We start from the raw sequence: 44,741 nt of genomic DNA on the forward strand, positions 1-44,741 counted from the left end.
GCTTCCCCGTCGTGGGCGAGCTGACCCACCGGCTGCTGTCGGGGAACCTCCTGGACTCCGCCACGCGGCTCGCGGCGCAGGCCTTCCTCGCCTCGATCCCGCTGCTCTTCGCCTTCGCCGCCTTCGCCCCCGACGGCGTCCGCGATCAGCTGCGGGAGTCCCTGCGGGGCCTGTTCGGGCTGACCGGGCAGGCCGACGGCGAGCTGCGGCAGGTGCTCGGCGGCACGGACAGCAGCCTGCGCGAGACCACCGGCGTCATCGGCCTGGTCATCGCCCTGGTCTCCGCCACCAGCTTCAGCCGTGCGATGGCCCGGGTGTGCGAGCGGGCCTGGGGACTGCCGAAGGCCTCGACCAGGATCGCGGCCTGGCGCTGGCTGGTGTGGCTGTGCGCACTCGTCGTGTTCCTGGTGCTCCAGGGGCCGGTGCGCGACGGCTTCGGGGCCGGGATGTGGCTCGGCCTGCCGCTGACGCTGCTGCTCAGCACCTGCGTATGGCTGTGGACGCAGCATCTGCTGCTCGCCGGCCGCGTGGCCTGGCTTCCGCTGCTTCCCGGCGCGCTGCTCGCGGCGGCCGCCACCAACGCCCTGGCGCTGACGGCGCGGCTCTACATGCCGGCCGCGCTGAACCGGGCCCTGGGCGAGTACGGCTCGCTCGGTCTGGTCCTGACGCTGCTCTCCTGGCTGATCGTGGTGTGCGCCGCGATCACCTTCGCGGTGACCATCGGCGCCGTGGCGGCACAGGAGCCACCGCTCGACCGGCTGTTGGATGCGGAGCGGGGTGCGCCCGCCCGCGGCCTCGCCGATACGGAGCGCGGCGGTGCGGAGCTAGGTGCGCGCAGCGGTGCGGAGCGGGGTGCACCCAGCGGTACGGAGCGGGGCTGGCGCGAGGGCGCATGAGCCGGCGGGACCGTGGCTCATGCGCCCTGCTGCGGGGGCCTGCGTGTGTACGTCTCTACGTAGCCGGAGGGTCGAAGCGGAGCCTGGGCTCCGGCGGGGTGTAGCGGATCTCGGGCTTGGCCGGGGCCAGGACCTTGCGGGCGCGGGCGCGCACCGTGTGCGGGGTGGACGCCAGCTGGCGGCAGGCCTCGCACCAGGTGTCGGAGTGCCGGGCGGCACGCGTGGCCGCGGTGAGCTCGCCGAAGAACAACGGATCGCTCTGGTGCGTGAGGCACTCGACCTCGTAGCGGTCGTCGCCTAGTTCCTCGCCGCGCCCCGCGCCGTGCACCGGCGCTGCGTCCGCCGTCGCGAGCTTGTCCCTGAGGACCACCCTCGCTCCGGTGTCACGCCGGGTGAACACCCTTCCCTCCGCGTCGAGTTCGGCCAGCGCCCGCTCCGCCGTCGCGGCGGCCTGGCGGTGCGCGGCGACGCTCTCCGGGTCGGGGCTGATCGCCTGGGCCGCACGGGTCCGTGCTCTGTCGAGGGCGAGTTCCACGCGCCGGGCGCGCACTCTCGCACTGGCCTGCAGCCTCCTGCGCCGGGCGTGCTTATGGTCGTCCGGTATGCCGCTGCTCATATCGCTTGTTTCTCCTTCGGCTCCCCGAGCCTGCCGGAACCGGAGTGCTCCGCAGCGCCGTCGTACGCCTGTGCGGCAGTCGTAGCCGGGCCGGAGTTCTCCGGGAGTCGACTGTAAGCAGGTTGCCGGGGGCCCGCATGCCGGATGCGCTTCGGACCGTAATCGCCGCAGGTCAACCATGGTTCGCCGTGGCATGGACTGGTGACGTACGGGCAGGAGCGTGGCAGGCTGCCCCGATGCCGGGAGGGCCGCGACGGCCGTCCGGGGCCGTGAGGACAGACGAAGGGGACCGAGGGCATGCCCATGATCCGCAGGCTGCGCCGCATCGTGCGCCGCGTGCAGCACAAGGCCGTGGACCTCAGCCACCCGGCGCGCTCCCCGTTGGGCAGTGCGGTGGTCAACTGCGTGGTCTACCGGAACGGCAAGCGGCAGTCCGGTTCCTGGGCGGGCCTGTCGGGACCGGAGGCGCTGCGGCGCGTACGGGACGAGGGCGACGGCGGCTTCGTATGGATCGGTCTGCATGAGCCGGACGAGCAGGAGATAGCCGCGCTCGCCGAGCCGTTCGGGCTGCATCCGCTGGCCGTCGAGGACGCGGTGCACGCGCATCAGCGCCCCAAGGTGGAGCCGTACGACGACACGCTCTTCGCCGTGTTCAAGTCGGTCTGCTACGTCGAGCACGACGAGCTCACCGCCACCAGCGAGGTCGTGGACACCGGCGAGATCATGGTCTTCACCGGCCGGGACTTCGTGATCACGGTCCGCCATGGCCGGCACGGCTCGCTGGGACCGGTGCGCGAGCACCTCGAGGCGGACCCCGAACAGCTCGCCATGGGCCCCTCGGCGGTCCTGCACGCGATCGCGGACTTCGTGGTCGACGAGTATCTGAGCGTCGCCGATGCCGTGCAGCACGATGTCGACGCCGTCGAGACGCAGGTCTTCTCCCCGGATGCGGGCCAGGTGGATCCCGGCCGCATCTATCAGCTCAAGCGTGAACTCCTGGAACTGAAGCGGTCGGTGAGCCCGCTCGCCCGCCCGCTCGCCACCCTCGCGGAGCGGCGCAGCCCGCTGATCGACCCCGGTGTGCAGGCGTACTTCCGCGATGTGGGCGACCATCTGGCGACGACCGTGGAGCAGATAGCGTCCTTCGACGCGCTGCTCGACTCGATCCTGCAGGCGCATCTGGCGCAGGTGACGGTCGCGCAGAACGAGGACATGCGGAAGATCACCGCCTGGGCCGCGGTGATCGCGGTGCCGACGATGGTGTGCGGTGTGTACGGGATGAACTTCGAGCACATGCCGGAACTGGGCTGGCGGTACGGGTACTTCCTGGTCGTCTCGGTGACGGCGGTGGCGTGTTTTCTGGTGCACCGGGGCTTCCGGCGCAGGGGCTGGCTCTGACGGACCTTCCCCTCATCCGGCCCCGGGCAGGTCAGAGGAGCACCCGCCAGTCGTTGGAGCGCAGGGGGTTGCCCTTCGGGTACTCGAATGCCACCTCGCCGAGCAGCTCGAACCCGGCCTTGCGGCAGATCGCGTTGGACGCCGGGTGGTCGACGGAGGGGTAGGCGTGCAGGGCACGACGGGGGGCGCCGCCTTCGTCCGCCGCGCCGTGCTCCCGTACGTATGCGACGAGCAGGCGCGCCGCGGCCGCCGCGATGCCGCGGCCCTGGAACTCGGGGAAGACGCCCCAGCCCGTCTCCCACACGGGCTCGCCGCGCCACTCGCGCGCCCAGTACCCGATGGACCCCGCGGGCTCTCCGTCCGGCAGCACGATCTTGAACATCCGTCCCTGGTCGCGCAGTTCGACATAGCGCCGGTGCCGGTCGGCCAGCTTCTCGGGCGACTCGGGGCCGCCGAGGTGGTCGGTCATCGCTTCACTGTTGCTCCGTACGACCAGGCCGAAGTCGCCCTCGGACCAAGGCTCGAGGCGCACCGTCTGCTCCGCTGAACTCTCCATCCCACGAGGCTAGGCGGGGGCACTGACAGCGGCCGGACTCGGGATTCGGGCCGACCTGACTCAGGATTCGAGCCGGCCGGGGTTCAAGGATTCGGCGCCGTGAGATACCGCTGGATGGTGGGGGCCAGCCAGTCGATGACCTCCTCGCGGGGCATCTCGACCGCGAGCGGGAAGCGCAGGACGAAGCGGGCGAGCGCCATGCCGAGGACCTGGGAGGCCACCAGCGCGGCGCGGCGCGGGGCCTCGGCCGGATCGGGGCAGACCGCGGCGGCGACGGGGCCGATCTGGTCCTTGAGGATCCGCTGCATGCGCTCGGCGCCCGCGGGGTTGGTCGCCCCCACGCGCAGCAGCGCGGTGAGCACCTCGTCCCGCTCCCACCGGTCGAGGAAGTGGGCGACGAGGGAGCGGCCGACGTGGTCGGCCGGCTGCATCCGCAGCTCCATCGGCCCGGGCAGATTCAGGTCGATCTCGGCCGCGGCCGCGAAGAGGCCTTCCTTGCTCCCGTAATAACGCATCACCATCGACGGGTCGATGGCCGCGTCCTTGGCGATCGCGCGGATCGTGGCGCGCTCGTATCCATCGGCCGCGAAGCGCTCCCGCGCGGCGGCGAGGATCGCGGCGCGGGTGGCATCGGAGCGGCGGGGCTTGCTGCGGGTCTCGGAATCCTGCATGCCAACGAGCGTAGGCCAACAAGTGTTGACAGTCCATCGCGGGGCGCTCTATTGTTGCCAACAAGCGTTGACCAACAGGCGTTGGCATCCGAGGAGGCCGCAATGAACGGCACGCACGAGACCCGCACCACCGAGCACGGCACCATCTCCGCAGACGTCGTGATCGTCGGCGCGGGCCCCACCGGCCTGCTCCTCGCCGGCGACCTCGCGGCGGCCGGGATCCAGGTGACCGTCCTGGAGAAGCGCCCCGCCAAGATCAGCAATCTGACCCGCGCCTTCGGCGTGCACGCCCGCACCCTGGAGGTCCTGGACGCACGGGGACTTGCGGACGAGCTGATCCCCACCGGCCGCAAGCTCACCCAGCTGCGTCTGTTCAGCTCGCTCTCCCTGGACCTCTCCGGTCTGCCCTCCCGCTTCCCCTTCCTCCTGTCCACCCCGCAGTACGAGGTGGAGAAGCTGCTGCGCCGCAGGGCGACGGAGCACGGAGCGACGTTCGTGCACGACGCCGAGGTCACCGGAGTGCGGCAGGACAGCGACGGTGTGACGGTCGACGTGGAGAGCAAGGACGGGGAGGGCTCCGTCTACCGGGCGGCCTATGTGGTGGGCGCGGACGGTGTGCGCAGCGCGGTCCGCAAGGCGCTCGGGCAGCCGTTCCCCGGCCAGTCCGTGATCAGTTCGATCGTGCTCGCGGACGTGCTCCTGGAGAGCGAGCCCGACCTGACCGTGGCGGTCAGGGGCGGCGACGGAGCCTTCGGCTTCATGATCCCGTTCGGCGACGGGTACTGGCGCGTGGGCGGCTGGAACCGCGAGCGCGCCGAGATCCCGGACGACGCCCCCACCTCGCTCGACGAGCTGCGCGAGATCATCCGCCGCGCGTTCGGCTCGGACTTCGGGATGCACGACGAGCGCTGGATCTCGCGTTTCCACAGCGACGAGCGGCAGGTGCCGGAGTACCGCACGGGCCGGGTGTTCCTCGCGGGCGACGCCGCGCACACCCACTCCCCCGCGGGCGGCCAGGGCATGAACACCGGTCTGCAGGACGCCAACAACCTCGGCTGGAAGCTGGCCGCGGTCCTCGACGGCCGCGCCCCCGACTCCCTGCTCGACAGCTACCAGGCCGAGCGCCACCCGGTGGGCCGCGCGGTGCTGCGCAGCAGCGGCACGATCGTGCGCGTGGCGATGGCCCACAACCCGCTCCAGCTGGCGGCCCGTTGGCTGGGCTCCAAGCTGCTCAACCTCGCGGCGCCCGTGCAGCGCAAGGCGATCGGCCAGATCACCGGCATCGGCTACCGCTATGCGGCACCGCGCGGATCCCATGCGCTCGTCGGGCGGCGGGCGCGGGACGGGGTGCTCGCGGACGGCCGCAGGCTGTACGAGGCGCTGCGCGACGGGGAGTTCGTCCTCGTGGCCCCCAAGGACGCGGAACTCCCGGCCGAACTGGCCAAGCTGGCCGGCACCGCGTGCATACGGGTGCAGTGGCGGGACGCGGGTGGGGCGACGCAGTTGGTGCGGCCTGACGGGTATGTGGCCTGGGCGCGGGGGTGAGCGAGGCGTCACGCCGCGCGTAGTGCACGACCGGATGGCCGGGCGGGAAGGTTCCCGTCCGGCCGGCCGGTCTGTGGTGCCTGCGGTGCCTGCGGTGCCTGGTGCCTGCGGTGCCTGGTGCCTGCGGTCGTGGCGTATGGGGTCAGTCGAGGAAAGCGGTCAGGGCCTCGTCGGCCGACTTGAAGCTGGACTCGTCGGCATTGAGCGAGTCGTGGACGAAGTGGACTGTCGTGTCGCTGATGCCGCAGTACTCGGAGATGCCGGTACGCAGCAGCCGCGTGACCGTACGGTCCCAGCCGAGCGAAGTGAAGTCCGCCTCGGTGTAGCTGACCGTCGTCAGCCAGAGCATCCGCTTCCCGGCCAGGCGCGGCGTGCCGCGGCCGTAGGCGAACCCGTGATTCCACACCCGGTCGATCCACCCCTTCAGGATCGCCGGCGGACCGAACCACCACAGGGGGAAGACGACCACCATCACCTCCGCCGCCTCGATCCGGCGCATATGGGACCGCACCTCGGCGGAGTACTCCTTGTCCCGGTCCGCCCAGTCGGGCTCGTCCTCCGGCCCCAGACGGGGGTCGAACCCCTCGGCGTACAGATCGAGCAGATCGACCGTGAACCCGGCGCTCTCCAGCCGGACTTGGGCCCGCCGCGTCAGCTCGGCGGTGAGCGAGTCGGTACGGGGGTGGGCCACCACGAGCAGGGCGGTACGGAGGGAGGCGGCGTCAGGGGATACGGCATCCGGGGACACGGCATCAGGAGATACGACATCAGGAGATGCGGCCGGGGTGGGCTCGGGCGTCGCTGTGCTCATCGTGCGGCCTCCAGACGGACCAGCATCTTGCCGGTATTGGCACCGCTCAGGAGGCCGAGGAAGGCGCCCGACGCCTGCTCGATGCCGTCCACGACGGTCTGTTCGGTGCGCAACGACCCGTCGGCGAGCCAGCCGGCGGCCTTGCCGATCCACTCGGGGAAGAGGTCGAAGTGACTGCTGACGAGCATGCCTCGCAAGGTGGCCTCCTTGGCCGCGGCGCGGAACAGATTGTCGGGTCCGGGGGCGGCAGTGGTGGCGTTGTACCCGCTGATCGCACCGACCAGCGCGACCCTGCCGCCGGTGCGCAACGCACCGATGGCAGCCTGCAGATGGTCCCCGCCCACCGCGTCGAGATAGACGTCCACGCCGTCCGGCGCGGCCTGGGCCAGCTGCTCGTCCAGAGCGCCCTGACGGTAGTCGAGCGCGGCGTCGTATCCGAAGGTGTCGAGCAGTTTCTTGGTCTTGGCAAGCCCTCCGGCGGAGCCGATGACCCGGGAAGCGCCCAGTTTGCGGGCGAGTTGGCCGGCCACACTGCCCACGGCACCGGCCGCGGCGGACACGAACACGACATCCCCCTCCCGTACGGGGGCGGTGCGGGTCAGGGCGGCGTACGCGGTCAGACCGGTGGTGCCGAGCGGGCCGAGCCAGGCCTCGGGCGGGGCGAGCGCGAGGTCGACCACGGTGGCGGCGGCCGCGTCGAGCACGGCGTACTCGCGCCAGCCCAGGAAGTGCGTGACGTACGCGCCGACCGGCACCGACTCGGCACGCGAGGCAACGACCTCGCCGAGTGCGCTTCCTTCGAGGGCGGCGTCCAGCGGGAAGGGCGGGATGTAGGAGGGGACATCGTCCATCCGGCCTCGCATGTACGGGTCGACGGACATCCAGGTGTTGCGCACCACGATCTGCCCGTCGGCGGGCTCGGGCACGTCCACGCTCGCCAACGCGAAGTGCTCGGGCCCCGGTTGGCCGGCGGGACGGGCGGCGAGGCGGATCTCGCGGGAGCGGAGGGAGTTGGTGGTGGCGGTGGTGGCGTTCATGGCTTCTCTCCTCAATCGGGCAACCGGGGCCGGTCACGAGAAGGAGAGTGACGGTGGGCGCTCACGGAACACTGATGGTCCACGCACGACTTCAGCCGGCCCGGCAACCCAGCCCCTCCGGCGTTTGAGGAGATCCGAACGAAGTTCGGATGCGGGGTCCGGGGCGGCGCCCCGGTTTCGGGAAGGGGCGGGCAGGGGAGAAAAGCCCGCAGCAGGCGCACCCGGCCCACACCCGTGAACGGGACCGCAACCCACCCCACACAGACCCCAGTTAGCGTGGGCGCATGCGATTCGAGGTGCTGGGCCCCCTACGCGTACGGACGGAAGGCGGAGCCACACTCACCGTCCCGGAGGCCAAGGTCCGAGCCCTGCTCGCCACCCTCCTCGCCCACGCAGGCCACCCCATCGGCACGGACCGCCTCATCGAGGATCTGTGGAACGACGCGGCACGCCCCGCCAACGCGCCCAACGCCCTGCAGACCAAGGTGTCCCAGCTCCGCCGCGCCTTGGAGAGGGGCGAGCCGGGCGCACGGACCCTGGTGGAGTTCGGACCGGCCGGCTACCGCCTCGCCGTGCGCGACGAGGACGTCGACGCGACCCGCTTCGGCGAGCTCGTCACGCAGGCCCGTAAGACGCGGGACCCGCGCACACAGGCCTCGCTCCTGTCGGACGCGCTGGGCCTTTGGCGGGGCACGGCCTTCGACGGATTCCGGGACGCTCCGTACGTCCGGACGGCGGTCGCCCGGCTCGAAGAGCAACGGATCACCGCTCAGGAGAAGTTGGCCTCGCTACGGGTGGACCTCGGCGAACACGCCCAACTGGCCGACGAGTTGGCCGCCTTGGTGGCCGAGCATCCGCTGCGCGAAGGACTGCGAGCCGTACAGATGCGGGCCCTGTACCGGTCGGGCCGGCAGAGCGAGGCCCTCGCGACGTACCACGCGCTCAGCCGGCACTTGGCCGACGACCTGGGCCTCGACCCCGGCCCCGAACTGCGCGCCCTGTACGAGGCCATGCTCCGTCAGGACCCGATCCTCGCCCCGGACCTCGCCCCAGACCTCACCCCGGGCTCCATACCGGCACCCGTCGGCACCTCCGCTCGCGGGCCCGCCCCCTCAGGCTCCCGCCCGCCGACGAACCTCCCCGCACGCCCGGACGCGATGATCGGCCGCGCCGCCGCCGTCGCACGGGTCTGCTCCCTCCTCGCCACGCAGCGCCTGGTCACCCTCACGGGCCCGGGCGGCGTGGGCAAGACCCGCCTCGCGCTGGAGGCCGCCTCCCACCTCGTCCCGTCCGCCACGGCGGTGGCAGCGGGCACGCCCGGAGCGGAATCCCCGTGCCCGGCTCTGCCCGACGGCGTCTGGCTCGTGGAGCTGGCCGGCGTACGCAGGGATCCGGTCGACGCCGTCGCCGCGGCGCTCGGGATACGTGACGAGCCCTCGGCCGAGCCGCCCCCGGCGGCCCAGACGCAAGCCGACGCACGGCCAACTCCCGCCGCCGGCAACGCCCGTGCCGACAACGTGTATGGCAAGGACAACACGGACGGCACGAACAGAACGAACGGCACGGACAGCACCACCCGCACCGACCGCACCACCCGCCTCCTGCACGCCCTCGCCGACCGCGACCTGCTGCTCGTCCTCGACAACTGCGAGCACCTCATGGACGAGATCGCCGCACTCGTCGGCCGGCTGCTGCGCGCCGCGCCCGGCATCCGCGTCCTCGCCACCAGCCAGGAACCCCTGAACGTCACCGGCGAGACGGTGGAGGCCATCACGCCGCTCGAAGTACCGGAAGCCATCGCCCTGTTCACGGCACGCGCCGCCTCCGCCGCCCCCGGATTCACCCTCACCTCCGCCAACCGCGAGGCCGTCGAGCTCATCTGCCGCCGCCTGGACGGCATCCCGCTCGCCATCGAACTCGCCGCGACCCGCGTCCGGGCCCTGGGCGTCGAGGCACTCGCCGACCGGCTGCACGACCGCTTCCGTCTGCTCAGCCAGGTCCGCCGGGACGCACCCGCCCGTCAGCGCACGCTGCGCGCGATGATCGACTGGAGCTGGGAGCTGCTCGGCCCGTCCGAGCAGGCGGTGCTGCGCCGACTCGCCGTATTCGCCGGCGGGTTCACCCTCGACGCCGCCGAAGCGGTCTGCGCCGCCCCGCAGCCCGGGCCGCCGGCCGGCACGCCACGCGACGGCTCCCCACCCGCCAGCACGGCCCCCGCCACCCGACCGGCCATCCACCCCGACGACGTCCTCGACCTCGTCGCCCGGCTGGTCGACCGCTCCCTGCTGACCCTGACGTACGAAGAGCCGTACGAAGAGCCGCACGAAGAGCCGTACGAAGAGCCGCACGAAGAGCCGTACGAGGGGAGGTACGAGGAGAGATACGAGGAGCCGCACGCCGGGCCGCACACCGAGCGACACGAAGAGCCTCACGACGGAAAGCACACCAAGCCGGACGCCGAGCCGCACGAGCGCCCCCACTCCACCCCGTCCCCCCGCTACCGCATGCTCGAATCGGTCGCCGCGTACAGCCTGGAGCAGCTGGCCGCGGCCGGTGAGGAGCAGGCCACCCGCGACCGCCACGCGCGGCACTACACCCGGCTCGCCGAGCACGCCGCACCCCGTCTGCACGACGCCGCACAGCGCACCTGGCTGCGCCGCCTCGACGCGGAGTCCCTCAACCTGCACGCCGCGCTCGACCACACCCGGGACCCGAACCTCGCCCTGCGCATGGTCAACTCCCTCACCTGGTACTGGTACTTGAGCGGCCGCCTCAGCGAGGGTCTCTCCCACCTGAACCGGGCCCTGACCACAGCGCAGACCCACCCGGCCGACCTGGCCGACCCGGCGACCCTCACCGCCACCCGTATCCGCCGCGCCGCACTGGCCCTCATCGCCGGCGACGCCTCCCACCAGGCCGGCCCGTTCGAGGGCGCCGACGCCCGCGGCCGCTGGCTGCTCGCGTACGCCCGCTGCGGCTTCACACACGCGCCCGACCGCGGCCGGCTGCACGCACTCGAGGCCGAGTTCCGCGCGCTCGGCGACGCCTGGGGCGAGGCGGCGGCGCTCAGCACCTGGGCGACGCGTTCGCTGTACGAGGGCGATCTCGCCTCTCTGCGCGAGGCGGCCGAGGCCGCCGCCGCCCGCTTCACCGCGCTCGGCGACCGCTGGGGCCGGGCCCAGGCCACCGAACTGCTCGGCGTCCTCGCGGAGATCACCGGCGACTACCCGTCCGCGGCCCGGCTGCACGGCGAGGGGCTGCGGGTCGCGGAGGAGCTGCGGCTGTGGACCCAGGCCTCGTTCAGCCTGTCCCGCCTCGGCCGGATCGCCCTGCTCACCGGCGCGTACGACCGCGCGACGGAGTACCACGAACGGGCCGCACGCCTGGCCTCGGGCCAAGGGCACGCGCCCGCCCGCCAGTTCGCCGCGATCGGCCTCGCGCTCGGCGCACGCCACCGCGGCGACCTGGACACCGCCGAGTCGCTCCTTGCCCCCTGGCTCGACTGGAACCGACGGCTCGGTGTCGACTCCGGTACGGCGCTGCTGCTCGTGCAGTGCGGATACGTGGCCGAGCAGCGCGGCGACAGCGGCCGCGCCGAGTCCCTGCACGCCGAGAGCCTCGCCGTGGCCCGCCGTACCGGGGACGCACGGGCGATCGCGTTCGCCGTCGAGGGCCTCGCGGGCGCGTGGGCCGCACGGAGCGCGGCCACCCCGGACGCGTGGGCCGCACGGAGCACGACCACCCCGGACGCCATGGAACAGGGCGCGCCCGGACCGGACCCCGGCGCACAGGACCCCGCCATACGCGCGGCCGAAGCCCTGGGCCTCGCCGCGGCGCTGCGCGCCTCCGTGGACTCCCCGCTCCCGGCCGCCGAACGCACCGACGTCGACCGCGCCACGGCACGCGCCCGCGCGGCCCTGGGCGAGGCCGCCTTCGAGGAGGCCTACGCACGCGGCGAGAAGACCCCACCGGCCGACTTCACCCCGTAGCCGAATGGCCGACTTCACCCCGTAAGCGAATGGCCGACTTCACCCCGTAAGCACCCCAGAACCGGCACGCGCACCTCACCCCGCACGCACCCCGCACACACCCCGCAGGAGGAGCCCTTCACCCCACGATGTGCCGCAAATACGCCTGCGGATCCCCCAGATACCTCCGCCAGTGATCCACCAGCTCCAGCTCCTCCCAGGTCACCCGCCGCATCCCGTGCTCCCCCACCTCGACGATGTCCGCCCCCGGCAACGCCGTGAGCAGCGGTGAGTGCGTGGCGCAGACGATCTGGCCGCCCGCGCGGGTCAACTGGTCGATATGGCCGAGCAGTTCGAGACACGAGGCGAACGACAGGGCCGCCTCGGGCTCGTCCATCACGTACAGGCCGGGCTTGAGGAACTTGCCGCGGAACGCCGCGAGAAAGCCCTCCCCGTGGCTGCGCTGATCCGGTGTGAAGCCCTCGCGGTCCAGCGCGTCGAGCGCGGTCTCGGCCCGCAGGAAGAACCCCTTGCGCGCCGACCAGCTGCGCACCATGTGCCGCCCGCCGGCCGCCGCGTCGAACCGCAGCCGCTCACCGAGCGCCGACTTGGCGCGATGGCTCGCGTACTTCCAGTCGTGCGAGCCCCCGTACGAATCGAGGCCGAAGGCCTCCGCGAAGGCCTCGGCAAGTGTGGACTTCCCCGAGCCGTTCTCCCCCACCAGGAACGTCACCGGCGCCGTGAAGCGCAGCCCCTCGCGCAGCAGCTGCCGCACACAGGGCACGCTCCACGGGTACTCCTCGGGGTCCTCCCCGTCCACATGGGCATACGCACGTTCGACGATCACTCTTCGAGAGTGCCACGGGGGTACGACAACGGCCCGCGGCGCAGAGAGCCGCGGGCCGGACAACGCCGCCTGGAGAGCCTCAGAAGAAGTACGAATCCCCGGTGTCCAGGGTCAGCACCTTGTGCCGGTTGTTGTTCACATTGCGGTCCGAGACCCCGCCGTTCCACAGGGTGTCGATCTGCACCGTGGCCTCGGACGGCGCCCCCTTGAGCCTGATGTCGAGCGCGATCTCCTCGCTCCAGCTCCCGGCCTTGATCTCACCCGTCGAGCAGAGCACCACACGCTGCCCCGCCCGCAGACACCGCTCCGGCAGCCGCTGGTCGTTCGCCAGAGGCACCGAGTAGCGCAGCCGGACCGTGGCCTCGGTGACACCGACCGGGCCGTGGTTCTGCGGGGTCAGCCAGATGCCGAGCCGCCCCTCCCACAGCGACGCATAGCCGTGGTACGCCACATCGGCCTCCGGCGCCGCCGCCTCGGCCGGCACCCCCACGGTCAGAGCGGCGGCGGCCACCGACGCCGCGACCAGTCCCGCGCGCTTCACTCGCATGTCCAGCTCCCACACAGTTTCCGCATAGTCATCATCTGTCCGATACGCGCGCAACATACCCAGACTTCGCAATTGACCATGGGCTCGCGGCAGCCCGGCGCGTACGGATGACCGCATGCCGAGCGGTTGACCGAAGACCTCGGCGACCCGGTTAGCCTGGCCGAAAAGCCAGGCCGAAAAGCAGGCCACCGCACCCGCCCGAGGAGCAGCCCATGACCGCCGCCGCAGCCCGCCGTACCGCAGTCGTCACCGGCGCGAGCAGCGGCATCGGCGCCGCGACCGCCCGCAAGCTGGCCGAGGCGGGCCACCACGTGGTGCTCACCGCCCGCCGCAAGGACCGCATCGAGACGCTCGCCGCCGAGCTCACCGAGGCCGGCCACTCCGCCGCCGCCTACGCCCTCGACGTCACCGACCGCACGGCCGTCGACACCTTCGCCGGCACCCTCGACCGGGTTGACGTCCTGGTCAACAACGCGGGCGGCGCGCTCGGCGCCGACCCCGTCGCCACCGGCAAGCCCGACGAGTGGCGCCGGATGTACGAGGTCAACGTGATCGGCGTCCTGAACGTCACCCAGGCCCTCCTCCCCGCCCTGCTCGAAAGCGGCGACGGCACGGTCGTCGTCCTCTCCTCGACCGCCGGCCACGCCACCTACGAGGGCGGCGCGGGCTATGTCGCCGCGAAGAACGGCGCCCGCGTCCTCGCCGAGACCCTCCGCCTCGAACTGGTCGGCAAGCCCGTCCGCGTGATCGAGATCGCCCCCGGCATGGTCAAGACCGAGGAGTTCGCCACGACCCGCTTCGGCGGCGACGAGGAGAAGGCCGCCAAGGTGTACGCGGGCGTCGCCGAGCCCCTCACCGCCGACGACGTCGCCGACACGATCGCCTGGACGGTCACCCGCCCCAGCCACGTCAACATCGACCTCCTGATCGTCCGCCCCCGCGCCCAGGCCTCGAACACAAAGGTCCACCGCGAGTTGTAGGCCGCGGACCCAGAAACGCAAAGGGCCGGGGAGCCGCTCCCACACGACTCCCCGGCCATCACCGAGGCCCCCCGCCCCGACGCTTCTCAGCCCTTCACGCACACCACCTGCTTGAGCTTCGCCACCACCTGGACCAGGTCACGCTGCTGGTCGATGACCTTCTCGATCGGCTTGTACGCGCCGGGGATCTCGTCCACGACGCCGGAGTCCTTACGGCACTCCACGCCCCGCGTCTGCTCCTCCAGGTCGCGCGTCGAGAAGCGGCGCTTGGCAGCGGTACGGCTCATCTTGCGACCCGCCCCGTGCGAGGCGGAGTTGAAGGACTTCTCGTTGCCGAGGCCCTTCACGATGTACGAGCCGGTGCCCATCGAGCCCGGGATGATCCCGTACTCGCCGGAGCCCGCACGGATCGCTCCCTTACGGGTGACGAGCAGGTCCATGCCCTCGTACCGCTCCTCCGCCACATAGTTGTGGTGGCAGGAGATCTCGCGCTCGAACGTCGGCCTGGCCTTCTTGAACTCCCTGCGGATCACGTCCTTGAAGAGCACCATCATGATCGCGCGGTTGTACTTGGCGTACTCCTGCGCCCAGTACAGGTCGTTCCGGTACGCCGCCATCTGCGGGGTGTCCGCGATGAAGACTGCGAGATCCCGGTCGATCAGGCCCTGATTGTGCGAGAGCTTCTGGGCCACTCCCATGTGGTGCTCGGCAAGTTCCTTGCCGATGTTGCGCGATCCGGAGTGCAGCATGAGCCACACCGAACCGGACATGTCGATACATACCTCACAGAAGTGGTTGCCGGATCCGAGCGTTCCCATCTGCTTAGTGGCCCGTTCCTGACGGAACTTGACCGTTTCCGCGACCCCGTCGAACCGCCCCCAGAAGTCATCCCACCCCGCCATGGCAAACCCATGAAACCGCCCCGGATCCACCATCGACTCATGCATCCCCCGCCCCACCGGAATCGCCTGCTCGATCTTGGAGCGCAGGCGGGACAGGTCGCCCGGGAGGTCGTTGGCCGTGAGGGAGGTCTTGACCGCGGACATGCCGCAGCCGATGTCGACGCCGACCGCCGCCGGGCAGACCGCGCCGTGCATCGCGATGACGGAGCCGACCGTCGCGCCCTTGCCGTAGTGGACGTCGGGCATGACGGCGAGGCCCTTGATCCACGGGAGCGTGGCGACGTTCTGCAGCTGCTGCATCGCGCCCGCCTCGACCGAGGCCGGGTCGGTCCACATGCGGATGGGAACCTTCGCTCCCGGTACCTCTGCATAACTCATGGAATGCTCAACCCCCGTATGACATAAGAAAATTCTCAGAACGCAAATACCGGGGCCAAGGTCAACAAAAGGGACGGTTGGTCGGCCATCACAGCGGCGCGTGCGATACACATTGTGTTCACCGGCCTTTGTGCGGCGCCAATGCTTTTCGTCGTGCGGGGACGGACCGGACCACCGCAGACCAGCCGACCCCGCGCCCGAAGGAGGCCCGCACCGTGCGGCACAAGAGGTATCTGGCGGGCGCACCCTTGCTCGCCGCGGTGCTGCTGACGGGCTGCACCTCCGGCGGCGACGACGCTGCGGGGGGTGACGACGGCAAGTCGGGCGCTTTCGCGACCTCGCCGGCGAAGACGGCCGAGCCCGGCAGGTACGACACGCTCCTTGAGCCGTGCACGGCGGTGGACCAGGGCACACTGGACTCGCTGCTGCCCGGGATCGAGGAACTCCCCGATGAGCAGCGGGAGAAGGCGTACGCGGGCACGTCGGCCATAACGTTCGACACGGACCGCAGGGCGGGCTGCCGCTGGTCGTCACAGTCCGCGGACTCGGCGTACCGGCTGCATGTGGATTTCGAGCGCGCGGTGTCGTACGACGACGCGGAGAGCGATGACGAGCTCGCGGCGCGGCTGTTCCTGGCGAAGCAGGTCGCGGCGGATCTGCCGGAGCCGGTGACGGACGAGGGGTCGGACGAGGAGGCGGACGAGGGTCCGCAGGAGCCGTCCGGCGACGGGACGGCCGAGGGCGGGAGCACCGGGGCGTCCGGGAAGCCGTCCGCCACGCGCAGTCCGGGGAGCGCGGAAGGCGGGGATCCGGAGCAGGACAAGCCGACCGGGTCGCCTTCGTCCGCTCCGCCGGAGGGTCTGGAGCCGCGTGTGCTCGACGATCTTGCGGATGAGGCGTTTCTGGACGATGTGCTGGGTTCGGCGGAATCGGCCGCGCGTCAGCGGGTGGTGACTGTGGTGTTCCGCACGTCGAATGTGCTGGTGACGGTCGAGTACACGGCTCAGCCGGCCTCGGTGAAGGAGACGCCGGACAGCAAGGAACTGCAGGACAGGGCAAGGGTTCTGGCCGGAAAGCTGGCCGAGCAGTTCACCGAGTGAGCGTGGCGCGGGTCACCGCGGTCCGCTTCCGGTTTCCTCACGGGGCTGTGCGCCACCGCGTACCGTGGCTGGGCGGAACCACAGGGGGCTCCTGCCGCACCGGCGTCCCCGGAACCGAACCGCACGACTGATGAGCGAAGGAACCATGCACCGAAAAGGACCGCGATTCACCCGCATTCTCGCCGCCTGCGCCGTTGTTCCGGTGGTCATGACCGCCGCGGCGTGCTCCTCGGACTCGGGCGACGGCGGCGACAAGAGCGACTCCGGCGCGAAGTCCTCCGCCTCCCAGAGCGCTGACGGCAAGGACAAGGCGGCGAGCCTGGCCGAGGCCGCGTACAAGCAGCTGCCGGCCGCCTGCAAGGTGGTGTCCTCGAAGACGATCGAGGACTTGGTGCCCAAGGTTGACGACAAGTCGGGCAAGACGGGCAAGTCCTCCGATGTCAGCACGCGTAGCAGCTGCTCCTGGAAGGGCCTCGACAACAACGGTGTCGACGGCTCGCAGTTCCGCTGGCTCTCGGCCTCGCTGATGCGCTTCGAGTCGGAGGAGGGCCTGGGCAGCGCCGAGACGCGCGCCAAGGACTACTTCAAGAAGCAGGCCGCCGCGGCCGCCGCCGCGGAAGGCGCCAAGAACGTGAAGTCCGAGCCCGCCGACGGTATCGGCGACTCGGCCGTGACGGTCAGCTATGACCTCGACAAGGGCAAGCTCGGCGACTACAAGCAGCAGACGGTCGTCACCCGGATCGAGAACGTCGTGCTGACCCTCGACTACAACGGCGCGGGTCTCGCGGGCGAGAAGGCCCCGAAGGCCGAGGAGATGGTGAAGGACGCCGAGAAGGCCGCGAAGGAAGCGGTGGCCTCGGTGACGGCAGCCAACAAGCCGGGCGCTTCCACGGAGCCGTCGGACAAGGCGTCCGGCGAGCCCTCCCAGAAGACCTCCGCCAAGCCGTCCGCCAAGGCCTCCGCCAAGTCGTGACCGCGGACGTACGCGAGCGGTGACCGCGGACCTGCGCGAGCCGTGACCCCGGACGTACGCGAACTTCCGTAAGCCGAGCACCAAAACACCCGCATCACCGCACGCCACAAGTCCGGCCATTCACCCGATGGCCGGGCTTCGGCGATACCGGCCCACGGCCACCCGTACACATGTGCCAGGCTGTTGCGCGCAAACGGGTCCGGGCGGGCTGTGTATTTCCGGGGGCAGCCCCCGGACCCCCGGCGGGCAGGCACTTGGAGGGGATCACGGGTGGCAGCGCCACTGAAGCTGACGCGGACACACCGGATACTGATCGGCGTGGTGGTCGCGGGAGCGGTCATCATCGCGGCCATCGGCTTCGCGGGCAGTTACGCGGCCGTGCGCGAGCTCGCCGAGGACAAGGGCTTCGGGAAGTTCTCGCTGGTCTTCCCGATCGGCATCGACGCGGGCATCTGTGTGCTGCTCGCCCTCGATCTGCTCCTGACGTGGATCAGAATCCCGTTCCCGCTCCTTCGCCAGACGGCGTGGGTCCTGACGGCCGCGACGATCGCGTTCAACGGCGCCGCGGCCTGGCCCGATCCGCTGGGCACGGCGATGCACGCGGTCATCCCGGTCCTGTTCGTGATCTCGGTCGAGGCCGCGCGGCATGCGATCGGGCGGATCGCGGACATCACCGCCGACAAACACATGGAGGGTGTGCGTCTCACGCGCTGGCTGCTCTCCCCCGTCCCCACCTTCCTGCTGTGGCGCCGGATGAAGCTCTGGGAGCTGCGGTCCTACGACGCGGTCATCAAGCTCGAACAGGAGCGCCTGGTCTACCGCGCCCGGCTGCGCTCCCGTTACGGCCGCGCCTGGCGCCGCAAGGCCCCCGTCGAGTCCCTCATGCCGCTGCGCCTGGCGCGCTACGGCGTCCCGCTCGCGGAGACGGCCCCTGCCGGGCTCGCGGCGGCCGGTATCGAGGCGCCGCAACTTCCGGCGTCCACCCCGCAGTTGGAGGCCCCCGGGTCCGTCAAGGACGCGCCCGGCGCGGAGCAGCCGGTGGAGATCCCGCAGGAGTGGCCGACGAATCACGACAGCCCGTGGTTCGCGACCCCGCAGCAGCCGCAGCAGCTCCAGGCGGGCCAGCCGGGCCGGCCTCCGTACGAGACGTATGAGCAGCAGGCGTACGAGCAGCAGCCCTACGGTCAGCAGGCACACGCCTACGCCGAACAAGCCGGACAGCCCGGTCAGCCGGGGCAGCCGCAGCAGTACGAGCGGACCTACTCGCCCGAGCCGCCGTACGAGGAGTGGTACGAGGAGCAGCCGGCCGAGGCCTTCGACAGCTCGCAGACCGGCGAGTTCCGCATCCCCGCGGGCCCGAACCGTACGCGTGCGCTGAACATCCCGGGCCAGCGCCAGGAGCAGCAGGCCGAGGAGCCGGCGGAGTCCCTCGGTGCCGACGCGACGGACGAGGAGGAGGCCCCGGCGCCGGCCGGGCTGCCGGACGACGTGACGCGCGAGGAGGCGTACTTCACCGCGTTCCGCAAGTACGTCAGCGAGCACGGGGACTTCCCGAACGCCCGCCAGTTCGGCATCTATCTGCAGGACCTGTACGGCGTGAAGGGCCGCAGCGGGGGCCCCCTCACGGAGTCCACCCTCCGCCCGTTCATCCGCGACTTCCGCGCGCGCTACCAGCAGGAGCTGGACTCGGAGGAGTACATCGCGTAATTCAGCTCAACTTCAGCCCCTGCGGCGCTTGAGCAGATCCGAACGAAGTTCGGATGCCGGGGTCCGGGGCAGAGCCCCGGTTTCGGGAAGGGGCGGGGAGGGGAAACGAAAACGGCGCCGCCCCAAGGGGACGGCGCCGTCGACGTGAGCGTCAGGCTCCCAGCAGCTTGCGCACCCGGTCCGCCCCCACCGCGAGCAGCAGCGTGGGCAGGCGCGGGCCGGTGTCGCGGCCGACGAGCAGGTGGTACAGGAGCGCGAAGAACGAGCGCTGGGCGGTCTTGATCTCCGGCGGGAGCTCCTTGGGACCGGCATCGGCCGAGAAGCCGGCCTGGACCTTCGGCACTCCGTAGACGAGGTGCGTCAGACCGTCGAGGGACCAGTGCTCGTCCAGGCCCTCCAGGAGCAGCCGCAGGGACTCGCGGCCCTGTTCGTCGAGGGCGGCGAGCGCCTCCGTGTCGGGCTCGGTCCGCACGATCGTGCGGGACTCCGCCGGTACGTACTTGGCGATCCAGGCCTCGGCCTTGTCGAGCCGGGGCCGTACGAGGGCCAGATCGCCGACCGGGTTCGCCGGGTCGAGCTCGGTCAGGATGCGCAGCGTCTGCTCCGCGTCCCCGGCCGTCACATCGGCGACCGAGGCGAGCGTGCCGTACTGCAACGGGCGCTCGGTGCGCGGCAGTTCACCCGCGGCGGTACGGGCGGCACGGCCGTGCGCGGCCGCGTCGGCCGGCAGCGCGGAGCCGTCGGCGACCTTGGCCTCCAGCTTGTCCCACTCGTTGTAGAGCCGCTGGATCTCCTGGTCGAAGGCGATCTTGAACGACTGGTTGGGCCTGCGGCGGGCGTAGAGCCAGCGCAGGATCTGCGGCTCCATGATCTCCAGGGCGTCGGCCGGGGTGGGCACCCCGCCCTTCGACGAGGACATCTTGGCCATGCCGGAGATGCCGACGAAGGCGTACATGGGGCCGATCGGCTGCTTGCCGCCGAACAGCGTCACGATCTGCCCGCCGACCTGGAACGAGGACCCCGGCGACGAGTGGTCCACACCCGACGGCTCGAAGATCACGCCCTCGTACGCCCAGCGCATGGGCCAGTCGACCTTCCAGACCAGCTTGCCGCGGTTGAACTCGGAGAGCCGGACCGTCTCGGTGAAGGCGCACTCGTTGCAGACATACGTCAGCTCGGTGGTGTCGTCGTCGTAGGAGGTGACGGTGGTCAGGTCCTTGCCGCAGCCGCCGCAGAAGGGCTTGTACGGGAAGTAGCCCGCGCCGGAGCCGCTGCCGTCGTCCTCGCCCGCGGCGCCCGAGCCCTCGGCGGCCTCGATCTCGGCCTCGTCGAGGGGCTTCTGGGACTGCTTGGCCGGGGCCTTCTTGGTGCGGTACTGGGCGAGGATCGCGTCGATGTCGCCGCGGTGCTTCATCGCGTGCAGGATCTGCTCGCGGTAGACGCCCGAGGTGTACTGCGCGGTCTGGCTGATGCCGTCGAACTCCACGCCGAGCTCGGCGAGCGAGGCGACCATGGCGGCCTTGAAGTGCTCGGCCCAGTTCGGGTGCTCCGAGCCCTTCGGGGCGGGCACGGCGGTCAGCGGCTTGCCGATGTGCTCGGCCCAGGACTCGTCGATCCCCGGGACACCGTTCGGCACCTTGCGGTACCGGTCGTAGTCGTCCCACGAGATCAGGTGCCGCACCTCGTAGCCGCGGCGGCGGATCTCGTCGGCGACCAGGTGCGGGGTCATGACCTCGCGCAGGTTGCCCAGGTGGATCGGGCCCGACGGGGAGAGTCCGGAGGCCACGACGACCGGTTTGCCCGGGGCACGACGCTCCGACTCGGCGATGACGTCGTCCGCGTAACGGGAGACCCAGTCTGCGTTCTCTGGGGACTCCTGGTTCGTGCTCTGGGCCACGATGAGCAGGCCTTCCACTAAGCGTGCGTTTCGGATGGGGCGCGGTGCCACTCCGCGCGACCCCCATTCTCCCAGAAGCGCGACGGTGCCCGCCCGCGAGTATCGGCGCCCCGCCTGCCGCGGGCAGTCGTGCCGCAGGGCGGCACGGGTGGGCGCGGGTGGGCGCGGCACACCCCGCCGGAGGCCCCCTTTTACTGACGCGAACCGAGACCGCGTCTCGTGGGAGAATTCGTAGGCCCAAGCACCCGACCACAGGAACGGCACCCAATGGCCTCGGTCACGTCCCTCACCGCAAGCGTCCACGCACGGCTCTCCGCCGCCCTGACTTCCGCGCTGCCGGAAGCCGCCGGCGCGGACCCGCTGCTGCGACGCAGCGACCGGGCGGACTACCAGGCCAACGGCATCCTCGCGCTCGCCAAGAAGAACAAGGCGAACCCGCGGGAGCTCGCCACCCAGGTCGTCGCGCAGATCGAGAACGGCGGCCTGCTCGCCGACATCGAGGTCTCCGGCCCGGGCTTCCTCAACATCACGGTCTCCGACAAGGCGATCATCGAGACCCTCGCCGCCCGGTACGCGGACGGCGCGCGGCTCGGCGTACCGCCGAAGGACAAGCCGGGCGTCACCGTCATCGACTACGCGCAGCCGAACGTGGCGAAGGAGATGCACGTCGGCCACCTGCGGTCCGCCGTGATCGGCGACGCCCTGCGCGGCATGCTCGACTTCACCGGCGAGCAGACCATCGGCCGGCACCACATCGGCGACTGGGGCACCCAGTTCGGCATGCTCATCCAGTACCTGATCGAGCACCCGGGCGAGCTGGCCCCGGCCGATGAGGTCGACGGCGAGCAGGCCATGTCGAACCTGAACCGGGTCTACAAGGCCTCGCGGGCCGTCTTCGACTCCGACGAGGAGTTCAAGGAGCGGGCCCGTAAGCGGGTCGTGGCCCTGCAGTCCGGCGACGAGGAGACCCTGCGGCTCTGGCAGCAGTTCGTGGACGAGTCGAAGGTCTACTTCCACTCGGTCTTCGAGAAGCTGGACATGGAGGTCAGGGACGACGAGATCGTCGGCGAGTCCGCGTACAACGATCTGATGCCCGAGACGGCCAGGATGCTGGAGGAGTCGGGCGTCGCCGTCCGGTCCGAGGGCGCGCTCGTGGTCTTCTTCGACGAGATCCGGGGCAAGGACGACCAGCCCGTGCCGCTGATCGTGCAGAAGGCGGACGGCGGCTTCGGCTATGCGGCCTCCGACCTCTCGGCGATCCGCAACCGGGTCTTCGACCTGAAGGCCACCGACCTCATCTACGTCGTGGACGTGCGGCAGTCGCTGCACTTCAAGATGGTCTTCGAGACGGCCCGGCGGGCCGGCTGGCTGACCGACGAGGTCACCGCGCACAACATGGGGTACGGCACGGTGCTCGGCGCGGACGGCAAGCCGTTCAAGACCCGTGAGGGCGAGACGGTGAAGCTGGAGGATCTGCTCGACGAGGCGATCTCGCGTGCCGCCGAGGTCGTGCGGGAGAAGGCCAGGGACCTCACCGAGGAGGAGATCCAGGAGCGGGCCGCGCAGGTCGGCATCGGCGCGGTGAAGTACGCGGACCTGTCGACCTCGCCGAACCGGGACTACAAGTTCGACCTGGACCAGATGGTCTCGCTCAACGGCGACACGTCCGTGTACATCCAGTACGCGTACGCCCGGTGCCAGTCCATCCTGCGCAAGTCCGAGGGTGACACCCCGGTCGCGCACCCGGAGCTCGAACTCGCCCCGGCGGAGAGGGCGTTGGGCCTGCACCTGGACGCGTTCGGCGAGACGGTCTTCGAGGCGACCGCAGAGTACGCGCCGCACAAGATCGCCGCGTACCTGTACCAGTTGGCGACCCTGCTCACCAAGTTCTACGACCAGTGCCCAGTGATCAAGCCGCGCCCCGAACAGGATGTGGTGGAGAACCGCCTCTTCCTGGTCGACCTGACGGCCCGGACCCTGCACAAGGGCATGGCGCTGCTCGGCATCCGGACGCCCGAGCGGCTCTGATCACGCCTGATGCGTCACGAGGAGGGCCCCGCCGGAACGAACCGGCAGGGCCCTCCTCGTACGACGGCGCTCAGGGCGCGGTCAGCGGCTTCGGCGGATACGTCCGAAGGACCAGCGAGGTCGTGACCGGTCCGAAGCGCGCGAGGGAGTCGACGACCTCTTCGAGCCGCCCGGCCTGCGGACAGTGCACATCGAAGATCAGGCAGTCCTCGCCCGTGATCCGCAGGGTGGAGGTGACCTCGGGCGTCCCCGCGGCGAAGTCCAGCGCGCGGGCGAGCTGTGCGTGCGTCGTGCGCAGGCGGACGACGGCGTGGATGTTCAGGCCCAGGGCCACGGGGTCGACCACGGCCCGGTATCCGGCGATCACTCCGCTCTTCTCCAGGCGCTGGATCCGCGCACTGGCCGCGGGCTGCGAGAGCCCCACGCGGCGCCCCACCTCGGCGCCGGTCAACCGCCCCTCGTTCTGCAGCAGTACGAGGATCTCGCGGTCCGTACGGTCGAGTGATTCCATCGTTCTCCCCGCCCCTTGCTTTGAGATCACTTGCCCGGCCCCCGCCGCCCCACTGCTTCCCCCAGAATCGGCGCCAGGCGCTCCCGGAACCGTACGGGAGGACGAAGGAAACGGTGGCAGGCAGTGGTCGCGTACGTCATCATCCCCGGCATCGACGGCTCGGACGATCAGCACTGGCAGAGCTTGTGGGAGCGGGAGTCGGGTCCTGCCGCCGTACGGATCGCCCCCGCCTCCTGGTCCGAGCCGGAGCTGACCGACTGGATCGCCGCGGTGCAGCGCGCCTACGAGACGGCCCGCGCCCAGGACGCCGACGGCGAGGTGGTCCTCGTGGCGCACAGCCTGGGCTGCTGGGCGGCCGCGGCCTGGCTCGCCGCCGCACCGGCCGTACGGGGCGCGCTGCTCGTCGCACCGCCGGACCCGCAGGTCCCGGCGTTCCCGCGCGAGGCCGCCGCCTCGTTCACCGGCCTCACCCCGCAGCCGCTCCCGTGCCGGGCCGTGGTGGTGGGCAGCAGCGACGACCCGTACTGCACCGCCGAGACGGCCGAGGAATACGCCGCCGCATGGAAGGCCCGGTGGCACCTGGCGGGCGCGGGCGGCCACCTCAACTCGGCCAGCGGCCTGGGGTCCTGGCCCGAGGGCCGCGAGCTCCTCGACTCCTTGACCGCCGGATGAAGCAGGGGGCTGCGCCTGTACGGCGGGCGGTCAGGCCTGACCACCCGCCGTACAGGCCTTCCGCTGCGAAAGGCGCAGTGCCCGGCCCAGCCGCCCGAGCCCTTCCCTGATCTCCTGCGGCGTCTGCGTCACGAAGCAGAGCCGCATCGTGGAGCGGCCCGGTGCCCCGGCGAAGAAGGGCGCGCCGGGCACATACGCCACCTCGTGCTTGACCACGTCCGGCAGCAGGGCCGTGGTGTCGTACGCCTCCGGCAGCCGCGCCCACAGGAACATGCCGCCCTCGGGCCGGTTCCAGACCGAACCGTCCGGCAGCGCGCCGGCCAGGTGCGCGAGCATCGCGTCGCGCCGCTCGCGGTAGGCCGCGGCCACCGTGGCGACATGCGCGTCCAGGTCGCGGGAGGCCAAGTACCGTGCCGCGGCGAGCTGGTTGACGGTCGGGGTGTGCAGATCGGCGGCCTGCTTGGCGACCGCACAGGCCCTGAGGAGCGCGGCCGGGGCGCGCAGCCAGCCCAGGCGCATGCCCGGCGCCATCACCTTGGAGAAGCTGCCGAGCAGCACAGTGCGGTCCTCGGCCCCGGGCTGCGCGGCGATCCACGGCACGCGCTCGCCCTCGAAGCGCAGTTCGCCGTACGGGTCGTCCTCGACGATCCACATCCCGCGGCGCGCGGCCACCGCGGCCACGGCGGCGCGGCGGTCGGCGGGCAGGGTGCGGCCGGTGGGGTTCTGGAAGGTCGGGATCGTGTAGAGCAGCTTCGGACGCTCCCGCGCGACGAGTGCGTCGAGGGCGTCCGGGTCGATCCCGTCCTCGTCGCAGTCGACGCCGATCACGCGGACGCCGGCGAAGGCGAAGACCTGGAGGGCTGCGAGGTAGGTCGGGTTCTCGACGAGCATGGTGTCGCCGGGTTCGAGCAGGGCGGTGGCCAGCAGGGACAGGGCCTGCTGCGATCCGCTGGTGACCATCAAGTCGTCGGCGGTGGTGGGGAGTCGGCGGGCGGTGGTGCGCGCGGCTAGCGCGGCGCGCAGCGCGGGCTCGCCCTCGGTCGTCGAGTACTGCAGCGCACGGGCCGCGTCCGTAGCGAGCACCTGCGCGTATGCCTCGGCGACCCCCTCCGCGTCGAACAGTTCGGGGGCCGGCAGACCGCCCGCGAAGTTGATCACCTCGGGCCGCGCGGTCACCGCGAGAATGTCCCGTACCGGCGAACCGCCTACGTTCCGCGCCCGCTCGGCGAGCGGCGGCACGGGTGCGTGAACGGTGGCGTTCGGCTCGGTGAGGGTCACGGCGACGGCTCCTTCGGTGACGGCGAGAATGCGGCTTCCCCGCACCCTAGGGACACTGGCTGCCCCGTACACCCACCATTCCGGAATACGGACTGCCCGCGGGCGGGGCGGAGTTACAGGTTCCGTCCCTTGGACGGGGGCGGCGTCGTCTGCCGCGTCCCTTCGGACGGCCAGACGTTGTCAGTACCGCCCTCTACTGTCCTCGCCATGGCCTCACTCCCCAACCCTCTGCCCCAGCTGGCCGCCGACCTGACGGGCGGCAGCCTCGGGCTGCGCCTGCCGCCCGGCAAGGTGATCGACCGGACCGAGAACGGTCCATGGCACGAGCCCCTGCTCTGGATCGCCGACTCCCGTGCGCAGCAGGACAGTTGGCGGGAGGTGATGGCGGCGCGGCGGCGCGGACTGCTTCCGGTCCTGATCGGGGAGAAGTACGGGGACCTGGCACCCAGGCTGATGCCCGAGCTGATGTCGTATCCCGGCGATCATGACGCCGAGGACGTCCTGAGCGAGTTCTGGGAGGCCTACGCGGCCGAGGAGCTTGACGAGGACAACCCCCTGCCGTGGCCCGGCCTCGCCCTTTCCTCGCTCACCCCGGACGGTGAATCGGACTGCGACCCAGACGCGAACGCGGACGAGCTCGCCTCGTCCGTCACCGGCCCCGGCGAGGACGGCTTCTGGCTCAAGGCTCCTCGCATCGCCCTCGTGCCCGCCCGCCGCAGCGCCGACATCCCGGCCGCCATCGGCTGGACGGGGCCGCTCAACCACGAGAACGACGTGGCGCGACTGTGCGCCGTGCTGCGCTCCTGGGAGGACCGCTTCGGAGCCCGGCTCGTGGCCCTCGGTTTCGACACGATGCTCGTCTCGGTCGCCGCACCGCCGGCCACCCGCGCCGCCGCGGAGCTGCTGGCCGCCGAGCACTACGCGTTCTGCCCGGACAACATCGACCAGGCAGGCCGCACCACCCAGTCCTCGTACGCCGAAAGCCTTCTCCAGGAACGCTCCTGGGCGTTCTGGTGGGACTGACCACCACGGGACCCCGCGACCGCGCCGAGGGAGCCCGCGGCCGCACTGCACCGCACCGCACCGCACCGCACCGAGGGAACCGGAAAGCGGAATCCCGCATCCAAGCACCGGAGGCGAGACAAATGCGACGCACTGCACCGGCAGCCCTGACCCTGACCGCGGCCACCACCCTGCTCACGGCCTGCGGCAGCACTCCGGCCGAGGAGCAGAAGACCCCGGCCGAGGAGCAGAAGGTCCGCGCCGCCCCGACCGAGCCGGCGCACACCACGTGTACGGGCCCCCGCGCCGACGAGACCGCCGCCCCCGTCGAACCGGCCGTCGCCCACGTCGACACCCTCGCGGCCCAGCGCTTCGCCCACGTCTACACCGGCCTGCGCGTCGACCACGAGACCCTCACGCTCGACATCTACCGCATCCCGGACACGGCCTTCGACCGCTCCGTCTGCCGCGGTATCCCCGCCAACCTCACCGTACGGCTGCACGACACCAGGACCCCGCGCACCGATCTCGACGCCCTCGTGACGCGGATCAGCGAGGAAATCCCGCGCTGGAAGGGCGAGTTCGACCTCCGTACGGTCGCCGCCACGGAAGAGGGCCGCGTCGAAGTCGGCGTGGACAAGCCGAAGGCCGCCGAGCCCCTGCTGCGCAAGGCCTACGGCGGCCTGGTCGACGCCACGTACGAGGAGGAGGCTCAGCTCAGGCGCAGCTGACGCGCGGCCTCCACCGCCCAGTACGTGAGGATCATGCTCGCGCCGGCCCGCTTGATCCCGGCGAGCGTCTCCATCATCGCCTTGTCCCGGTCGATCCAGCCCCTCTGGGCCGCGGCCTCGACCATCGAGTACTCACCACTGATCTGGTACGCGGCCACCGGCACGTCCACCTCGGCGGCCACGCGAGCCAGCACATCGAGATACGGACCGGCCGGCTTGACCATCACCATGTCCGCGCCCTCTTCGAGGTCGAGCGCCAACTCCCGCAGCGACTCACGCACGTTGGCCGGGTCCTGCTGATACGTCTTGCGGTCGCCCTTGAGCGAGGAGGCGACGGCCTCGCGGAACGGGCCATAGAAGGCGGAGGAGTACTTCGCGGTGTACGCGAGGATCGCGACGTCCTCGTGCCCGGTCTGGTCCAACGCGTCGCGGATGACGCCCACTTGGCCGTCCATCATGCCGCTGGGGCCGAGCACATGCGCGCCCGCGTCGGCCTGCACCTGCGCCATCTCGGCGTACCGCTCGAGGGTGGCGTCGTTGTCGACCCGCCCCTGCGCGTCGAGCACACCGCAGTGCCCGTGGTCGGTGGTCTCGTCGAGGCAGACGTCCGACATGACGATCAACTCGTCGCCGACCTCGGCCCGTACGTCGCGGATCGCGACCTGGAGGATGCCGTCCGGGTCGGTGCCCGGCGTACCGACGGCGTCCTTCTTCTCGTCGAGCGGCACACCGAAGAGCATGATCCCGGAGACCCCGGCCTCGACGGCCTCCAAGGCCGCCTTCTTCAGGGTGTCCCGGGTGTGCTGCACGACCCCCGGCATCGACTCGATGGCGACGGGCTCACTGATCCCCTCCCGTACGAAGGCGGGCAGGATCAGATCGGCAGGATGCACCCGCGTCTCGGCGACCATGCGGCGCATGACGGGGGTGGTACGCAGCCGCCGCGGCCGCGATCCCGGAAACGAGATGGACACTTACAGCCCCTCCGGCGTTTGAGGAGATCCGAACGAAGTTCGGATGCGGGGTCTGGGGCGGAGCCCCGGTTTCGGGAAGGGGCGGGGCGGGGGAGAAAAAATCCCACCCACCCCGCCGCACCCGACAAACGAACCTACTGCGTGGCCACCCGCCGACGCCGAGCGCCGGGCCGACGCTCGGAGGGCCGCGTCACGGGGTCACCGGCCTCAAGTGCCGCCGCCCGACGGGACGCACCGAACTCGGCCAGCGCCTCCGCCAGCTTGTGCACCGAAGGCTCCGGAGCCATCACGTCCACCCGGAGCCCGTGCTCCTCGGCCGTCTTGGCCGTGGCCGGACCGATGCAGGCGATCACCGTCACGTTGTGCGGCTTGCCCGCGATACCCACCAGGTTGCGCACCGTCGACGAGGACGTGAAGAGCACGGCGTCGAAGCCACCGCCCTTGATCGCCTCACGGGTGTCGGCCGGCGGCGGCGAAGCCCGTACGGTCCGGTAGGCCGTGACGTCGTCGACCTCCCAGCCGAGGTCGATCAGACCCGCGACCAGCGTCTCGGTGGCGATGTCCGCACGCGGCAGGAAGACACGGTCGATCGGGTCGAAGACCGGGTCGTACGGCGGCCAGTCCTCGAGAAGGCCCGCAGCCGACTGCTCCCCGGAGGGCACCAGGTCGGGCTTCACGCCGAAGGCGATCAGCGCCTTGGCGGTCTGCTCGCCCACGGCCGCGACCTTGATCCCGGCGAAGGCACGCGCGTCGAGCCCGTACTCCTCGAACTTCTCGCGTACGGCCTTGACCGCGTTCACCGAGGTGAAGGCGATCCACTCGTAGCGTCCTGTGACCAGGCCCTTGACCGCGCGCTCCATCTGCTGCGGGGTGCGCGGCGGTTCGACGGCGATGGTCGGGACCTCGTGCGGCACGGCGCCGTACGAGACGAGCTGGTCGGAGAGCGAAGCCGCCTGCTCCTTGGTCCGCGGTACGAGCACCCGCCAGCCGAACAGCGGCTTGGACTCGAACCACGAGAGCTCTTCACGCCGGGCGGCACTGGAACGCTCACCGACCACGGCTATGACGGGCTGGTGCCCCTCGGGCGAGGGCAGCACCTTGGCCTGCTTGAGGACCTGGGCGACCGAACCGAGCGTCGCGTTCCAGGTGCGCTGGCGCGTGGTCGTACCGGCGACGGTGACGGTCATCGGGGTGTCGGGCTTGCGGCCCGCGGACACCAGCTCACCGGCCGCCGCGGCCACGGTCTCCAGGGTGGTGGAGACGACGACCGTGCCGTCGGAGGCACCGACCTCGGACCAGCAACGCTCCGACGCCGTACGGGCGTCGACGAACCGCACGTCGGCACCGGACCCGTCGCGCAGCGGCACACCGGCGTACGCGGGCACGCCGACCGCGGTCGCGACACCGGGCACCACCTCGAAGGGGATACCGGCGGAAACGCAGGCGAGCATCTCCTCGGCGGCGTTGGCGTCCAGGCCCGGATCACCGGTCACCGCACGCACGACCCGCTTGCCGCCCCGCGCGGACGCCATGACAAGATTGGCCGCAACAGCAGCCGCAGCGGCGTCCGTTGCCGCAGCGTCAGGCAGTGCCGTGCCCTGCACGGCCACGCCTTCGCGGGCATGCGTACGGACGACCTCGAGCACATCGGGCTCGGCGATCAGCACGTCCGCGATCGCGAGCGCCTCGACGGCGCGCAGCGTCAGCAGTCCCGGGTCACCGGGGCCGGCACCGAGGAAGGTGACGTGCCCGGTTGCGGGGGCTGCGGGATATTCAGAGGCGGTGGGGCTCAATGTGCTCGCTCCCCCATCAGACCGGCCGCACCCTTGGCCAGCATCTCGTCCGCGAGTTCGCGTCCGAGCGCCATGGCCTGGTCGTGTGTGGTGGGTACGGGACCGGTGGTGGACAGCTGCACCAGCGCCGAGCCGTCGGTCGTGCCGACGACGCCGCGCAGGCGCATTTCCTTGACAACCTGTCCGTCGGCCAGAAGGTCGGCCAGCGCACCCACAGGTGCGGAGCAGCCGGCCTCCAGGGCGGCGAGCAGGGATCGCTCGGCGGTCACGGCGGCCCGGGTGAACGGGTCGTCGAGCTCGGCGAGCGTGGCGGCGAGGTCTGCGTTGGCGGCAGTGCACTCGATCGCCAGGGCTCCCTGACCGGGAGCCGGAAGAACCGTGTCGACCGACAGGAAGTCGGTCACCTCGTCGCTGCGCCCGATCCGGCTGAGCCCGGCCGCGGCGAGAACCACCGCGTCCAGCTCGCCCTTGCGAACGTATCCGACGCGGGTGTCGATGTTGCCGCGGATCGGCACGGTCTCGATGCGCATGCCGTGATTACGGGCGTACGCGTTCAACTGGGCCATCCTGCGCGGCGATCCGGTCCCCACGCGGGCGCCCTCGGGCAGCTCGGTGAAGGTCAGGCCGTCGCGGGCGATCAGCACGTCGCGCGGGTCCTCGCGCCGCGGCATCGCGGCGACCACCAGGTCGTCGGGCTGCGCGGTCGGCAGGTCCTTGAGCGAGTGCACGGCGAAGTCCACCTCGCCCGCGAGCAGCGCGTCGCGCAGCGCGGTCACGAAGACCCCGGTGCCGCCGATCTGCGCGAGGTGCTCTCGCGAGGTGTCCCCGTACGTGGTGATCTCCACCAACTCGACCTCGCGGCCGGTCAGCTGGCGTACGGCGTCGGCCACATGACCGGACTGGGCCATGGCGAGCTTGCTGCGCCTTGTCCCGAGCCGGAGTGCTTTCTGGGTCATGCCCGCCCCTTTTTCTTGATGTCGGCGGTATCGGCCTTCGACACGGCTGCCACCGTCTCGGGGTCGAGGTCGAACAGAGTGCGCAGCGCGTCCGCGTACCCGGCGCCGCCGGGCTCGCTGGCGAGCTGCTTGACCCGCACGGTCGGTGCGTGCAGGAGCTTGTCCACGACGCGGCGCACGGTCTGTGCGACCTCGGCCTGCTGCCGTTCGTCCAGGTCGGGCAGGCGGCCGCGCAGGCGGGCCACCTCGCTGTCGACCACGTCGGCGGCCATGGTGCGCAGCGCGACCACGGTCGGCGTGATGTGCGCGGCGCGCTGTGCGGCGCCGAACGCGGCGACTTCGGCGGCCACTATCGTGCGCACCATGTCGACGTCGGCGGCCATCGGGGCGTCGGCCGAGGCCTCGGCGAGCGACTCGATGTCGACGAGGTGCACCCCGTCGATCGCGTGCACGGCGGCGTCGATGTCGCGCGGCATGGCGAGGTCGAGCAGCGCGAGCCGTACACCGGAGTGCGCGGCACCCGGGCGCGCGCCCTTGCTCCGGACGACTCCGGCTTCACGCTCGAGCGCGGTGCCATTGTCGGCCCAACTGCCGTGCAGATCGAGGGAGTCGGCGTGCCCGGCGGCGTCGAGCCCGACCGGGCAGGCCTCGTGGCCCTCGTGCATCACGTCATGACCCTCGACGATCCGCCCGTCGCGCGCGGCCGCGGCGGCCAGGCGTGCGACGAGGCTGCCGTCGGGGGCGCGCAGGTCGGAGGCCTGCGCGGCGTGCGCGCCGACACCGGCCGGAACGGGACCGGCGAGCGCGGCGGTGATCACGTCGGCGGCGAGCACCAGGCCCGTGGCCCCGGTGCAGGAGACGGCGATGTCGACTCGTGTCAGCTCATCCGGCACGGCATCCATCGGTACGGCCCGTGCGGCGAGCGCGGGGTGCTGCTCGATCAGCAGCTCCGCGAGGTGCTCCGCGCGGTCGAACGTCCGGTTGGCCACGACGACTTCGGCCACACCGAGCCGCGCGAGGGTGGCCGCGGCGAGCGAGGACATCGAGCCCGCGCCGATCACCAGGGCGCGCTTGCCGGCCGCCCACTCGGCGACCGGACGGCCCGTGGCGAGCTGCTCCAGACCGAAGGTGACGAGCGACTGCCCGGCCCGGTCGATCCCGGTCTCGGAGTGTGCGCGCTTGCCGACCCGAAGGGCCTGCTGGAAAAGGTCGTTGAGCAGCCGGCCCGCGGTGTGCTGCTCCTGGGCCTTGGCGAGCGAGTCCTTGATCTGGCCGAGGATCTGGCCCTCGCCGACGACCATGGAGTCGAGCCCGCAGGCCACCGAGAACAGGTGGTGCACCGCCCGGTCCTCGTAGTGCACATAAAGATAAGGAGTGAGCTCTTCGAGCCCGACCCCGCAGTGCTGCGCGAGCAGCGTGGACAGCTCGGCGACACCGGCGTGGAACTTGTCCACGTCGGCGTAGAGCTCGATCCGGTTGCACGTGGCGAGCACCGCCGCCTCGGCGGTGGGCTCGGCCGCCACCGCGTCCTGCAGCAGCTTGATCTGAGCATCCGCGGTCAGGGCAGCCCGCTCCAGCACACTCACGGGTGCGCTGCGGTGGCTGAGGCCGACGACGAGAAGACTCATGCGGGCATCACGGCGGGTACGTCCCCGTCGGGTCCCTTCCGGTCGGCCTGCTCCCCGGCCGCGCGGGCGGCGGGCGGCAGCTGCGCGGCGGCGGCTTCGGCGGCGGACTCCTCGCCGGCCTTGCGCTGCTCGTGGAAGGCCAGGATCTGCAGCTCGATCGAGAGATCGACCTTGCGTACGTCGACGCCGTCGGGCACCGAGAGCACGGTGGGCGCGAAGTTCAGGATGGAGGTGACACCGGCGGCGACCAGGCGGTCGCAGACCTGCTGAGCGGCACCGGCGGGGGTCGCGATGACACCGATCGACACACCGTTGTCGTCGATGATCTTCTCCAGATCATCGGTGTGCTGCACGGGCATCCCGGCGACGGGCTTGCCGGCCATCGCGGGATCGGCGTCGATCAGCGCGGCCACACGGAAGCCGCGGGACGCGAAACCGCCGTAATTGGCAAGAGCGGCACCGAGGTTACCGATACCGACGATCACGACGGGCCAGTCCTGCGTGAGGCCCAGCTCGCGTGAGATCTGGTAGACGAGGTACTCGACGTCGTACCCGACACCACGGGTGCCGTACGAGCCGAGATACGAGAAGTCCTTGCGCAGCTTCGCGGAGTTGACCCCCGCGGCGGCCGCGAGCTCCTCGGAGGAGACCGTGGGTACGGAGCGCTCCGAAAGGCCGGTCAGGGCGCGCAGATACAGCGGAAGCCTGGCGACGGTGGCCTCGGGAATCCCTCGGCTGCGGGTCGCCGGTCGGTGAGTTCGGCCAGTTGCCACGGTGCTCCTGCGGGTAGAGCGGGGCTGCAGGCGGTCTCTTGTCCCTGGACCGCCCCGTCGAATGCAGGCTATGTCTTTGTGAACGCGTGCACAAAGGTGGTGTCCGATTTGCCCGGCCAGAGTGACCGGCGTCACGCGTGAGTTATGCGCTGGCGCGGAACCAACCCTGTGGCCAGGACTCGGCAAACAGAACGGGGGCAAAACCGTACACACTCCTCACGATTCCTCGCCCCCGAGACCAAACCGCCCCCGATCCTAAAGGACTTTCCGGGCTCTTTACGCAGTCGTGCACGCCCTTCCCCGGCGCACGCGGGGACTTATGCCCCTAGCGCACGGCGCAGCCGGTCCGGGTCCACCTTCCAGAAGTCGTGCTGCTCCCCGTCGACGAGGATCACCGGGATCTGCTCCCAGTACTTACGGTGCAGCTCCGCGTCCTGGGTGATGTCCTGCTTCTCGAGCGAGGCCCCGGTCTCGGCGCAGACCTTCCTGATCTCCTCCTCCGCCACCTCGCACAGATGACAGCCGGGCTTGCCGATCAAGGTGACGGTGCTCTCGGCCGGATTCTTCTTCGCGGACCGCCGAAACAGTGGGCTCATGCCTTCATTCTGCTCCCGCCGGCGCCCTTGCCCGCCCCCGCCCGGCGACCACCCAAGGTCGCCCCCTTAACGCCGCGGTTGCGGACTGTTCACAGCCTCCGAACCCGCCCGACCCCGGGATCCGCGCCCGAAATGGCTATGCTCACGACATGGCCGCTCTGGGATGGCTCACCCCCCGTAGGCGCTCCGCCACCGCGCGCAGCGTCCTGGCTGGCGAGGCCTCGGCCGAGGCCGCACGTAAATCCGAGCAGGAACTGCAGGAGAGTTACGAGCAGGACCAGGCGAAGGCCAAGGACGCCGAGGAGCCGCCGTTCCCGGTCGAGGGCGACGACAAGGCCGCGGCCTTCTTCGACCTGGACAACACCGTCATGCAGGGCGCCGCGATCTTCCACTTCGGCCGCGGCCTGTACAAGCGGAAGTTCTTCCAGCGCCGCGAGCTCACCCGCTTCGCCTGGCAGCAGGCCTGGTTCCGGCTCGCCGGGGTCGAGGACCCCGAGCACATGCAGGACGCCCGCGACAGCGCCCTGTCCATCGTCAAGGGCCACCGCGTCTCCGAGCTGATGTCCATCGGCGAGGAGATCTACGACGAGTACATGGCCGAGCGCATCTGGCCCGGCACCCGCGCGCTCGCCCAGGCCCACCTCGACGCGGGCCAGAAGGTCTGGCTCGTCACGGCCGCCCCCGTCGAGATCGCCACCGTGATCGCCCGCCGCCTCGGTCTGACCGGCGCCCTGGGCACGGTCGCGGAGTCCGTCGACGGCATCTACACCGGCAAGCTGGTCGGCGAGCCCCTGCACGGCCCCGCCAAGGCCGAGGCCGTACGCGCCCTCGCCGCCGCCGAGGACCTGGACCTCGCCCGCTGCGCCGCGTACAGCGACTCGCACAACGACATCCCGATGCTGTCGCTCGTAGGACATCCGTACGCGATCAATCCCGACAGCAAACTGCGCAAGCACGCACGCGAACGGGACTGGCGACTTCGCGATTACCGCACCGGCCGCAAGGCGGCCAAGGTGGGCATCCCGGCCGCGGCCGGCGTCGGCGCCCTGGCGGGCGGCACGGCCGCCGCGATCGCCGTGCACCGCCGTCGCCGCTGAGCAATCACGGGGTCAGCACCGCGTTACGCGACGCCACACCGGCAATCCGTATCTCTTACCCGCGCACCGCTCCCGCCAGTCCTCTTGACGTGAGCTCGCGGAAAGTGACCACAACACACCCTGCGCAAAGACAGATCACGGTCTCATCTGATCAATAACCGGTCACTCAGCGGTACTTGAACCGCCTGGACTGCGTAACAGAAGAGACGGAACCGATGATTTGAGCAACTGGGTGTAGCGCTGCCTGTACGAAGCGTTATTCTCCTCAGACGCATCAAGGACCAGCCATTCGTCACGACGGGTGAACGGTCCCGCACTGCACGTGATGGAAGCTCTGCCTCTGGGAGTCCCGTGTACCCACACGTCGGGGTTGACGCCTCGGGCCTGGCTACGCTGCGCGCAACGGTCCTTGCACAACTGGACCACTTGCGCGGCTTCGTCCCCACCGCGTACGCCGTCCCCGCATTCGCCGTGCCGGTCGCTGTAGCAAGCGGCCCGGCCGGCCCCTGTTATGCCCTGGCCGAGGGCAGCACCGCCGCTGTCGGCAGACGAGGGCGCAGCACAAGCGCCCCCGCCACCACCGCACGCCGTCCCGCGGCGGACAGTGACAGCGCCCGCATGATGGAGCTCGTCGAACGCGCACAGTCCGGGGAGGCCGACGCGTTCGGCCGCCTCTACGACCAGTACAGCGACACCGTGTACCGGTACATCTACTACCGAGTCGGCGGCAAGGCGACCGCCGAGGACCTCACCAGCGAGACCTTCCTGCGCGCCCTGCGCCGTATCGGCACCTTCACCTGGCAGGGCCGCGACTTCGGCGCCTGGCTCGTGACGATCGCGCGCAACCTGGTGGCCGACCACTTCAAGTCCAGCCGCTTCCGGCTCGAGGTCACCACCGGCGAGATGCTGGACGCCAATGAGGTGGAGCGCAGCCCGGAGGACTCCGTCCTGGAGTCCCTCTCCAACGCGGCGCTGCTCGACGCCGTCCGCCGCCTCAACCCGCAGCAGCAGGAATGCGTGACGCTGCGCTTCCTGCAGGGGCTTTCGGTCGCCGAGACCGCGCGCGTCATGAACAAGAACGAGGGCGCGATCAAGACCCTCCAGTACCGGGCCGTCCGCACCCTCGCCCGCCTGCTGCCGGAAGACGCGCGCTGAGCGCCACCTTCCCCCCACCTCCGCCGGCAGCCTCTTTCCAGCGTGGAATTCCCACGGCCTGTAACTTCCCACTCACCCCTTGTGACGAGCCGATGCTTCACGCGAAGAGACAGCGGTCCGATCATCTTTCGTCCGTAACCCAAGTGCCGCGACGGTCGTTGTGCGGGATGCAGGCTCCCTGTGGTCGCAGCCGGACCGCCCCCGCTCACTCGTTGGAGTGGACGGCCGGTCGGCGTGCAACCCTCAGGACCCCCTGGGGAGTCGGACGTCTTGACGAGAGGAGGTGCCGCCAGTGATCGCGAATGTCTCGGCACACCGGCGGGCGAACGCCTTCGCCCAGGCCCTGGAGGATCAGTCCGACCAGGGCACGGCGGCCGCACAGCAGTCGCACGCGACTGACCAGTCCGAACTGACCGAGCAGGGCCGCATGTTGGCCCTGGCGGACGGGCTCGCCGAGCTGCCCAAGCCGGAGATGGACCCCGAGGTCAAAGTTGTGCAGCGCGCACAGCTCGTGGCCGCCATGGAGGCCATGTTCGCGGGCGGCGGAGCGGACGTACCGGAGCAGCGCTCCCGCAAGGGCGCCCACCGGGCAAGCCCCATCGGGAAGTTCCGGCCGCGCTCACGCCTGTCCAAGGGCATCGCCGCGGGCGGGCTCACGGTCGGTGTGGCCGCCGGAGCCTTCAGCGGTGTGGCCGCTGCCAGCTCCGACGCCCTGCCCGGCGACTCGCTCTACGGTCTCAAGCGCGGCATGGAGGACTTCAAGCTCGGCCTCGCCGACAATGACTCCTCCCGCGGCGAGCTCTATCTCGACCAGGCCTCGACCCGCCTGTTCGAGGCGCGCCGCCTGATGGAGCGCGGCCGCGCCGGAGCCCTGGACCACGAGTCGGTGGGCGAGGTCAGGCGCGCACTGAACGGGATGAAGCACGACGCCTCGGAAGGCCACCGCCTTCTGAGCGAGGCCTATGCGCGGGACGGGTCGCTCGGACCCATCCAGGCGCTGTCGTCCTTCTCCCAGTCGCACCGCGACAGTTGGAGCGCGCTGCGCAATGTGCTGCCCCCGCAGCTGGGCGACGTCGGTGACGAAGTGACATCGGTCTTCGACGCCATAGAGGACGAGGTCGGCCCGCTGCAGTCGCTGCTGCCCACACCGCCCCAGACCGGCGGCGGCTCCGACAAGCCCGGCCGGAGCACGGACAACGGCAGGACGGGCGGCAGCAGCGAGCGCTCGACGCCCAGCACGGCCGGCACCCAGGGCGGTCAGCCGAGCGGCGACAGCAAGCCCAAGTCCCCGCCCAGCTCGGGCGAGGAGAGCGAAGGGCTGCTCGGCGGCTCCACCGGCGGTCTGCTCGACCCGCCCACGGAGAACACCAGCCCCAGCCCCTCCGGCAAGGGCAGCCAGACGCCCGAGCCCGACATCACCCTGCCTCCGCTCCTGCCGGGCCTCCTTCCGGGCCTCGGCATCGATGGCGAGGACGCGGAGTAGCAGGTCGCATGATGGTGGGGCGCTCCCTGCGAAGGGAGCGCCCCCTTTTCAGCCCCTGCGGCGCTTGAGCAGATCCGAACGGAGTTCGGGTGCGGGGGTCCGGGGGCGGAGCCTCCGGTTTCGGGAAGGGGCGGGGCGGGGAGAAAAGCCCGCCGCAGGCGCCACCCACCCCCAGCCCGAACGCAACCGTCAGAAGAACACCGACCGGCGCTGCACCAGCAGCTTGTACAGCGTGTGCTGTATCTGCTCCCGCACCTGATCCGTCAGATTGAACATCAGCATCGGATCCTCGGCCGCCTCCGGCGGATACCCGTCCGTCGGGATCGGCTCCCCGAACTGGATGGTCCACTTCGTGGGCAACGGCACCGCCCCCAGCGGCCCGAGCCACGGAAACGTCGGCGTGATCGGGAAGTACGGAAACCCGAGCAGCCGCGCCAGCGTCTTCGCGTTCCCGATCATCGGGTAGATCTCCTCGGCGCCGACGATCGAGCACGGAATGATCGGCGTCCCGGCGCGCAGCGCGGTCGACACGAACCCGCCCCGCCCGAACCGCTGCAGCTTGTACCGCTCGCTGAACGGCTTCCCGATGCCCTTGAAGCCCTCGGGCATCACACCCACCAACTCGCCGCCTTCGAGCAGCCGTTGGGCGTCCTCCGCACACGCCAGCGTATGACCGGCCTTGCGGGCCAGCTCGTTCACCACGGGCAGCATGAACACCAGGTCGGCGGCGAGCAGTCGCAGATGACGGTGGTGCGGATGGTTGTCGTGCACCGCGACCTGGAGCATCAGACCGTCGAGCGGCAGGGTCCCCGAGTGGTTCGCGACGATCAGCGCACCGCCGTCCGCGGGGATGTTCTCGATCCCCTTCACCTCGACCCGGAAGTACTTCTCGTACACGGGCCGCAGCATCGACATCAGGACCTGGTCGGTGAGCTCCTTGTCGTAACCGAACTCGTCGACCTCGTAGTCACCGGTGATCCGCCGCCGCAGAAACTGCAGCCCGCCCGCGATCCGCCGCTCCCAGCCGCCGCCACCGCCGGTCTGTGCGGGCGTCTGCGGCTGCTCCTGGGCGGCAGGCGGCTCGGCGGAGGCTGGCACCGCCTGCACACCGGCCGGCCGCTCGGAGGGCCCACGCGCCTCCCGTACGGCGACAGGCTCGCCCGGGCCGGCAACCGGCCCCGACCCCGCACCGGACCGCCGGCCGCGGCGTCGCGCCGGGCCCTTGGCGCCGCCGCGCGACCGGTCGTCGTCGAACGGAATGACCTTGGCGTCCGCCATTGCTCCTGCGCTCCTCAGTTGGCGCTCTGCGTCGGGTGCTCTGCGTCGCCGCCCGCGACGGCCAGGCCGGCGATCCGGTCGACCGCCTCGGCCAGGACCTGGGGCGGCAGCAGTCCGGGCCCGCGGCTGCTCGCGAAGTCCGCGAAGGCCTCCGCGGTGGTGTACTTCGGCCTGAATCCCAGTGTCTCGCGCATCTGCACCGTCGAGACGACCCTGCCGTGCGTGAGCAGCCTCACCTGCTCCGGCGAGAAGTCCGTGAGCCCCACGGTGCGCAGCGCGCTGCCCGCCCAGGTGACGGCGGGCAGCAGGACGGGGACGGTCGGGCGGCCGAGCCGGCGCGAGCACTGCGAGAGCAGCAGCACCCCTTCGCCGGCGACGTTGAAGGTCCCGCTGTTGAGCGTGCCGCGCTCCGGTTCGTGCGAGGCGATACGGAGCACCTCGATCACATCGTCCTCGTGCACGAACTGCAGCCGGGGGTCGTAGCCGAACACGGTCGGCAGGACGGGCAGCGAGAAGTACTCGGCGAGCGGGGTGTCCGCCGTCGGCCCGAGGATGTTCGCGAAACGCAGGACGCAGACGGCCACATCGGGCCTGCGCCGGGCGAAGCCCCGTACGTAGCCCTCGACCTCGACCGCGTCCTTCGCGAAGCCACCGCTGGGCAGCGACTTGGGCGGGGTGGTCTCGGTGAACACGGCCGGATCGCGCGGCGCCGAACCGTACACATTCGTCGAGGACTTGACCACGAGCCGCTTGACCGTGGGCGACTTCTGGCAGGCACCGAGCAGCTGCATGGTGCCGATGACGTTGGTCTCCTTGACCGCGCCCCGGCTGCCCCCGCCGAGCGCGGTGCCGGACACATCCATGTGCACCACGGTGTCCACGGCGTGCTCGGCGAGCACCCGCGCGATCGCGGGCTGGCGGATGTCGGCCTGCAGGAACTCGGCGCCGCCCAGATGGTGCTCGGGCGCCTGTGCGTCCACGGCGATCACCCGGTCCACCTCGGGGTCGCGCTGGATCCGCCGTACGAAACGACCGCCGAGCTGCCGGGCCACCCCGGTGACGAGCACGACCTTGCCCAAGATCAGCTCCTGCCTTCCCCGTGAACAGTCCGTAGAACCGTCGTACGCCGCGCCTTCGCCACCGTATCGGGTCGGTGTTGCGCTGTGATGACCGTGCGATGTGCGAAGTGACCACCGACACAGATGCGGCCACGGACACGGAAGCGGCCAGGGAGACGGGCCGGAAAACGGCTGTGGCCCTCCCACCGGGACGGTGGGAGGGCCACAGAGCGCTGTTCCAGCGGTCGCTTACTTCTTGTTGCGACGCTGGACGCGAGTGCGCTTGAGCAGCTTGCGGTGCTTCTTCTTGGCCATCCGCTTACGCCGCTTCTTGATAACAGAGCCCACGACTACCCTCGCTCACTTCTCTTCACACGGTGCGGGGCAGACTAGGCCCACACGACCTACGAGGGCCAAGCCTACCCGCCCGAGCTCGAAGCCCGTAATCGAGGTTCCCGCGAGGGCTCGATCAGGCCGTCTCCACCCCCACATAGGAATCGCGAAGGTACTCGTGAACCGCGTTCTCCGGGACTCGGAAGGACCTCCCCACCCGGATCGCGGGCAGATGACCGCTGTGCACCAAGCGGTACACGGTCATCTTCGATACGCGCATCACCGAGGCGACTTCCGCCACGGTCAGGAACGCCACCTCGGAAAGAGGCCTTTGGTCAGCAGCCATGACACACCTGAACCTTCCGCACATGGACGGGCACCGGCTTCCCCTTCCGGTGACTCCTCGTCGCCATGCGCTCACTCCCCAGAGTAGGGGCGGGTGGTGCGAGTGGGGAAGAGGTGCTGCGATCGGCCCTCTACTGTGACAGACCCGCCCGATTGAGTACGTAGCGAGTAAGCGGTCGGTAGTAATCAGACCGCACAGCGTCATCAAGCGGAACGGCGACGGACACCCGCCCCTCGGCCTCTCCGACGAACAGCGCCGGATCATCCGTATCTGCCAGGCCGATCGCCTCAATTCCCAGCTGACCTGCACCGCAGACCCATCCGTGGTCCCCGATGACCAGCCCGGGCAGCGGCCCGCCGGCGGCCGCGGCGGCCCCGAGCGCGGTCCGAACCGGGAGCGGTGAGTGGGAATGTGCGCCCGGCTCACGCCCCGCGCCCTCCGCGCGCACCAGCGCGACTCCTCGTACGTAATCAAGGTTGTACGTGCGTAGACCAAACCGAGTCGTTATGTCGACAGAGCAACCCTGCGCAGGGGTGAGGACAGTACATCCCACCGCCGACAGAGCGTCTGCCAACGCGCCGTAGAACCCGAGCAGTCGGTGCGGATGGCCGGTCCCGACAAGCACCGGGACGCCACTCTCCGCAGCCGCCGCGAGCCGCCCCGCGAAGGCGTCCAGGGCCGCGAGCGTGCGGTCCGGGTCGATGACATCGGGCCCCTCGTGCACCGAGGGATCCGGGGACACCCCGCACTTGTCCGCCATGAGGGCCAGCAAGTCCCGCGCACCCCAGGCCCCTTCGGGATCGAGCCCGAGCAGCATTCTGGGGTCTCGGGCCGCGAACAGCCGATAGCTGTGCAGCGATTGTTCACGCGAGGTGGCGACGGGACCGGCGAGCCGGGCCGCCAGAAGATGCGCACGCAAGGCGCCGGGGCTCAACACGCCTTGATGGTGGCGCACTTGACCGCGCCAAGGCCCCAAAACCCAGTAAATGCCCCACAGTTGGGCTAACAACGCTTACCCTCGCGCAGGCAGCCCGCCCCTCACGCCAACAGCCCCCGCTGCGGAAACACCGCCCGCCGTGTGGCCAGAATCGTCTGGTCGAGCCGGTCGGCGGGGTCGTAACCCGCCGACCAGTCAAGCCACTTGGGCGTCCGCCCGTCCGTCATCCGCCGCGGCGCCGACTGCCGGGTCCGCGCGAAGACCTCATGCCGCCACTCCTCGGGCACCTCGGCCGTCGGCTCGACCGGCCTCCCGGCCGCGATCGCCGTCAGATGGGTCCAGGACCGCGGCACCACGTCCACGATCGCGTATCCCCCGCCCCCGAGCGCGAGCCACCGCCCGTCCGCATACTGATGCGCGAGGTCATGACAGGCCTCCTGCACCATCCGCTGGGCGTCCAGGGAGATCGCGAGATGCGCGAGCGGATCCTCGAAGTGCGTATCGGCCCCGTGCTGCGTGACGAGCACCTGCGGCCGGAAGTCCTCGATCAGCTCGGGCACCACGGCGTGGAAGGCCCGCAGCCACCCCGCGTCACTGGTCCCGGCCGGCAGGGCCACGTTCACCGCACTGCCCTCGCCGTCCCCCGCCCCGGTCTCCTCGGGCCAGCCGGTCTGCGGGAAGAGCGTCCGCGGATGCTCGTGCAGGGAGATCGTCAGTACGCGCGGATCCTCCCAGAACGCGGCCTGCACCCCGTCCCCGTGATGCACGTCCACATCGATGTACGCGACCCGCTCCGCACCCAGCTCGAGCAGCCGCGCGATCGCGAGCGAAGCGTCGTTGTAGATGCAGAAACCCGCGGCACCGCCCGGCATCGCATGGTGCAGCCCGCCCGCGAAGTTCACGGCATGCGCCACGTCACCGCGCCAGATCGCCTCGGCCGCGGCCACGGACTGCCCGGCGATCAGCGCCGAGACCTCATGCATCCTCCGGAAGGCCGGATCGTCGATGGTCCCGATCCCGTACGAGGTGTCGGCCGCATCCGGATCGGCCGACGCGGCCTTCACCGCCGCGATGTAGTCCTCACGGTGCACCAGCTGCAGCGTCGAGTCCCCCGCGGCCTGCGCGGCCACGACCTCGATCTCCCGGTCCAGGCCGAAGGCACCGATCAGCTTCCTGGTCAGGGCGAGCCTTACGGGGTCCATCGGGTGCTCGGGCCCGAAGTCGTATCCCGTGACTGCGTCATCCCACATCAACTGCGCGCGGCCGCTCATGCCCCTCACCGTATCGGTCGGCCTCGGCCGCGAAGGAGCGGGCGTACACCAGGGTGAGCAGCACCAGAGCCATCGGCACGAGCATCGCCCCGCGGTAGCTCCAGGCGTCCCCGAGCGCACCGACAAGCGGCGAACCGATCAGGAATCCCACGTAGTTGAAGATGTTGAGCCGCGCGATCGCGGTGTCCGACGCCCCGGGGAACATCCGCCCCGCGGCCGCGAAGGTCTGCGGCACGAGCACACACAGCCCGAACCCGAGCAGCGTGAACCCGGCGATGCCGATCCAGGCCCCGGGCGCCGCGGCCACCACCGCGAACCCGAGCGCCGCGAGCACCGTCCCGAACCGCACCACGGCCACCGCACCGTACCGCCGCACCCCGAAGTCCCCCAGAGTCCGCCCGATCAGCGTCGTGACCATGTAGACGTTGTACGGAACCGTCGCCACCTCGTCCGAGCTGCCGAGCACGTCTTCGAGATACTTCGCGCTCCAGTTGGAGACGGTCGAGTCCCCGATGTACGCGAAGGTCATCACCAGACACAGCGGCAGCAGCGCCTTGAACACCACAGGCTGGGCGCCCCCCTTGGCCCGCTCCTGCTCCTGCTCCGCGGCGATCCCGCCCCGCGCGTACCACCGGCTCCCGACCAGCGCCGCCGGCACAAGCACCGCCACCACCGGCAGATACGAGACGAACAGGGAAAGATCCCAGTGGGCCCCGGCCCAGGCCAGCGAGGCCCCCGCGATCCCGCCGAGGCTGTACGCGGCGTGGAACCCGAGCATGATGCTCCGCCCGTACGCCCGCTGCAGACTCACCCCGATCATGTTCATCGAGGCATCGAGCGCACCGACGGCGAGTCCGAACGCCGCGAGCGACAGCGCGACTTCCCACAATTCGCTGCCGGCCCCCACCCCGAGCAGCGCAAGAAGCACCACCGGTTGGGACCACCGCAGTACAAGTCGCGGGTCGATCCGCTTCACCAGATGCTCGGTGACCACACTGCCGACGCCCGCGAGGATCGGCACAGCGGCAAGAAAGGCGGGCAGCAGCCCGTCGGATATCCCGTACCGGTCCTGGATCGCCGGTATACGCGTCACGAGCAGCGCAAAGGTCACACCCTGCACGAAGAAGCTGAACGCCAGCGAGACCCTGCCATGCCGCAATCGCGCAACTGTCATGGCCGCACAGCGTAGGGCCCCGGGCTACCCACCGGTAGATGATCAGCGAAGCAATTCGAGCAGCTGCCCCATGTCGAAGAAGTACGCGTTGGCCCCGGCCAGCCGCTCGGAGGGCGTCATTGCCGTGTACGCGTACACATCCATCCCCGCGTCCTGCGCGGCCTGCACCCCGAGCGGGCTGTCCTCGACGACGGCACACCGGTCCGGCGCGACCCCCATCCGCTCCGCCGCGTGCAGAAACAGATCCGGCGCCGGCTTGCCCTGCCCCACGTCCTCGGAGCTGAAGATCCACTCCTCCTCGAACCACTGGTCGAGGCCGGTCTTCCGGTGCCCCACACGGATCCGGTCGTGGCTCCCGGAAGAGGCCACGCAGTACGAGACACCCTCGGCGGTCAGCTTCCCGAGCACGTCCTCGGCTCCGGCAACAGGCGTGAGCTCCCGCTCGAAAGCCGAGAACACCCGCTGGTGCAGCGTCTCGTCGAACTCTGCCGGCAGCTCCTGCCCGCTCCGCTCCCGCACGATGTCCCGCACGCGATGCACGGCTCCCCCCATGTAGTCCCTGAGGGACTCCTCGTACGTGGTGGGATGGCCCAGCTCGGTCAGATACTGCGAGAGGACGGTGTTGGAGATCGGCTCACTGTCCACGAGGACGCCGTCGTTGTCGAAGATCACCAGGTCGTAGCGCATACCTCGAACTGTAAACGGCCACAACGCAGAAAAGCCTCAGCCCCCGAACAATGTCCGGGGGCTGAGGCTTTATCAAAATTAGTTCGGCGGCGTCCTACTCTCCCACAGGGTCCCCCCTGCAGTACCATCGGCGCTGTGAGGCTTAGCTTCC

40 protein-coding genes and 1 rRNA gene (1 of these 41 running past the window's edge) are annotated in these 44,741 nt (G+C 70.7%); 15 read left to right on the plus strand and 26 right to left on the minus strand.

The genetic code is table 11. The features are described from left to right. Positions 1–896: the 3' portion of a YhjD/YihY/BrkB family envelope integrity protein gene (locus H9Y04_RS39700; RefSeq protein ID WP_187819088.1), read on the plus strand. Its footprint begins 91 nt before the window's first position; only the last 896 of its 987 coding nucleotides appear in the window; its start codon lies off the left edge, out of view; its stop codon occupies positions 894–896. Between the two features lie 55 nt (positions 897–951). Here the strand turns inward: H9Y04_RS39700 and H9Y04_RS39705 are convergent, their stop codons facing one another. Continuing rightward, complete coding sequence (locus H9Y04_RS39705; protein ID WP_187819089.1) at positions 952–1,512, minus strand: hypothetical protein; 561 nt, start codon at positions 1,510–1,512, stop codon at positions 952–954. Positions 1,513–1,809: 297 nt separating this feature from the next. On the opposite strand from H9Y04_RS39705, the gene H9Y04_RS39710 reads away from it, so the two are divergent. Next, positions 1,810–2,910, plus strand: coding sequence for a magnesium and cobalt transport protein CorA (locus H9Y04_RS39710; RefSeq protein WP_187819090.1), 1,101 nt, complete (start codon positions 1,810–1,812; stop codon positions 2,908–2,910). A 31-nt stretch (positions 2,911–2,941) separates the two neighbouring features. On the opposite strand, the gene H9Y04_RS39715 is transcribed toward H9Y04_RS39710, so the two are convergent. Beyond that, positions 2,942–3,466 (minus strand): GNAT family N-acetyltransferase, encoded by a 525-nt coding sequence (locus tag H9Y04_RS39715; protein WP_187819091.1) that lies wholly within the window; start codon positions 3,464–3,466, stop codon positions 2,942–2,944. Positions 3,467–3,549: 83 nt separating this feature from the next. Then, positions 3,550–4,137, minus strand: coding sequence for a TetR/AcrR family transcriptional regulator (locus tag H9Y04_RS39720; RefSeq protein WP_187819092.1), 588 nt, complete (start codon positions 4,135–4,137; stop codon positions 3,550–3,552). A 102-nt stretch (positions 4,138–4,239) separates the two neighbouring features. On the opposite strand from H9Y04_RS39720, the gene H9Y04_RS39725 reads away from it, so the two are divergent. Continuing rightward, positions 4,240–5,682, plus strand: a complete 1,443-nt coding sequence (locus tag H9Y04_RS39725; RefSeq protein ID WP_187819093.1) for an FAD-dependent oxidoreductase — start codon at positions 4,240–4,242, stop codon at positions 5,680–5,682. Between the two features lie 142 nt (positions 5,683–5,824). Here H9Y04_RS39725 and H9Y04_RS39730 read toward each other — a convergent pair whose 3' ends face one another. Together H9Y04_RS39730 and H9Y04_RS39735 are read right to left on the minus strand one after the other, a co-directional pair. Beyond that, positions 5,825–6,493, minus strand: a complete 669-nt coding sequence (locus tag H9Y04_RS39730) for an NAD(P)H oxidoreductase (RefSeq protein WP_187819094.1) — start codon at positions 6,491–6,493, stop codon at positions 5,825–5,827. Next, complete coding sequence (locus H9Y04_RS39735) at positions 6,490–7,530, minus strand: NADP-dependent oxidoreductase (protein WP_187819095.1); 1,041 nt, start codon at positions 7,528–7,530, stop codon at positions 6,490–6,492. Before H9Y04_RS39735 ends, H9Y04_RS39730 begins: the two co-directional genes overlap by 4 nt. A 284-nt stretch (positions 7,531–7,814) precedes the next feature. Here H9Y04_RS39735 and H9Y04_RS46290 point away from each other — a divergent pair, with 284 nt between their 5' ends. Then, positions 7,815–11,519 (plus strand): AfsR/SARP family transcriptional regulator, encoded by a 3,705-nt coding sequence (locus tag H9Y04_RS46290; protein ID WP_214662092.1) that lies wholly within the window; start codon positions 7,815–7,817, stop codon positions 11,517–11,519. Between the two features lie 118 nt (positions 11,520–11,637). Here H9Y04_RS46290 and H9Y04_RS39745 read toward each other — a convergent pair whose 3' ends face one another. Both H9Y04_RS39745 and H9Y04_RS39750 read right to left on the minus strand, forming a co-directional pair. Beyond that, the gene (locus tag H9Y04_RS39745; protein WP_187819096.1) at positions 11,638–12,345 is read right to left on the minus strand and encodes an AAA family ATPase; all 708 of its coding nucleotides are present in this window, start codon (positions 12,343–12,345) and stop codon (positions 11,638–11,640) included. 79 nt (positions 12,346–12,424) lie between these two features. Beyond that, complete coding sequence (locus H9Y04_RS39750; RefSeq protein ID WP_187819097.1) at positions 12,425–12,892, minus strand: hypothetical protein; 468 nt, start codon at positions 12,890–12,892, stop codon at positions 12,425–12,427. Positions 12,893–13,104: 212 nt separating this feature from the next. Between H9Y04_RS39750 and H9Y04_RS39755 the strand changes: the two genes are divergently transcribed. Continuing rightward, the gene (locus H9Y04_RS39755) at positions 13,105–13,872 is read left to right on the plus strand and encodes an SDR family NAD(P)-dependent oxidoreductase (protein WP_187819098.1); all 768 of its coding nucleotides are present in this window, start codon (positions 13,105–13,107) and stop codon (positions 13,870–13,872) included. An 86-nt stretch (positions 13,873–13,958) separates the two neighbouring features. Here the strand turns inward: H9Y04_RS39755 and H9Y04_RS39760 are convergent, their stop codons facing one another. After that, positions 13,959–15,152: an RtcB family protein gene (locus H9Y04_RS39760; RefSeq protein WP_187819099.1), complete on the minus strand. Its 1,194-nt coding sequence runs from the start codon at positions 15,150–15,152 to the stop codon at positions 13,959–13,961. A 215-nt stretch (positions 15,153–15,367) separates the two neighbouring features. Here H9Y04_RS39760 and H9Y04_RS39765 point away from each other — a divergent pair, with 215 nt between their 5' ends. The 3 genes from H9Y04_RS39765 to H9Y04_RS39775 all read left to right on the plus strand — a co-directional run bounded on the left by H9Y04_RS39765 (position 15,368) and on the right by H9Y04_RS39775 (position 18,932). Further along, on the plus strand, positions 15,368–16,252 hold the full coding sequence (locus tag H9Y04_RS39765; protein WP_187819100.1) for a DUF3558 domain-containing protein: 885 nt from the start codon (positions 15,368–15,370) through the stop codon (positions 16,250–16,252). A gap of 145 nt (positions 16,253–16,397) precedes the next feature. After that, complete coding sequence (locus H9Y04_RS39770; protein WP_187819101.1) at positions 16,398–17,225, plus strand: DUF3558 domain-containing protein; 828 nt, start codon at positions 16,398–16,400, stop codon at positions 17,223–17,225. A 270-nt stretch (positions 17,226–17,495) separates the two neighbouring features. Then, positions 17,496–18,932 carry a DUF2637 domain-containing protein gene (locus tag H9Y04_RS39775; RefSeq protein ID WP_187819102.1) on the plus strand — a complete coding sequence of 479 codons (1,437 nt, stop codon included), beginning with the start codon at positions 17,496–17,498 and terminating at the stop codon, positions 18,930–18,932. 151 nt (positions 18,933–19,083) lie between these two features. Here H9Y04_RS39775 and lysS read toward each other — a convergent pair whose 3' ends face one another. Continuing rightward, positions 19,084–20,838 carry a lysine--tRNA ligase gene (gene lysS, locus H9Y04_RS39780; RefSeq protein WP_187819139.1) on the minus strand — a complete coding sequence of 585 codons (1,755 nt, stop codon included), beginning with the start codon at positions 20,836–20,838 and terminating at the stop codon, positions 19,084–19,086. A 258-nt stretch (positions 20,839–21,096) separates the two neighbouring features. Between lysS and argS the strand changes: the two genes are divergently transcribed. Further along, on the plus strand, positions 21,097–22,857 hold the full coding sequence (gene argS / locus H9Y04_RS39785; protein ID WP_187819103.1) for an arginine--tRNA ligase: 1,761 nt from the start codon (positions 21,097–21,099) through the stop codon (positions 22,855–22,857). 70 nt (positions 22,858–22,927) lie between these two features. Here argS and H9Y04_RS39790 read toward each other — a convergent pair whose 3' ends face one another. After that, complete coding sequence (locus H9Y04_RS39790; RefSeq protein ID WP_187819104.1) at positions 22,928–23,368, minus strand: Lrp/AsnC family transcriptional regulator; 441 nt, start codon at positions 23,366–23,368, stop codon at positions 22,928–22,930. Between the two features lie 123 nt (positions 23,369–23,491). Between H9Y04_RS39790 and H9Y04_RS39795 the strand changes: the two genes are divergently transcribed. Beyond that, positions 23,492–24,040, plus strand: a complete 549-nt coding sequence (locus tag H9Y04_RS39795) for an RBBP9/YdeN family alpha/beta hydrolase (protein ID WP_187819105.1) — start codon at positions 23,492–23,494, stop codon at positions 24,038–24,040. 30 nt (positions 24,041–24,070) lie between these two features. On the opposite strand, the gene H9Y04_RS39800 is transcribed toward H9Y04_RS39795, so the two are convergent. Beyond that, on the minus strand, positions 24,071–25,318 hold the full coding sequence (locus tag H9Y04_RS39800; protein ID WP_187819106.1) for an aminotransferase-like domain-containing protein: 1,248 nt from the start codon (positions 25,316–25,318) through the stop codon (positions 24,071–24,073). A gap of 207 nt (positions 25,319–25,525) precedes the next feature. Between H9Y04_RS39800 and H9Y04_RS39805 the strand changes: the two genes are divergently transcribed. Next, the gene (locus tag H9Y04_RS39805; protein WP_187819107.1) at positions 25,526–26,341 is read left to right on the plus strand and encodes a DUF4253 domain-containing protein; all 816 of its coding nucleotides are present in this window, start codon (positions 25,526–25,528) and stop codon (positions 26,339–26,341) included. A gap of 122 nt (positions 26,342–26,463) precedes the next feature. After that, positions 26,464–27,051, plus strand: coding sequence for a hypothetical protein (locus H9Y04_RS39810; protein WP_187819108.1), 588 nt, complete (start codon positions 26,464–26,466; stop codon positions 27,049–27,051). On the opposite strand, the gene hemB is transcribed toward H9Y04_RS39810, so the two are convergent. The 6 genes from hemB to H9Y04_RS39840 all read right to left on the minus strand — a co-directional run bounded on the left by hemB (position 27,033) and on the right by H9Y04_RS39840 (position 33,771). After that, a complete protein-coding gene (gene hemB / locus H9Y04_RS39815; RefSeq protein ID WP_308801814.1) occupies positions 27,033–28,025 on the minus strand; it encodes a porphobilinogen synthase in 993 nt (330 codons plus the stop codon). The genes H9Y04_RS39810 and hemB overlap by 19 nt on opposite strands. Positions 28,026–28,159: 134 nt before the next feature. Continuing rightward, positions 28,160–29,818: a bifunctional uroporphyrinogen-III C-methyltransferase/uroporphyrinogen-III synthase gene (locus H9Y04_RS39820; protein WP_187819110.1), complete on the minus strand. Its 1,659-nt coding sequence runs from the start codon at positions 29,816–29,818 to the stop codon at positions 28,160–28,162. Further along, on the minus strand, positions 29,815–30,774 hold the full coding sequence (gene hemC / locus H9Y04_RS39825; RefSeq protein WP_187819111.1) for a hydroxymethylbilane synthase: 960 nt from the start codon (positions 30,772–30,774) through the stop codon (positions 29,815–29,817). Before hemC ends, H9Y04_RS39820 begins: the two co-directional genes overlap by 4 nt. Next, entirely contained in the window at positions 30,771–32,402 is a 1,632-nt protein-coding gene (locus tag H9Y04_RS39830) for a glutamyl-tRNA reductase (RefSeq protein WP_187819112.1), read from the minus strand. The genes hemC and H9Y04_RS39830 overlap by 4 nt, the downstream gene beginning before the upstream one ends. Then, the gene (locus tag H9Y04_RS39835; protein WP_187819113.1) at positions 32,399–33,175 is read right to left on the minus strand and encodes a redox-sensing transcriptional repressor Rex; all 777 of its coding nucleotides are present in this window, start codon (positions 33,173–33,175) and stop codon (positions 32,399–32,401) included. Before H9Y04_RS39835 ends, H9Y04_RS39830 begins: the two co-directional genes overlap by 4 nt. Positions 33,176–33,492: 317 nt before the next feature. Beyond that, on the minus strand, positions 33,493–33,771 hold the full coding sequence (locus H9Y04_RS39840) for a glutaredoxin family protein (protein ID WP_187819114.1): 279 nt from the start codon (positions 33,769–33,771) through the stop codon (positions 33,493–33,495). A gap of 149 nt (positions 33,772–33,920) precedes the next feature. Between H9Y04_RS39840 and H9Y04_RS39845 the strand changes: the two genes are divergently transcribed. From H9Y04_RS39845 to H9Y04_RS39855, 3 genes are all read left to right on the plus strand, one after another. Then, positions 33,921–34,868, plus strand: coding sequence for an HAD family hydrolase (locus H9Y04_RS39845; protein WP_187819115.1), 948 nt, complete (start codon positions 33,921–33,923; stop codon positions 34,866–34,868). A gap of 351 nt (positions 34,869–35,219) precedes the next feature. Beyond that, on the plus strand, positions 35,220–36,023 hold the full coding sequence (locus H9Y04_RS39850) for an ECF subfamily RNA polymerase sigma factor, BldN family (protein WP_187819116.1): 804 nt from the start codon (positions 35,220–35,222) through the stop codon (positions 36,021–36,023). A gap of 292 nt (positions 36,024–36,315) precedes the next feature. Further along, on the plus strand, positions 36,316–37,506 hold the full coding sequence (locus tag H9Y04_RS39855; protein ID WP_187819117.1) for a DUF5667 domain-containing protein: 1,191 nt from the start codon (positions 36,316–36,318) through the stop codon (positions 37,504–37,506). A gap of 189 nt (positions 37,507–37,695) precedes the next feature. Here H9Y04_RS39855 and H9Y04_RS39860 read toward each other — a convergent pair whose 3' ends face one another. From H9Y04_RS39860 to rrf, 9 genes are all read right to left on the minus strand, one after another. Further along, the gene (locus H9Y04_RS39860; RefSeq protein WP_187819118.1) at positions 37,696–38,784 is read right to left on the minus strand and encodes a lysophospholipid acyltransferase family protein; all 1,089 of its coding nucleotides are present in this window, start codon (positions 38,782–38,784) and stop codon (positions 37,696–37,698) included. 14 nt (positions 38,785–38,798) lie between these two features. Next, positions 38,799–39,863: an NAD-dependent epimerase/dehydratase family protein gene (locus H9Y04_RS39865; protein ID WP_187819119.1), complete on the minus strand. Its 1,065-nt coding sequence runs from the start codon at positions 39,861–39,863 to the stop codon at positions 38,799–38,801. A gap of 228 nt (positions 39,864–40,091) precedes the next feature. Further along, positions 40,092–40,190 carry a 30S ribosomal protein bS22 gene (locus tag H9Y04_RS39870; protein ID WP_003948845.1) on the minus strand — a complete coding sequence of 33 codons (99 nt, stop codon included), beginning with the start codon at positions 40,188–40,190 and terminating at the stop codon, positions 40,092–40,094. 121 nt (positions 40,191–40,311) lie between these two features. Continuing rightward, positions 40,312–40,521 carry a helix-turn-helix domain-containing protein gene (locus H9Y04_RS39875; RefSeq protein ID WP_176954010.1) on the minus strand — a complete coding sequence of 70 codons (210 nt, stop codon included), beginning with the start codon at positions 40,519–40,521 and terminating at the stop codon, positions 40,312–40,314. A gap of 130 nt (positions 40,522–40,651) precedes the next feature. Then, positions 40,652–41,458: a phosphatase gene (locus H9Y04_RS39880; protein ID WP_187819120.1), complete on the minus strand. Its 807-nt coding sequence runs from the start codon at positions 41,456–41,458 to the stop codon at positions 40,652–40,654. Positions 41,459–41,559: 101 nt separating this feature from the next. Next, entirely contained in the window at positions 41,560–42,729 is a 1,170-nt protein-coding gene (locus H9Y04_RS39885; protein ID WP_187819121.1) for an acetoin utilization protein AcuC, read from the minus strand. After that, a complete protein-coding gene (locus H9Y04_RS39890) occupies positions 42,698–43,903 on the minus strand; it encodes an MFS transporter (protein ID WP_187819122.1) in 1,206 nt (401 codons plus the stop codon). The genes H9Y04_RS39885 and H9Y04_RS39890 overlap by 32 nt, the downstream gene beginning before the upstream one ends. Before the next feature lie 42 nt (positions 43,904–43,945). Next, positions 43,946–44,590, minus strand: a complete 645-nt coding sequence (locus H9Y04_RS39895; protein ID WP_187819123.1) for an HAD family hydrolase — start codon at positions 44,588–44,590, stop codon at positions 43,946–43,948. An 81-nt stretch (positions 44,591–44,671) separates the two neighbouring features. Continuing rightward, a 5S ribosomal RNA gene (gene rrf, locus H9Y04_RS48710) occupies positions 44,672–44,741 on the minus strand; the annotation flags it as partial.

Source organism: Streptomyces polyasparticus (genome assembly GCF_014493765.1).
GTDB classification, from domain to species: domain Bacteria; phylum Actinomycetota; class Actinomycetes; order Streptomycetales; family Streptomycetaceae; genus Streptomyces; species Streptomyces polyasparticus.

Bases quoted from the DNA above. Each gene is read 5' to 3' on its own strand.
- H9Y04_RS39755 (WP_187819098.1), top strand. From the start codon at position 13,105: ATGACCGCCGCCGCAGCCCGCCGTACCGCAGTCGTCACCGGCGCGAGC.
- H9Y04_RS39770 (WP_187819101.1), top strand. From the start codon at position 16,398: ATGCACCGAAAAGGACCGCGATTCACCCGCATTCTCGCCGCCTGCGCC.
- H9Y04_RS39710 (WP_187819090.1), top strand. From the start codon at position 1,810: ATGCCCATGATCCGCAGGCTGCGCCGCATCGTGCGCCGCGTGCAGCAC.
- H9Y04_RS39790 (WP_187819104.1), bottom strand. From the start codon at position 23,368: ATGGAATCACTCGACCGTACGGACCGCGAGATCCTCGTACTGCTGCAG.
- hemC (WP_187819111.1), bottom strand. From the start codon at position 30,774: ATGACCCAGAAAGCACTCCGGCTCGGGACAAGGCGCAGCAAGCTCGCC.
- H9Y04_RS39805 (WP_187819107.1), top strand. From the start codon at position 25,526: ATGGCCTCACTCCCCAACCCTCTGCCCCAGCTGGCCGCCGACCTGACG.
- H9Y04_RS39810 (WP_187819108.1), top strand. From the start codon at position 26,464: ATGCGACGCACTGCACCGGCAGCCCTGACCCTGACCGCGGCCACCACC.
- H9Y04_RS39875 (WP_176954010.1), bottom strand. From the start codon at position 40,521: ATGGCTGCTGACCAAAGGCCTCTTTCCGAGGTGGCGTTCCTGACCGTG.
- H9Y04_RS39720 (WP_187819092.1), bottom strand. From the start codon at position 4,137: ATGCAGGATTCCGAGACCCGCAGCAAGCCCCGCCGCTCCGATGCCACC.
- H9Y04_RS39830 (WP_187819112.1), bottom strand. From the start codon at position 32,402: ATGAGTCTTCTCGTCGTCGGCCTCAGCCACCGCAGCGCACCCGTGAGT.
- H9Y04_RS39715 (WP_187819091.1), bottom strand. From the start codon at position 3,466: ATGGAGAGTTCAGCGGAGCAGACGGTGCGCCTCGAGCCTTGGTCCGAG.
- H9Y04_RS39885 (WP_187819121.1), bottom strand. From the start codon at position 42,729: ATGAGCGGCCGCGCGCAGTTGATGTGGGATGACGCAGTCACGGGATAC.
- H9Y04_RS39735 (WP_187819095.1), bottom strand. From the start codon at position 7,530: ATGAACGCCACCACCGCCACCACCAACTCCCTCCGCTCCCGCGAGATC.
- H9Y04_RS39750 (WP_187819097.1), bottom strand. From the start codon at position 12,892: ATGCGAGTGAAGCGCGCGGGACTGGTCGCGGCGTCGGTGGCCGCCGCC.
- H9Y04_RS39860 (WP_187819118.1), bottom strand. From the start codon at position 38,784: ATGGCGGACGCCAAGGTCATTCCGTTCGACGACGACCGGTCGCGCGGC.
- H9Y04_RS39705 (WP_187819089.1), bottom strand. From the start codon at position 1,512: ATGAGCAGCGGCATACCGGACGACCATAAGCACGCCCGGCGCAGGAGG.
- H9Y04_RS46290 (WP_214662092.1), top strand. From the start codon at position 7,815: ATGCGATTCGAGGTGCTGGGCCCCCTACGCGTACGGACGGAAGGCGGA.
- H9Y04_RS39895 (WP_187819123.1), bottom strand. From the start codon at position 44,590: ATGCGCTACGACCTGGTGATCTTCGACAACGACGGCGTCCTCGTGGAC.
- argS (WP_187819103.1), top strand. From the start codon at position 21,097: ATGGCCTCGGTCACGTCCCTCACCGCAAGCGTCCACGCACGGCTCTCC.
- H9Y04_RS39730 (WP_187819094.1), bottom strand. From the start codon at position 6,493: ATGAGCACAGCGACGCCCGAGCCCACCCCGGCCGCATCTCCTGATGTC.
- H9Y04_RS39725 (WP_187819093.1), top strand. From the start codon at position 4,240: ATGAACGGCACGCACGAGACCCGCACCACCGAGCACGGCACCATCTCC.
- H9Y04_RS39760 (WP_187819099.1), bottom strand. From the start codon at position 15,152: ATGAGTTATGCAGAGGTACCGGGAGCGAAGGTTCCCATCCGCATGTGG.
- H9Y04_RS39890 (WP_187819122.1), bottom strand. From the start codon at position 43,903: ATGACAGTTGCGCGATTGCGGCATGGCAGGGTCTCGCTGGCGTTCAGC.
- H9Y04_RS39845 (WP_187819115.1), top strand. From the start codon at position 33,921: ATGGCCGCTCTGGGATGGCTCACCCCCCGTAGGCGCTCCGCCACCGCG.
- H9Y04_RS39840 (WP_187819114.1), bottom strand. From the start codon at position 33,771: ATGAGCCCACTGTTTCGGCGGTCCGCGAAGAAGAATCCGGCCGAGAGC.